The 57,671-nt window shown below is 62.0% G+C and carries 44 protein-coding genes (1 of these 44 running past the window's edge); 9 read left to right on the forward strand and 35 right to left on the reverse strand.

Annotated features, from left to right (window positions below; translation table 11 throughout):
• Nucleotides 1-589 precede the first annotated feature (589 nt).
• The 19 genes from AB4Y82_RS12215 to AB4Y82_RS12305 all read right to left on the reverse strand — a co-directional run bounded on the left by AB4Y82_RS12215 (nucleotide 590) and on the right by AB4Y82_RS12305 (nucleotide 29,241).
• Nucleotides 590-1,927, reverse strand: coding sequence for a DUF6438 domain-containing protein (locus AB4Y82_RS12215; RefSeq protein WP_441605612.1), 1,338 nt, complete (start codon nucleotides 1,925-1,927; stop codon nucleotides 590-592).
• 199 nt (nucleotides 1,928-2,126) lie between these two features.
• Nucleotides 2,127-4,553: a penicillin-binding protein 1C gene (pbpC, locus tag AB4Y82_RS12220; protein ID WP_441605611.1), complete on the reverse strand. Its 2,427-nt coding sequence runs from the start codon at nucleotides 4,551-4,553 to the stop codon at nucleotides 2,127-2,129.
• 48 nt (nucleotides 4,554-4,601) lie between these two features.
• Nucleotides 4,602-9,590, reverse strand: coding sequence for an alpha-2-macroglobulin family protein (locus AB4Y82_RS12225; RefSeq protein WP_441605610.1), 4,989 nt, complete (start codon nucleotides 9,588-9,590; stop codon nucleotides 4,602-4,604).
• A gap of 278 nt (nucleotides 9,591-9,868) precedes the next feature.
• Nucleotides 9,869-10,201, reverse strand: a complete 333-nt coding sequence (locus AB4Y82_RS12230; protein WP_441611305.1) for a hypothetical protein — start codon at nucleotides 10,199-10,201, stop codon at nucleotides 9,869-9,871.
• A 593-nt stretch (nucleotides 10,202-10,794) separates the two neighbouring features.
• Nucleotides 10,795-11,211 (reverse strand): hypothetical protein, encoded by a 417-nt coding sequence (locus AB4Y82_RS12235; protein WP_441611306.1) that lies wholly within the window; start codon nucleotides 11,209-11,211, stop codon nucleotides 10,795-10,797.
• Between the two features lie 363 nt (nucleotides 11,212-11,574).
• Nucleotides 11,575-12,003 (reverse strand): HD domain-containing protein, encoded by a 429-nt coding sequence (locus tag AB4Y82_RS12240; RefSeq protein WP_441605609.1) that lies wholly within the window; start codon nucleotides 12,001-12,003, stop codon nucleotides 11,575-11,577.
• Between the two features lie 100 nt (nucleotides 12,004-12,103).
• Complete coding sequence (locus tag AB4Y82_RS12245) at nucleotides 12,104-12,364, reverse strand: hypothetical protein (protein WP_441605608.1); 261 nt, start codon at nucleotides 12,362-12,364, stop codon at nucleotides 12,104-12,106.
• A 296-nt stretch (nucleotides 12,365-12,660) separates the two neighbouring features.
• Nucleotides 12,661-13,476, reverse strand: coding sequence for an OmpA family protein (locus AB4Y82_RS12250; RefSeq protein ID WP_441605607.1), 816 nt, complete (start codon nucleotides 13,474-13,476; stop codon nucleotides 12,661-12,663).
• Between the two features lie 60 nt (nucleotides 13,477-13,536).
• On the reverse strand, nucleotides 13,537-17,700 hold the full coding sequence (locus AB4Y82_RS12255; protein ID WP_441611308.1) for an ESPR-type extended signal peptide-containing protein: 4,164 nt from the start codon (nucleotides 17,698-17,700) through the stop codon (nucleotides 13,537-13,539).
• A gap of 1,023 nt (nucleotides 17,701-18,723) precedes the next feature.
• On the reverse strand, nucleotides 18,724-18,990 hold the full coding sequence (locus tag AB4Y82_RS12260; RefSeq protein WP_441605606.1) for a CPCC family cysteine-rich protein: 267 nt from the start codon (nucleotides 18,988-18,990) through the stop codon (nucleotides 18,724-18,726).
• A gap of 46 nt (nucleotides 18,991-19,036) precedes the next feature.
• Complete coding sequence (locus AB4Y82_RS12265; RefSeq protein WP_441611310.1) at nucleotides 19,037-19,528, reverse strand: hypothetical protein; 492 nt, start codon at nucleotides 19,526-19,528, stop codon at nucleotides 19,037-19,039.
• Nucleotides 19,529-19,670: 142 nt separating this feature from the next.
• Nucleotides 19,671-20,042, reverse strand: coding sequence for a hypothetical protein (locus AB4Y82_RS12270; RefSeq protein WP_441605604.1), 372 nt, complete (start codon nucleotides 20,040-20,042; stop codon nucleotides 19,671-19,673).
• A 246-nt stretch (nucleotides 20,043-20,288) separates the two neighbouring features.
• Nucleotides 20,289-20,732, reverse strand: coding sequence for a hypothetical protein (locus AB4Y82_RS12275; protein ID WP_441605683.1), 444 nt, complete (start codon nucleotides 20,730-20,732; stop codon nucleotides 20,289-20,291).
• A gap of 308 nt (nucleotides 20,733-21,040) precedes the next feature.
• The gene (locus AB4Y82_RS12280) at nucleotides 21,041-21,571 is read right to left on the reverse strand and encodes an energy transducer TonB family protein (RefSeq protein ID WP_441605684.1); all 531 of its coding nucleotides are present in this window, start codon (nucleotides 21,569-21,571) and stop codon (nucleotides 21,041-21,043) included.
• 1,060 nt (nucleotides 21,572-22,631) lie between these two features.
• Entirely contained in the window at nucleotides 22,632-24,218 is a 1,587-nt protein-coding gene (locus tag AB4Y82_RS12285; RefSeq protein WP_441605327.1) for a hypothetical protein, read from the reverse strand.
• Nucleotides 24,215-25,912 (reverse strand): Hsp70 family protein, encoded by a 1,698-nt coding sequence (locus AB4Y82_RS12290; RefSeq protein WP_441605326.1) that lies wholly within the window; start codon nucleotides 25,910-25,912, stop codon nucleotides 24,215-24,217. Before AB4Y82_RS12290 ends, AB4Y82_RS12285 begins: the two co-directional genes overlap by 4 nt.
• 658 nt (nucleotides 25,913-26,570) lie before the next feature.
• Entirely contained in the window at nucleotides 26,571-27,005 is a 435-nt protein-coding gene (locus AB4Y82_RS12295; protein WP_441605325.1) for a hypothetical protein, read from the reverse strand.
• Between the two features lie 78 nt (nucleotides 27,006-27,083).
• Nucleotides 27,084-27,419, reverse strand: coding sequence for a hypothetical protein (locus AB4Y82_RS12300; protein WP_441605324.1), 336 nt, complete (start codon nucleotides 27,417-27,419; stop codon nucleotides 27,084-27,086).
• Nucleotides 27,420-27,690: 271 nt separating this feature from the next.
• A complete protein-coding gene (locus AB4Y82_RS12305) occupies nucleotides 27,691-29,241 on the reverse strand; it encodes an alpha/beta fold hydrolase (RefSeq protein WP_441605323.1) in 1,551 nt (516 codons plus the stop codon).
• A 118-nt stretch (nucleotides 29,242-29,359) separates the two neighbouring features.
• On the opposite strand from AB4Y82_RS12305, the gene AB4Y82_RS12310 reads away from it, so the two are divergent.
• The 3 genes from AB4Y82_RS12310 to AB4Y82_RS12320 all read left to right on the forward strand — a co-directional run bounded on the left by AB4Y82_RS12310 (nucleotide 29,360) and on the right by AB4Y82_RS12320 (nucleotide 34,302).
• On the forward strand, nucleotides 29,360-30,742 hold the full coding sequence (locus AB4Y82_RS12310; protein ID WP_441605322.1) for an NAD(P)/FAD-dependent oxidoreductase: 1,383 nt from the start codon (nucleotides 29,360-29,362) through the stop codon (nucleotides 30,740-30,742).
• A 109-nt stretch (nucleotides 30,743-30,851) separates the two neighbouring features.
• Nucleotides 30,852-31,628: a ferredoxin--NADP reductase gene (locus tag AB4Y82_RS12315; RefSeq protein WP_441605328.1), complete on the forward strand. Its 777-nt coding sequence runs from the start codon at nucleotides 30,852-30,854 to the stop codon at nucleotides 31,626-31,628.
• Between the two features lie 895 nt (nucleotides 31,629-32,523).
• Nucleotides 32,524-34,302 carry a S53 family peptidase gene (locus tag AB4Y82_RS12320; protein ID WP_441605321.1) on the forward strand — a complete coding sequence of 593 codons (1,779 nt, stop codon included), beginning with the start codon at nucleotides 32,524-32,526 and terminating at the stop codon, nucleotides 34,300-34,302.
• A 307-nt stretch (nucleotides 34,303-34,609) separates the two neighbouring features.
• Here AB4Y82_RS12320 and AB4Y82_RS12325 read toward each other — a convergent pair whose 3' ends face one another.
• Complete coding sequence (locus tag AB4Y82_RS12325; protein ID WP_441605320.1) at nucleotides 34,610-35,128, reverse strand: DUF4262 domain-containing protein; 519 nt, start codon at nucleotides 35,126-35,128, stop codon at nucleotides 34,610-34,612.
• Nucleotides 35,129-35,268: 140 nt separating this feature from the next.
• On the opposite strand from AB4Y82_RS12325, the gene AB4Y82_RS12330 reads away from it, so the two are divergent.
• From AB4Y82_RS12330 to AB4Y82_RS12340, 3 genes are all read left to right on the forward strand, one after another.
• Nucleotides 35,269-36,411: an acyltransferase family protein gene (locus AB4Y82_RS12330; protein WP_441605319.1), complete on the forward strand. Its 1,143-nt coding sequence runs from the start codon at nucleotides 35,269-35,271 to the stop codon at nucleotides 36,409-36,411.
• Between the two features lie 309 nt (nucleotides 36,412-36,720).
• A complete protein-coding gene (locus tag AB4Y82_RS12335) occupies nucleotides 36,721-37,566 on the forward strand; it encodes an alpha/beta hydrolase (protein WP_441605318.1) in 846 nt (281 codons plus the stop codon).
• Between the two features lie 245 nt (nucleotides 37,567-37,811).
• A complete protein-coding gene (locus AB4Y82_RS12340; RefSeq protein ID WP_441605317.1) occupies nucleotides 37,812-37,967 on the forward strand; it encodes a hypothetical protein in 156 nt (51 codons plus the stop codon).
• Between the two features lie 186 nt (nucleotides 37,968-38,153).
• Here the strand turns inward: AB4Y82_RS12340 and AB4Y82_RS12345 are convergent, their stop codons facing one another.
• From AB4Y82_RS12345 to AB4Y82_RS12365, 5 genes are all read right to left on the reverse strand, one after another.
• Entirely contained in the window at nucleotides 38,154-38,684 is a 531-nt protein-coding gene (locus AB4Y82_RS12345; RefSeq protein ID WP_441605316.1) for a DUF3455 domain-containing protein, read from the reverse strand.
• Nucleotides 38,685-39,084: 400 nt separating this feature from the next.
• Nucleotides 39,085-41,340 carry a winged helix-turn-helix domain-containing protein gene (locus tag AB4Y82_RS12350; protein ID WP_441605315.1) on the reverse strand — a complete coding sequence of 752 codons (2,256 nt, stop codon included), beginning with the start codon at nucleotides 41,338-41,340 and terminating at the stop codon, nucleotides 39,085-39,087.
• A 154-nt stretch (nucleotides 41,341-41,494) separates the two neighbouring features.
• Nucleotides 41,495-41,719: a DUF3820 family protein gene (locus tag AB4Y82_RS12355; RefSeq protein ID WP_046972055.1), complete on the reverse strand. Its 225-nt coding sequence runs from the start codon at nucleotides 41,717-41,719 to the stop codon at nucleotides 41,495-41,497.
• On the reverse strand, nucleotides 41,716-42,138 hold the full coding sequence (locus AB4Y82_RS12360) for a VOC family protein (protein WP_441605314.1): 423 nt from the start codon (nucleotides 42,136-42,138) through the stop codon (nucleotides 41,716-41,718). The genes AB4Y82_RS12355 and AB4Y82_RS12360 overlap by 4 nt, the downstream gene beginning before the upstream one ends.
• A gap of 132 nt (nucleotides 42,139-42,270) precedes the next feature.
• Nucleotides 42,271-42,903: a CGNR zinc finger domain-containing protein gene (locus tag AB4Y82_RS12365; protein ID WP_441605313.1), complete on the reverse strand. Its 633-nt coding sequence runs from the start codon at nucleotides 42,901-42,903 to the stop codon at nucleotides 42,271-42,273.
• Between the two features lie 154 nt (nucleotides 42,904-43,057).
• On the opposite strand from AB4Y82_RS12365, the gene AB4Y82_RS12370 reads away from it, so the two are divergent.
• From AB4Y82_RS12370 to AB4Y82_RS12380, 3 genes are all read left to right on the forward strand, one after another.
• The gene (locus AB4Y82_RS12370) at nucleotides 43,058-43,747 is read left to right on the forward strand and encodes an alpha/beta fold hydrolase (protein WP_441611312.1); all 690 of its coding nucleotides are present in this window, start codon (nucleotides 43,058-43,060) and stop codon (nucleotides 43,745-43,747) included.
• 85 nt (nucleotides 43,748-43,832) lie between these two features.
• On the forward strand, nucleotides 43,833-44,684 hold the full coding sequence (locus AB4Y82_RS12375) for an alpha/beta fold hydrolase (protein ID WP_441611313.1): 852 nt from the start codon (nucleotides 43,833-43,835) through the stop codon (nucleotides 44,682-44,684).
• Between the two features lie 34 nt (nucleotides 44,685-44,718).
• On the forward strand, nucleotides 44,719-45,489 hold the full coding sequence (locus tag AB4Y82_RS12380; protein ID WP_441605310.1) for an SDR family oxidoreductase: 771 nt from the start codon (nucleotides 44,719-44,721) through the stop codon (nucleotides 45,487-45,489).
• 55 nt (nucleotides 45,490-45,544) lie between these two features.
• On the opposite strand, the gene AB4Y82_RS12385 is transcribed toward AB4Y82_RS12380, so the two are convergent.
• The 10 genes from AB4Y82_RS12385 to AB4Y82_RS12430 form a co-directional block, all read right to left on the reverse strand.
• Complete coding sequence (locus AB4Y82_RS12385) at nucleotides 45,545-46,315, reverse strand: TIGR00266 family protein (RefSeq protein ID WP_441605309.1); 771 nt, start codon at nucleotides 46,313-46,315, stop codon at nucleotides 45,545-45,547.
• Nucleotides 46,316-46,414: 99 nt separating this feature from the next.
• The gene (locus AB4Y82_RS12390; RefSeq protein WP_441605308.1) at nucleotides 46,415-49,540 is read right to left on the reverse strand and encodes an efflux RND transporter permease subunit; all 3,126 of its coding nucleotides are present in this window, start codon (nucleotides 49,538-49,540) and stop codon (nucleotides 46,415-46,417) included.
• A complete protein-coding gene (locus tag AB4Y82_RS12395) occupies nucleotides 49,537-50,727 on the reverse strand; it encodes an efflux RND transporter periplasmic adaptor subunit (RefSeq protein WP_441605307.1) in 1,191 nt (396 codons plus the stop codon). The genes AB4Y82_RS12390 and AB4Y82_RS12395 overlap by 4 nt, the downstream gene beginning before the upstream one ends.
• The gene (locus AB4Y82_RS12400; protein ID WP_441605306.1) at nucleotides 50,717-52,171 is read right to left on the reverse strand and encodes an efflux transporter outer membrane subunit; all 1,455 of its coding nucleotides are present in this window, start codon (nucleotides 52,169-52,171) and stop codon (nucleotides 50,717-50,719) included. Before AB4Y82_RS12400 ends, AB4Y82_RS12395 begins: the two co-directional genes overlap by 11 nt.
• 341 nt (nucleotides 52,172-52,512) lie before the next feature.
• Nucleotides 52,513-53,583 (reverse strand): serine hydrolase domain-containing protein, encoded by a 1,071-nt coding sequence (locus tag AB4Y82_RS12405; RefSeq protein WP_441605305.1) that lies wholly within the window; start codon nucleotides 53,581-53,583, stop codon nucleotides 52,513-52,515.
• A 190-nt stretch (nucleotides 53,584-53,773) separates the two neighbouring features.
• The gene (locus tag AB4Y82_RS12410) at nucleotides 53,774-54,040 is read right to left on the reverse strand and encodes a hypothetical protein (protein WP_441605304.1); all 267 of its coding nucleotides are present in this window, start codon (nucleotides 54,038-54,040) and stop codon (nucleotides 53,774-53,776) included.
• Nucleotides 54,041-54,054: 14 nt separating this feature from the next.
• Nucleotides 54,055-54,621: a DUF4386 domain-containing protein gene (locus AB4Y82_RS12415; RefSeq protein WP_441605303.1), complete on the reverse strand. Its 567-nt coding sequence runs from the start codon at nucleotides 54,619-54,621 to the stop codon at nucleotides 54,055-54,057.
• Nucleotides 54,622-54,640: 19 nt separating this feature from the next.
• A complete protein-coding gene (locus AB4Y82_RS12420; protein ID WP_441611314.1) occupies nucleotides 54,641-56,041 on the reverse strand; it encodes an amidohydrolase family protein in 1,401 nt (466 codons plus the stop codon).
• 122 nt (nucleotides 56,042-56,163) lie between these two features.
• Nucleotides 56,164-57,210, reverse strand: coding sequence for a TraB/GumN family protein (locus AB4Y82_RS12425; RefSeq protein WP_441605301.1), 1,047 nt, complete (start codon nucleotides 57,208-57,210; stop codon nucleotides 56,164-56,166).
• A gap of 261 nt (nucleotides 57,211-57,471) precedes the next feature.
• On the reverse strand, nucleotides 57,472-57,671 hold the final stretch of the coding sequence (locus AB4Y82_RS12430; protein ID WP_441605300.1) for an SEL1-like repeat protein. It continues 1,105 nt past the right edge of the window; only the last 200 of its 1,305 coding nucleotides appear in the window; its start codon lies off the right edge, out of view; it ends in the stop codon at nucleotides 57,472-57,474.

Below are 57,671 nucleotides of genomic sequence, written 5' to 3' on the forward strand. Positions count from 1 at the left end.
CCCCGTGGACCTGGAAGACCTGCTTGGCCACGTCTACTCCGATGCGCGTAAGCTTCATGGGTGGACTCCTCTTCGCCAGCGACTGGTTCTAATCGCTTCCAGTCTGGCACTCGATGCCGAAGACGGGGAGGAGTCCATCTCATTGCTTCGAGTCGAAAGCGCACATTACTCGGCGATGACAGGACCTGATTTGGTGTGCCCTGCCCGTCGGCCAATAAGACCCGCTAGCCACCAATAAAAAGCCGCCCATACAACGATGCTCCAAAGGTTTCCGGCCAGGTTGGGTATAGGTATCGCGGGCGCCACCATAACGGGCAGACCCAGCCAGGCGAGTGGCAGCCAGGGCAGCCAGCTAACGAACACGACGCAGCCCGCTAGCCAGCCAGGAAGAGAAGTGGCTACACCAAGCAAGAGCGCGTGCATGCCAGCTAGAATGGCAAATCGGATGCACCTTCCGATGGGAAAATTCCTGTCAGGCATCAGTCTTCCTTAGTAGCTTTCAATACGCCAATACAAGAATGTTCGCTCAGGGTCGAAAGCGGACATGCCCGATTCGTCTCAACGTTTTCACCCTGCCTGCCTCACCCGATCAGCGTTGAAATGCCTCGGGGTGTCCGAGCAGCCATTTCGTCACCTGCCGCATGTTCTGGGCTTTTGCCTCCTGGGCAAGCGTCTTCCCGTCATAGTCATATCGCCCGACGGGGCTCGCGCCGGCTTCCAGCAGTCGCAATACGATGGCGTCGCTCCAGCTTCCGAACACCATGCTTTTCCCATTGTTCGATTTAGCGGAGGCATCGGCACCGTGGAGCAGCAAAACGTTCAGGAGCTCGAGGTCCTCCACGCCATAAATAGGCGTTCTTCCCAGGCTGTCCCGGTGGTTGGGATTCGCCCCTCGCGCAAGGAGGCGCGCGGCGGTCAGGGAGCGCGCATTTTCGATCTGGCGGCAGGTGTAGGCATTCCCTAGCGCTGCTAGCGCCGTCTTCTCCCTGGAACCGTCGAGGCTCTCGTCTGGCAGGGAGAAATCGATATCGACGCCAGCATCCGCTGCCGCATCAACCATGGCCGGAGAGCATCCCGCCGCAGTGCTTGCAAAGACCACAGCGGCCTTGTCCTTGCCAAGCCTGTCAAGCCAACCCTCATTTGCCAGGCGCTTGAACAGGTTCGCATGCCCCCGTCTGATCGAGCTTTCCATCAACGTGATGCCCGCGACCTCGGGTTCGCCTGGCATATTTCCCTGCGGTAGTACCGACTGCTGCAAGGGGGCGCCGCGATCGATGAACGCGACGACCGTGGCCTCATCCGCGTCATCCATCTCACCTTCCACAGCCAGCGCCGCGGCATAGTTGGAGTGAAAATCGAACCCGGCCTGCTCGAGCCAGGGGATAAGGCCGGGACTGCCCGTGACCCAGCGGTCCGTGCCAGCGATGCGATCGATCGAAGCTTCCAGGTCTTCCACCGCCTGAGGCATCCCGGCTTTCGTGCCCATATAGTCGACGACGGTCTTTTTCCGATCGCCCACTACCAAGGTCACGATGTGAGTCGGCCCGTCCGTCACGGGGTATCGATAGGCGTTCTTGAGGTGCCAGAAATTGGCCGCTTCAAATTGCTTTAACAACGCCTCCACCACTTCGGGGCGGACCTTGTCTTCATGCGTTCCCGGAAGCAATACGCTGCTGGAACGGGCGAACTGCCGATGCAGTGCATCCACCCCGTCGATAGGGGACGCGCCGGTGGTGAACTGCACGAGTCCATCACCATGGATCGTCACGTTGTACGCCGGGCACGAGCCGTAACAGGCCGATCGCGCCAAAGTGATTGCGACCCCGTCCGCGCCATTCGCAGCAGCCACCGACGGGATGGCAATGGCCATCGCGACGAAGCAAGCGGCTTTCATCATGCCGGCGACGCTGTATCTACCTGCAGTCATGGATTCCCCCGAACCCTTCTTTGAACAAGTCACGCGTTCATCGTTTTCTGGTGCTTCAGCAGTCTATACGGCAAGTCGTCACCGAGTTGGCGGCGCATCCTGGCATGCGCGCTGCCCTCTGAATCTTGCCGATCTTGCGGCGCCGGCCATGTTCGCCTCGATTCGAATACAGACACTGTCAGGTCGGCTTGTGCGGAGCCTACTGCGCCGTCAGGCTGCTGTGCCTCAGGGATGCGCCGGCCGGGGACGCGGGCGGCAACACAGAGAGCGTGAGGCGTGCGAAAGCGCCGTGGGCCGAGAGGGCGGTGATCTGGTGCGTGCCCGGTTGGGCGAGCGCCAGCCGCATGGGCGCCGGGCCCGAACTGTCGCCTTGCAGGCGGCCGTCGAGCAGCCATTGCACGCGCTCCAACGTACCCAACGCCCGCAACGTCACCGAAAGTGGTGCATCGCTGTTGGGCGCCGCGCGAAGGATGGCGCCGTCGCTGATGCCGGCGATGCGGATGGGGTTGGCCACCTCCAGCGAATCCGGATCGCAGCCTGGCGCGAGCGGTGGCAGCGCCGACGCGGCAGCATCCGCCGGCGCCAGCCAGGGCGTGGCGAGCGCTGGCCAACGCGCCAGTGTCACGGTGTGTTCGCCGGCGCCATGGCAGGTGGCGCTGAGACGGCGTTGATGCGCGTCCACGCGCACGGCCAGCAAGCCGCCCATCCAGGCGGAAACGTCGCGCTCGGGAAAGGTGGGCGGTAGTGCGCCGTCGATCGTCCACCCCGTGCGACGATCGCGGCACAGCGCCGCGGGCGTGTTGTTCGCGGAGCCACCCAGCGGCCAGCAGATGTCTACGGCACCCACGGATGCTGGACGCGCCGTGCGTGGGTTGGCGTGACTGGGCGCAAGCATGGTCGCCACGCTGAACATCAGCGGCAACGCGGTCACGGCACCGTATTGGCCGGGCGATGGCGTGCCATCGGGACGGCCGATCCACACGCCGAAGGTCCAGTCATCCGTGACGCCGATTGCCCACGCATCGCGGTAGCCATAACTGGTGCCGGTTTTCCAGGCGATGGCGTCCTGCGAGCGCAACGTGCCGTCGAGCGGTGCGCCAGCGACATCGGCAGCATTGGTCGAGAGAATATCGCGGATGATCCATGCGGCTCCCGGACTGAGCAGCCGTCGCGGCTGCGCGGATTGCGACGTCGTGTAACGCGGTGTTCCCGCCACGCCACCGTTCGCAAAGGCGGTATAGGCACCTACAAGATCCTCCAGTCGGGTGGAAGCACCACCCAGGATGACGGCAAGATTGGGCGAACCGCCTGCAGGAAAGCGCAGGTCGATGCCGCCGTTGGCCAGCCGTGCCACGAAACGATTGGCGCCGACGCGGTCGAGTACATCGACAGCCGGCACGTTGAGCGACAGCTGCAGCGCCTGTGCCACGCTGACCGGTCCACGGAACGCCTCGTCGAAGTTGGCCGGTCGATAGCCGCCAAAATCCTGAGGCGCATCGACCAGCAGACTCTGTGAGGTGATCAGTCCGTCATCCAGCGCCAGCCCGTAGAGGAATGGCTTGAGCGTGGAACCCGGCGAACGTGATGCATGCACCATGTCTACGTGGCCAAGCCGACGCGGATCGCCAAATTCGGCTGTGCCCACATAGACCCGCGTTTCCAGCGTGGCGTTGTCCACCACCAGCACGGCGGCCGATGTGCGCGACGGCAGGCGCGACAGATATTCGCTGACGCGATCTTCGACGGCCCGCTGCAGGTTCGCATCGATGGTGGTGACGATACGGCGCTCGGCCGGCTGCTGGCGATGAAGCCGTTCGGCCAACAACGCCGCATCCAGAGGCGAGCGCAGGGAGCGCGCAGTGACGGGTTCGAGCCTGGCATCGGCAACCTCGGCGGCATGCCACAGGCCCTGCTCCTGCATGCGCTTGAGCACCTTGTCCCGCGCGCGTCGCGCTACGTCCGGATGACGGTCGGGGCGATAGCTGCTGGGCGATTGCGGCAATACGGCGAGCAACGCGGCTTCGGCGTGCGACATCTGTCGTGCCGGCTTGCCCAGGTAGGCCCAGGAGGCCGCCTCGACGCCTTCGATCGGTCCACCGAAGGGGGCGTGATTGAGATAGACGTCCAGAATCTGCGCTTTGCTCAGGTGAGCCTCCAGCTGAAACGCGCGCACGATCTGCACCAGCTTGCCGCTGACCGTGTGCGGCATCGGCATGACGATGCGCGCCACCTGCATGGTGAGCGTGGAGCCGCCGGACACGGCATGTCCATGGCGCAGCACGCCCCAGGCGGCACGCGCCAGCGCGAGTGGATTCACGCCGGGGTGACGATAGAAGGCCTGGTCTTCGTAAGTGAGCAGCGCCTTGAGATACAGCGGCGACACCTGCGCGGCGGTGGTGGGATAGCGCCATACGCCATCGCCATCGGCGAAGGCACGCAGGGGCGTGCCGTCTTTCGCCAGCACAACGGTGCTGCCCGTATCGGGTCCCGGTAATCGCAGCGGAAACAGGCGATCCAGCAGCAAGGCCGCCAGCAGGATGCCGACACATGCCACCACCAACGCCCGCAGCAGGCGACGCCATGGTCCGCGTACCGGGTGGTGACGGGTGGGAACGGGAGCGTGCATCGGTCAGTCCGCTGGCCGGGCCGCGCGATGCGCGCGGCCCGGATGCGCTCAGGGTTCTTCGACGGTGAGTTGCCCGACGGCAGATACGCCGTAGCCGCGAATCGCAGGGCGATACATGTCTTCCACCAGCGGAGGCGGCACGGTGTACGTGCCCGGAGTCACGGCGCGCACCACATAGAACACGCGTGCCGTGGCGCCGCGCCGCAGCGACAGCGCCGCGGCATAGCGGTCGTCGCGGTATTCCTCGTGCACCACATTGGCTGCGCCTTCGTGTTCGGTCAGGCGGATGCCGTCGACCACGATGTCCTCCCACTGTTTCGCGCCGCCAAGGTTGAGGTTTTCCACTTCCAGGCCGCCGGGCTGCAGATCGGTGAGCAGTGCGTCAGGCATGTCGACGCGCGCTTCCATGCTGACTTCGGCGATGAGCGTGTCGCCCTCGCGCAGCTTGCCGCCTGCCCAGGGTTTGCCGTCGGTGGTGAAGTAACGTCGACGCACGTCGACCTGGCTGTCATCGGCGGCGGGCGCCTTCAGCGGAATGCCGGCCACGTCGAGCGTCGCGAACACGGTGCCCTTGTCGGCTGGTTGCACGGTGACACCGCTTTCCATGTCAGCGGGGGTCAGATCGCGCACCCAGATCGTCTGTCCATCAGGAACGGTTTCCGTCTTGGCGCCTATGCGCACCGAGGCGGCGAGCGCTCCCCTGCCACCCGCATCGAATGCGTGTGCCACGCGCGCAATCGCTACCTGTTCCTGCGTGCTGAGGTAGGACCACGACCAGTGGTAGTACGGCACTTTCTCGTTGCCGGCCTTTACCTTGGTGGTCGCGTTGCGCGCCCAATCGATCAAGGCGGCGTCGTACTCGGGCTTGTTCAGGCCATAGGCATGGGTCAAGGCCACCATCACGCCCAGGTCGCGCAGGTCCGAACCGTAGTCACCGACATACCACGGGCGCTCCTTGTTCCACGCAAATGCCTCCTGGATGGCTTTCTGCGCACGCTCGTTGTCGCCCATGAGCTTGAAGGCCACACCAAAGTGGACGAGCGGCAGCGGACCGACGAGTTTCTGCCGCTCGTTGTCGAAGATGGCGCGCAGCGTTCCCAGCGGCGCCCGGTTGACGCGGGCGAGCACGTAGCCGGAGTACGCCTCGTCGGCGATGCGCAGGTGATCGTGATGCTCGTAGGAGTAATAGGGATGACCGCCGGCAAGCAGATCGTCGTTCAATCGCTGCAGCGATTTCTGCAATACCTCCTGCGGCACGGCGAAACCCGCCTCGCGCGAATCGAGCATGAAGTCGACCACGTAGGGTGTCATGAATGTTTCGATGGGACTGGTGCCACCCCAGAAACTGAAATGCCCGTTGCTGGCCTGGAACGAGGCGATGCGCGCCAATGCGCTCTCCACGGCCGCCTTGCGCCCTGCCTCGCCAAGCCCCGATGTGCCCAGCGTGCGCGCCGTCTTTTCGTCCAGATAAAGCGCCGCGTAGCCTTTGCTGGTGGTCTGCTCGATGCAACCATAGGGGTAACGCAACAGCTCGGACAACGCGGCGCTATAGGGCAAGGGCGGCAACAGGCTCAGGGTGAGGCGGTTGCGCACGGTGGACGACACGAGCCCGTTTATGGCGCTGCCATCCAGGCGCACCGGCTTGCCCTCTTCGATGGCCATCGGCACCGTGCTCACCACGTCAGGCCACGCGTTGCGTACGGCGAACTCGAAGTGGCGATCCACCTGGTAGTCGTTGAGTTCCGCGTGAATATCGATCTTCGCCACGGCCACACCCTGGTCCGCGGTGACAGGCATGACCAGCGTGGTACCGGCGCCGTCCTTCAGTGGCACGCTGCGCGCGGCGTCGGCCACCTTGATAAGGCCATCCCCCTTCACGCTCACCTTGGCGACGCCGTCCTTGCCCGAAAGGTTCTTCAGGTCGATGCTGATCTGCGCCTTGTCGCCACCCGCCATCACGCGCGGCGTGCTCGGCTCGACCACCAACGGGGCCCGCACGGTGACGGCGCCATCGGCATTGCCAAAACCATCGTCGGCATAGGCCAGCGCGGAAAGCCGCAGGCTGCCGTTGAAGTCCGGCACCAGCAACTGCACGGTCGCCTTGCCCTGCGCATCGAACTGCACCGGCGCCGCGAACAGGTCAACGATCTGCACCTTTGGATTGAGGCGCGCACCGTGCGGCAGACCCTTGCCGCTCATGTCGCCGCCGTAGCGCAAGCGTGCCTCCGCACCTTCCATCGCCTCGATGACGCGACTGTAGAGGTCATACGCATCCACGCTCAGCGCGCGTTTCGCGAACATCCAGGCCCACGCGTCAGGCACCGGGTAGCTGGTGATGTTGAGCACACCCTGGTCGACGGCCGACACAGTGACATAGGCCTTCTTGCCGGACAGCCCCTCAGCCCGCACGGTCACATCGAGCGGGTGCCCGGGGCGCATCAGCGCTGGCGCGCTGAGCTTCAGGGGAATGCGCCGGTCATTGCGCTCCATGGCCACGTGCTCCACACCCATGGCGCGGGCGGGCGTGGTCTTTTCCGACGCGTCGCCACCACGAAACACCAGCGCGACCACATAGACATCGTGGCGTTCCCACTCCTTGGTCACGGGAATGTCGAACGTCGCACCGGCGGTGGCCTTGATGTTGCGGATGTAGAGCAAGTGATCCGACTCCACCAGCAGCACGCCTTGTCCATCATGCGGCGGCGTCACGGTGACTTTCATGGTGTCGCCGGCGCGGTATCGCGCCTTGTCCAGCGCCACCTTTACCTTGTCCGGGCGCGCTTCCTTGCCGGTGTTCTGGTCGTCCCAACTGTAGCCGGCGAAGAACGGGAACACGGACGTGAGCTGCGTTTCGGGGTCGTACACTTCCAGGCGGTAGCCGCCCCAGAGCACGGGGAAATTCACCTTCACCCGCTGGCCGGGCGCGACGTCGACATCCTTCTCTTCGACCAGCGATAGCTGCACGTTGGCGTTGGACTTCCATTCGTCGCCGTGTTCGTACAACCAGTAGAAGTCCCGAATCTCCTGCTGCAGGCGCACTTTCAGATGCTTGCCCGCCACCAGCTTTCCGTCCATGTCGGCACGCATCACTTCGAACGAGGCTTGCCCTTCGCTGGGCGCACCCTGCTTGGGATCGAACAGCGGTCGCACGCCCGTCAGCGCGGGCGCCGGCCAATACACGCGATCGAGCAGGCGCGTGACCGCACGGCCGCCGCTTTCGTACACGCTGCCCGAAAGCGTCGCGGTCAGTGGCGCCACCGGTTTCACCTCGCCGGGCAGAGCGATGTCCTGCTCCAGATGGCCTTGCGCGTCGAGCTTGGCGTCCAGCACGTCCGCGGCAGCGGCAGGCAGATCCACCAGAGGATTGCCGAAGAAGACGTCCGGCAGGGACGGCAGCGGATGCACTTCGGGTTTCATCAGGAGCTTGGCCGTGACGCGATTGCCGTCGGCCGGTGCGCCATAGAGGTAGCTGGAGGACACCACCAGCTTCAGCGGCTCCGACGGCGCCAGCCGTGCCTGCGGGCTGGAAAGATCCACTTTCAGCCGCTCGGGAAGGAACTCCTCGACGTGGAAAGGAAAGGCCTGCACGGCCTCCTTGCTGGCCGGATCCAGACGGAACTCGAGCTGCCACAAGCCGGTAGGCGCATCCGCGGGAATGGCCTGGCTCAGCTCAAAGTAGTTGAGGTCTTTGGGCTCCAGCCGGGTGTCGACCAGGCTGCGTCCATCGGGCTGCTTGAGGCGGACGAATAGCGTCTGCGGCTTCATGGGCCGGCCGTCGTAGTCGCGCAACAACGCGGAAGCGCGCAAGGTCTCGCCGGGTCGGTACAGGTCGCGCCCGGACCATGCGAAGACTTCGAACGGCGCCTGCTTCCTGCCGGTGACATCGAAATTGGAAATGTCCAGCGCGGGGCGGTTGAACGGCAGCACCGAGACGTCTTTGCCCTTGCGGGCGATCAGCACGTCGGTGGATTGGACCTTGTAGGCGATCAGGGCGTTGCCATCGTCGTCCGTCGTGGCCTTGAGCCTGGCGTTGCCATCGGCGTCATCCACTTCCACCGCGACGCCACTCACCGGCGAACCGTCGTGCAACGACGCCACGTGCAGCAACACGTTGTCGCGGTAAACGCGAAGGTGCAGGCCCAGATCGCTGACGAAGAACACGGCCGTGTCGTAGGTGCCCGTGTAGGTACCGCCCTGCTTGAGCATCGCCATATAGACGCCCGGCTGCGACAGCTCAGCGACCTTTTGCACGGGGATATAGGTGATCGTACGGGCATTGGGGTCGCCACCCAAGGTGTAGTGGTTGGCGTAAACCGAATCACCCATGTCCGTGATGGGGCGACGCTTGCGCTTGCCGTTATTGCAGCTGTCCCAGGGACTGATCTGATGCTGCAGTTCGTACTCGCCACGATGCTTGTTGGCGGGGAAGGCACAGAACACATCGGAGATGGCATCGTCGTGAACACGGAAGAACTCGATATCCGCATCGTGCACATTCACCGACACCAGCGGCAGTCCGCGCGAGCCTCGCGCCGGCAACACGCTGCCCACTGAGGCGAAGCCCACCGCGGCCGGTACGCTGCCGGAATACACGTCGCGCTTCAGGTCGGCGCCCAGTGACCGGCCATCTGCCGCCATCAGGCCCGCTCGCACCTGCACGGCATAGTGCTGGTTGGCCTGGACAAACGGAAAGACCAGGGTTTTGCCATCGCTCCCCAGGCTCCAGCTGCCACTGATCGTTTCGCCGTTGGGTCCGCTGAGGGAAAGCAGGCTATCGAACGACTGAGCGGATGCCAGCGGCGTGCTGAACGTCAGTACGAGTTCGGTGCGCGAGTCCTGCGCGCGCGAGCCTTCGCTGAGCAGGGTAAAGACACTGCCTTTGGCCGTCTGTGCGACCGAAGCGGCCGGGACTGGATGGCCCTGCAACGCAGGCTTGTCGCCTTCGTGGCGGCCACAGCCGGCCAGTGAGGTTAGTGCCAGGCACAACATCCATCTGGCCACGCCCAAGGCACGGCCAGAGTTTGATATCCGATCCATAGATTTCCCCCTAGATACGGCGGCAGTCTCGCACGCATTTATGGCCGAATTGAGGCCAAGCGCTGGCGGCTTGCTTGAATCCAAGCGGACCTTTGCGCCAGTGCGTCGACCGCCGGCCACATGGGTTCTCAGGTCGGGCATGTGGCCCGGGACGCTGGCGGCGGAGTATGTGCGAAGCCGACCTCGACACTTCCGGCAGGCCTCTTTCAGTCACAGAGTCCTGCTGTCCGCTCAGGATCGGAAGCGGACGTAATCTCGATACGGGCCCAGGCGAGCGGTCAAGGCTTAAACCGCAAAACCAGATACAGGGTGAACACGAACAGCACCAGGCCGACGAGTAACAAGGTGCGCACCAACCGCGCGTAGAAAGCTGCTTCTGGTGCCTGCAATTGACTTACGCGCGAGCTAAAGGCCGTTCTGATCACCGCCACGGCCACGTTTGGATCGCCTTGGCGCGGCAGCCCTTCATACAAGAAGGAGAGCGACCCTCGGCGCCGCACCCATTCAGGCTTCTCCGCCTTGACGATTCGGTAGAACCTCGAGAACGCGTACAAGTAGACAGGCACAACGAGAACATAAGTCCAGCCCAGAGCCACCAATAGCAAGCTCATTCGCACCTCACATTCCCGTTGGGAGGGCTTGCGTGGCGACAGCCCCGTCTAAACAATCAGGTCCGCATCGAGTCGCAAGCGGACTCTTTGGCTTGCATTCCTTTTGGCCGTCCGAGCCTCCGCTCGTCTCCGTACGCCTTCATTGCACAAGGACGGCGCCGAATGGGCCGTTTGTCGAGCTATAGGTGCCAGTACCAACGGACTGCAGAAACAACAGGTAGGTCGATCCGGTGACGCCACAAGCCGGGTCAAATTCGGCAACTGGGCCATCAACGAGGAGCACGATCTGATCGACCTTCGGACCTTTCAGAGACTTTGTCACTCTTAGATGGGCGCACGAGAAGTCCTTCCTGCAGCCGTTCTTATCGACCCTGAGGACCGTGGCAATGGCCACCAGATCGGACGTCCCCACCCGCTCTTTCCAGGCTCTTCTCCGTAACCTGATTGCTCCACGCGACGCCGACGGGCGCGATGGAGAGCAACGCCGTTGCGACGAAAGCCAGCCAGTCAGATCCAAGTCTCAGCATCGAAAGCCCCTATGAGCCGATGTCCCTGTGGGTCGGAAGCGGACATTAGCCAATCTGCATCAAACCTCAACGGCCAACCGGATCGATCGTCCGAACTTCGATGCCGATTGGCTTGCAAGACCCCAAGGTAACTTCGCCCGGTGGAGCTGGATCCACGATTCGGCCTTCAATGACGACCGTAGCTGCGTCGAGCTCCTGTGCCCGACGAATCAGGGCCGTATCTGAGCGCTTGATAAGAATCGGAAGGCAAAGCGGTTCGGGCGGATTGTTGGGATCGGTGCCCGCTGGAAACAGATTTCTGTTCTCGCCTGCCCAGCGTAGCAGCCCTGTTACCTTGAGTTCCTGACCAAGCATGGGTTTTGCATCGCGAAAAATCTGAGGTATGGGAATCTTTGTTGCTTCAAACGCATGTGCCGGAATCCATCGGACGCATGCCATCGTGATAAGAGCCGCGCACAGCAGACTTCTCTTGACAGTATTCATGGGCTCAGTCCTTGTTCTGGACGACACTTCCAGTTTAATCAGATCGAAGCTGCACCCGATAGATTGCCAACTCTCTACTCGCGACCCGGCCAGGAGCCACTTGCGCGCCACTGATTCGAATATGCGTTCGCCCGTTGCTCGGTGATCTCGTCATTCACTGGATCAAAGTCGCCTCTCATCCAGGCATCCAAGGGTGACTCGACATTAGCGTCGCCACCTGACCAGGAGCCGTTCTGCTTTTCCCAATCCTAATGGGGTTGCTGACCGCGCAATGCCTGTACTCACTCATGCCCGCTTTACGGCACCGTGATTGATGAGGTGTCCAGCCCAGGTGGATCGAGATGGGGCGCTCCCAGCGCTGGCCTACTCCGCTGCTCCAAGCAAAATTGCCCGGACGACTTTGTATTCCTCCAGCCTCACATAATCCCGCTCTGTCGGCGCCGCTATCCGCGAAAGATCCATGTTCTCGGCGTTATCGGCCAGCTTGACGGCGAGCGCAATACGATCTTTCTTTGCTCTGCGCGCTGCATCCGACCGGGATTCGCCTTTACGCTTCGTCAGCGCATCGACAGCGGAGAGGACTTCTTGTGAAAACCCCTCGGCCCCGAGAAGCTCCAGTGTCACGTCGGAGTCCTCGACAACATCGTGAAGCACTGCGACGATCCTTTCAGGCGCCGACTGCATTCGAAGCATCACGCGAATCGGGTGGAGAATGTAAGGCTCTCCGCCTTTATCGACCTGGCCTGCGTGTGCCGCAGCCGCTATTGCTATGGCGCGTTCGAGAGTCGCCATGTCGCCTTCCCCTTTAATTCAAGCATTGGCCAGAACTCCTGTTTCCCTTAAGAGGAACGTCCGTTTCGGGTCGCAAATAAACCTATCACATCAGGACGTCTTAGCCCGTCCACCGATAGTCGGTCGGGTGCGTACCTTCGGGCAGTCTGCCCATCACCGCCTTGGCATTGAACGGAGCCGGTCCGTTGATGCTCAGCGTCTTCGTGAATTGGTTGAACTGCGAGATCGTCTTGTAGGTGCGGCGGAGCGGCGCATAGACCCCTGTTGCCCGCCCCTGTTGCTCCTCCTGTCCGTAGACGGTCAGCAGTGCCAACTCATCGGACTTGGCGGCGGCCATGGGAAACAGGAAGGCCTCTTCCACGACGCCGAGTGCACCGGGTGGGCAAAGCCACCCGCTTCGACGATAGAGTCAGGGGGACTCGAAGTCAGAAATGCGCCTCAAAGCCATCGGCATGCAGACGTCCCAGCAAGACTTGCGCCTCGATGGGTGAAAGGTCACGGGCCAGTTGTATATAGCCCGTGCCCAACTCGTCTTCTTTTGCCATAGCGATCCCTGCTCCCCCGAGCCGATGGTCATCCCGAAGAACGGCGTCCCGGCAGACTTCAGGGAGGAGTCTGCCGGGACTGGGGAGCAAACGGGACGATCGAGTGAGTCACTCACTCCCTGACCGTGACCTCCACACGCCGGTTCGGCGCCAAGCAAGCGATCAGTTGGGTCTGCGGGCCATTGGGGCATTCCTTCACAGGGTCCGCTTCACCTAGTCCCTCCGAGGTCATGCGGTTGGCGGGGATACCCCTGGCTGCCAGGTAGTCTCGGACGGCATCTGCGCGATGCTGCGACAGGGATCGGTTATGGGTGGCAGTGCCCAGCCTGTCGGTATAGCCGGCTATATGTATTCTCGCGTCGCTGCCACGCAGACGGTCGGCTAGATAGTCCAGCTCGCTGCGGCCCGAAGAAAGAATATCGGCGACACTCCCCTTATCGAAGGCGAACATGGCGTCCGCCGACAGCACACGCTTCTCCACCGACGGCGCAGGAGATGTGGTGATAGCTGGGGATGGCTGCTCAAGCAAGGCCTCGCACGATTCGGGTTTCCAGTAGAAGCTTTGCGCCATGTGGTCATCATCGAAGAGCACCTTGTACTGGCATACCGTCACTTCGTCGCTATCGGTCTTGCGGAAGTTGAACACGTAGTTCCACTCGCGTACGCCCCACACACCTTCGCTGAAGTGCGGATAGCCGATCAGGTCGGAGACCTGTTGTTTGTTGAGACCGGCGCGCATCTGCCGCAGATTGGCGAGATTCGGGAAGGTACCGCCCTTGTGCATGGGTGTGACCTTGTCGGGTGTCGGCCACACCAGTTCGCCGGCCGAATGACCGTCCTTGGCTACGTCGTGGCTGACGTTGCCGCAGGCGGCCAGTGCAAGTGCGGCGGTGATCGCCAGGCTGATCTGTTTCCATGATTTACGCATATCGATGACTCCTCGATGCTTTCGGGAGGCGCCCCGGCGCATGGCACCGGGCGGCACCTGTTACCAGACCACGCCCGCGCCCACGCCCGCGCCGGCGTCGCCGCGCGAGTTGGTGGTGGCGTTGAGCTTGAAGACGTAGCGGCCACTCTCGGTGATGGTGGACATGCCAACCGCAATACCGGTTTCACCATGGAACGCGCCTAGCGAGACAGCCGCCGAGTTCTGATTCGGCTGATAGGCCTGTGGCAGGCTCGCCAGTGCCATCGCCGAGGCGATGCCCGCGTTGGCGCGGTTACCGATTTGATTGAGCTGGCGGTCGACGGTTTGGAAGCGCTGATCCACGTAGTCTTTCGACCAGTTCTCGGCCTGGTTGATGGCCTCGCCGAGCTGGCCCACGTTCACCGCATCGGTGGCGTTCACGCCGTTGGCGACATTGGTGACGGTGCGTTCATTGCCCGCCGAACCCACGGACACGGAGTTGCTGGTGGACGCCACCGAACCCGCACCGATGGCGACGCTATTGTCACCCGCGGCACTGGAACCGCTGCCGACGGCCGTGCTGTTGTTGCCCGACGCAGTGGCGCCGGCACCGGCCGCAGTTGAGTTGTTGCCCGTCGCCGACGCCACCGTCGTGTTGTTAGTGCTCGTCTGGTAGGTGTTGTTCACCGTGTTGGTACCGCCGCCGTTACCGCCACCACCCGCCGGCGGCAGATTGTTGACGACGTTGGCGAGGTTGTTGAACTGCGTGTACAGCGAGTTCAACGACTGGTTGGTGGCATATAGCTGCGAGCCGTTGATCGCATCCGTGCTGGCACCACTGATACGACCTGCAGCCACGTTGGTGAGCGTGCGCTCCGCACCCGCGCTGCCTACGCTCACAGTCGACCCCGGCGTGGTTCCGGCGAAGTTGTAGGTGACACCGCCGAGGGTGCTGCTGGCGGTGCCCACGGCCGCATCGGTCTGCGATCCAGAACCCAAAGCCACGCTGCCGGCAAAGGCCGCCTGCGAGCCCGCGCCCAAGGCCAGCGCCTGGATGCCACTGGATGTGGCGTTGGTTCCAAGCGCGACGCCATCAGCAAGATTCACGGTGGCGTTCTGGCCGATGGCCGTGCCACCCGGCGCAGTCTGCTGCACGATCGCGCCATTGCCCATGCCGATGCCGTTGTCACCGTTCACCGTCGTCTGCGGACCGATGGCGACCGACTCCGCACCTACGGCCAATGAATCGGACGCGCTGGAGTTGGCGTGGAAGTACTTGATCGGCGTGACCGAGAACGAACTCATCGCGCCCTTGAGCTGGCGCAAGGTCACCGCATCCTGATCGAGCGTGCCATCCGCTACATTGGTGATCTGACGGAAATCGGTGGCGTTGCCAACCGAGACCGCGCCGAGCAAGTTGCGGTCGGTTGTGTTGTAGGGAATGGTGTTGGTGCCCACAGTGATGGAGCCGGAGGTCGGTGCGATCGGGCGATCAGACACTGCGCCGGAGCCCAGCGCCACGCCACCGAGCACCGAAACAGCCGTGTTCTGACCCAGCGACGTGCTGTTGTCCGCCGCCGCCGTAGCGCCCACACCCGCAGCCAGTGCGTTGATACCGGTGGCGCCGTTGTTGGCGAAGTTGCCGCCCTGCACGCCGTTGTCGTTGACGCTGTAGTAGTGCGTGCTGCTGGCAGCGACCACATTGCTCAGGTTGTCCACGGCCTGGTTGGTGGCGAACAACTGCGAACCGTTGATCGCATCCGTGCTCGACCCATTCACCTGTCCCGCCGCCACGTTGGTGATCGTGCGCTCATTGCCCACCGTGCCCACGCTGACCGTGCTCAGCGGCGTCGCGCCGGCATAGGTGTAGGTGGTGCCGGCGATTGTGCCGCTGCCCGTATGCACCACCGCGCCCGTGGCTGCGCCGGAACCCAGCGCCACGTCACCCGGGTTGGTCCCGGCCGTGGCGCCATTGCCGATCGACACCGCGTTGGCGGTACTGGCGGTAGACACCGGCCCGATCGCGACGCTGTTCGCGCCAATGGCTTGCGAATCGACCAGGATGGAGTTGGCGTGGAAATACTTGATACCGCCACCACCATCCACCGCGCCACCGATCTGGTCGAATACCTGCTGCAGCGAGGTGTACGTTGTGCCGCCGTAGCTGACGTTGGTCGTCACGGCGCCGGTAGTGGGATTGTAGGTCGTGCCCCCACCGATGCTCGTGGCAATGGTGTTGCCCAGATTCGTCACCGTGCTGCCCACTGCCGTTACGGCCTGGTTGGTGGCGAACAACTGCGAGCCATTGATGGCGTCCGTGCTGGAACCGCTGATGCGGCCCGCGGCGACGTTGGTGATGGTGCGCTCGGTGTTCAAGGCACCCACGCTCACCGTGCTGGTCGGCGTGGTGCCGGCAAAGTTGTACGTGGTGCCGTTGATGGTGGTGTTCGCGGTTTGCACGGCAGCAGCCGTGACGGAGCCCGAGCCCAGCGCAACATCATTGGCGTTGTTGGCGGTAGCTGCATTGCCGAAGGCCACCGCGCCGGCGGCCAGGGCGCTACTGCCGTTGCCCACCGCCACCGAGCCCACGCCCTGCGCATTATTGGTGTTGCCGATCGCCACCGCGCCGTCGCCGTTGGCAATGTCATTGGCACCGGTTGCGACCGCGCCGTTGCCGTTGGCGGAGTTCGGATCGCCGATGGCGACCGCGCCATTGCCGTTGACGACCTGCCCCTCGCCGATCGCCACGGCGCCCGTGCCGCCATTGACCTGCGAGCTGTGGCCCATCGCCACCGAGCCGGTGCCTGCGCCCGCGGCCACGGTGTTGCTGTTACCCACGGCAACGGTGGAACTGGCCAGCGCCTGCGACAGCGCACCGACGGCGGTGGCGCCGCTCGCGCCTGCATTGGCCTGCGTGCCGACCGCCACGGCATTGAGGGCATTGGCTGTGACGCTGCTACCCAGCACGACCGAGTTGACGCCTGACGCCGTGGAGTTACTGCCCAAAGCGATCGCACCGGTGCCCGCGGCACTCGTATTCACACCGAACGCAGACGAGTTGCCCATCGTGGCATGCGTGTCGAAGCCCACGGCGGCAGCATTGCTGTTGATGGCGCTCGACTCTGCGCCGATCGAAATCGCATTGGTGCCAGACGCCGTGGCGCCTGCGGTGGTGTCGCCTCCGATTGCGATGGAAGCGACGCCGGAGGATTTAGTCGTCATGCCGAGGGCGATTGCACCGGTCTGGCTCGCATTGGCCTGCAGGCCCATGCCGATGGAATAGGTGCCCGAGGAGTTCACGTCCGTGCCGATGGCGATGGCCGACTCTGCCGATGCACCGGTCCCGGTGGTGCGGGCACCTAGATAGATCGCGTTAAGGGCTGTTGCGTAGGCTTGCCAGCCCACTGCCGTCGCATGGGCAAAAAGGCTTTGCGTCGACAGACCCACCGCCGTCGCTCCCTCGCCGGTGGCATTGGTAAAGCCGCCCAGGGCGGTGGCTTGCCCGTTGTTCACTTGAGCAGACGTGCCTAGCGCAACGGCGTTCAACGCACCGACCGCTTTGGACACGCTACCGATGACGACGCTATTGGCGGAGTTCACATCGGCCGAGGCATGCGTGCCGATGGCCACGCTACTGGTCGAGGCAGACGATGCGCCATCGCCTTGGGCAATCGCCGAGGCACCCGTGGCGTTGGCGATGATACCGATGGCCATCGCGTTGCTGGCCGTGGATACCGCCTGGGTTCCAAAGGCAATGGAAGAGTTGCCGGAAGCCGTGACGTCGGTGCCAACGGCGATGGCGCTATTGGCCAGCGCCCCTGTCCCGGCCGCGGTACGCGCTCCGATATAAATGGAATTGATGAAGGCAGCATTGGCCTGAAAACCGAGAGCCACGCCATTCTGCCCCGTGCTTTGCGCGGCGTATCCGACCGCGACCGCACCCAGTACCGAAGCATTGGAGATTGAACCGAGCGCAGTCGCGCCGAGCCCACTGGCCGTGGCGCCCAAGCCCATGCAGGAGGCGGTGCCGTTATAGGCGTTGAAGGGCGAAGGGTTGCAGTCCACCGACTGCGCATGGGCCGGCAAGACCCAGCCCATGGCGCCTGCTGCCGCCAGCAAGACCAGCACGCCCGAACGCCGGGGCATCTTGCCTTGCCCGCCACCGCGCTGGCACGAGGCCAACTCCGAAACCACCACGAGCTGGTTCAGCGCGCGGCTCCACACCTTGCGATAGATCTTGTTCATGCCTGGCTCCCTTGTGGCTCATTGGCATCAGGGACGCGGTCAGGACAAAGTGCTGGGCGCAGAAACCTATCGCGCATGCATCAAGCCTGTGCGAAGGAAACAAACCCTCCTTCGCTCACGCCATGGCATGAACGTTTTCTTGAAACGTCAGGAATCGAGTCGATGCGCTCGGCTACTAAGAACCCTGCACAGCCCCTGTTTGATGACGAAGACTCAAACGAAACGGCATGACTGGGGAATCGGCCTGATTCGCTTCGTTCCGTTGATGCGACACCCGTGTACTCGCGCAGCACTTCACGCGCAGCCCCCCTGAAAATAACCGGACTGTTTCAAACTGATTCGCGGCTGCCGCATCCGAAGAATGGCACCACAGGAGCAAACTTGTGAGTGGCGATCGACAAAAAAAACACGAACCTCGTCACAATTTGTATCGATCTATCTTACGATTGCGCGCCTCGTGAAAAGTGCATGAAGACTTTCCGCAAGCGGCAACGGCATGACACGTTCCGTGCAACGGAGAGATCTACTTCCAGGCTTTTTGGACGACAGAAAATTCTTGCGGCCTGTTGCATGTCTGCGGCGGTGAGCCCTATGACGGCGAGCATCGCGGCGGGCCTTTCTTCCGCTCGAAACACCTCCGCCATCGGGGAGAGCAGCTTCAGCCGTTCGAACCTGCTGCACTGCATCTGCCGTAAGTTCATGCACACGAGCCGGGTGCCGTGGCGCACAGAGAACCCTGCCGGGGTCTCGAAAACGATGGAGGCTGCGTGCCCTCGGTCCGGCACGTTAATGCTCAAGGTGAAGGAATCCGTTCGTCATCCTCTCCGGCGCTGCGCAGGCGGTTTCTGCAGCCGCAGAGGGGGCGCATGAAGTGCATGCCGAAGCTGTCGATGTTCGCCTCGCACCACCCCTAAACTCCGGGAACTCGGTATGGCGGCAGATGCAGATCCACAACAGTTCGCCGCGAGAACTTGTTCGTGCCAACACGCGTCTGCTTTGGGTCGGAAGCAGACCTAATGCATTCTAAGCAGGGGTCTCACCAGGCGGCAATTCGTCCCCTCTCGGCAAGCGAACGTGGAGCCGCGCCTGCTCGTCCTTGGCCCCAAACGCGCGGTAGTTAGACCGGGCCTGATGCAAACTCGGGCGATTCGCGCCGCCAGCGAAGTCGGGGTTCCCAAGCTGTACGTCGTCATCTTCCCAGAAGCAAACAGGACAGATCACGAACGAGCCGGGGAACGAACCGTCTTCTGGCATTGTGAAGTGGCCGCAGCACGGGCAGGCAGAATTCATACTTCCCCATCGTCATCAGTTAAGGGGCTGTTTCGAGCCCTAAGCGTCACTGTGCGGGGCCCTCAGGAATTCTCGGGACGTAGCGAATACCGACGATGTTTCTGAATGCGCCAAGCCTCGGAATTCCCGATCCTGCGTACTTGCCATCAAAAACAGCGAGCACCATCACCGGCGCCAGCCCTTGGCTCAGATGGGCCATGACCTTTTGGTCCTCCGGATCCATGCTCGTTCCAATGAGCTCGATTCCTTCGACCGGGACGTCAGCCTCATATCTTTCTTTCGAAGGGTAGAGCACTACCTGATCAAATGTCTTGACGATAAAGCCCACCACCGAGACTAATCTGCCATCGTATTTTTCAGGAGTGGCGATCAGCTTATAGAAGGACACATTGCACAATTCACGACTGGCATCGCGCCCCCACGCGTAACACTGCGTTCCGAAGCGTCCGTCATGCGTCCTTTCCGGCAAAGCCGTTTGCGCCGATAGGTTCTGGGCCAGAAGGAGCGCGGATAGCAACAGGATGCTTGCGTACCTCATTGGGACACCTCCAACAGTAACAAACTTCCAAAAGTGAAGCGGTAGGTGCCGAGACAATTCGGGCGGCCCAGCGTTCTATACATATGCTCGAGCTACTGTGGTCCGCTGTGGGTCGGAAGCGGACCTTTTGTAAGTCGATCCACTAATTGTGGATCGAGGCCTTCTGGGTCTCGACCACGAGTGAGGCTATCTGGTCTTCAGACAGGTTTTTCAGGTCATTGAACGCCGCATCGGTCAAGCGCTTGTCTCCAGTTCCTTCGCCATGCAGCTCATAACCCTTATCTGAGTGCAGATAGAAGAAGTAGAAGGGCATGGCAGGGTTACTTGGAGCCGTAACAATGACCAAGGATCCTTTGTCCTCGCAGCTATAGACCAGCCAATCGGTGCCCCCGTACTGCTTAGTCACCGGACCCACATCGCATTTGAGTGTGGGAGCGTCAACGGAATGAGCGCCCCTTGCGAAGAAGACCGTGCCTACCAGCATCAACAGTAGCAGCCGCTTCCATCGATTCATTGAGCCCCCTCAGGCTATCCCAGCTTGGCCAAGATACCTGGCCACCCGTTGATTCTTCAAAGCGTCCGCTACGGGTCGAAAGCGGACGTTCGAGGAACTTACATTTTGACGCCGCTCTCCCGAAACGCCTTGGATGCCATAAGGCATTGTCCAATGCTTCGCTGGAACCCACCACTAGCCATGAGCTGTCCATAGTGAACAAAGGATGGCTGCTCGCGGATGCTGATCAGCTCTTGGCGCTCCTGGTCAGTGAGTGCACTGACAAAAGCAGGATCCGGCCCCTGGGGGGGAGCCATGTCTAACATCATTGATCAGCATGGCCTGCCCAAGCTCCAGGGTCTTCTGGCCCATCGGAGTCTTGAATGTCTTGATCAGGTTGGCTGCATCCTGAGGTGTCATCGGTGGCCCTGAGAACCCTCGTGCCACACAGCCTTTGACATCCGAAATGCCATGTCGAGCAACGCTTGCCATGAGCTTAGCGAACTCCGCATCATTCCCTTTTCCCCTGGCCGCGGACACCTCGGCCGCCACGCCCGCCATGTTCCTGTAGTTGTCCAGGAAGTTGGTCACTTCCACCAATTGTTCGAAAACTCCATCAGAAGCAGTCGCGTCATTCGCCGCTTGCGCGTGTATCGCTGCCGACCACAGCGCAACAGATGCGACAATGCAAAACATCGGGTTGATCTTCATCCCTCTCTCCAATCATTCCGTGCGCTTGCCGGGGTCGGCGATCGCACCAATAGGAGATCGGCAGCACTAGTCGCCACGCTCCTTTCATCCCCCCTCACTCCAGATCGCCAACTGCTGACAATTGTGTGCCTTCGACAATGTAGCGATGTCCGCTCTGGGTCGAAAGAAGACCCCTTTCGCCTTGTAGTCGCCAACGAAATCCCGCCCGCCATCGGGGCCGCGGAAACGGGGTCAGGTTCACTTCTCGAGCCCAAAGCCAAGGCTTAAACGAAGTTGACTTCGTTTTTGCGCAACCCCGTTTTTGCGGATCACCCACCATGTCCATGCTCAAAGTCAAAACTTCTTGTGATGTAGAGCTCGTCGATGTCCTGAACTTGCGATGGAAAAGGATCAAATGGCGAAGCCTCATACACAGCTTTTAAAGCTGCATCATCTAGCGTCTGAAATCCGGAAGATCGCACAACGCTGGCGGAAGACAACGTTCCGTCTCGCTTGACCACAGCCGTAATCAACACACTTCCATATTGCCTATCGCCTGCTGCCATCGCGAGGTATTTGCGATTGCCCACGGCCTGCACCCGACCGATCCAAGCATTCGCATAGGCCTCCATAGCCTTTGACTGCCCGGGGTCACTTCGACGGGGGTGGAAGTTGGCCATTCGGCTCTTAACCTCCTGACGTAGCTGCTCGAGCTCTTTGGCTTTGTCAGCTTTCGACACTTGCTCTGGAGTGCTCGCGGTCTGGCCGGACTGGACTTGCGCATAAGTAACCTGCGCAGAAAGCAGCCACAGAGCGCAGCTAAAAACCAAGGAGCTCTTGATCTCATTGATCAGTTCCATGTTCTCTCCTCACGACGCTGCCATCCCAATGGAACCCAGCGCCTGCTACGGGTCGGAAGCGCCTTATGTACTCCACTCTGAACTGCATAGCCCCACCCCGTGAGCTCCGCGCAATCCGTCTGCTACGGGTCGGAAGCGGACCTTGTCATCTGTCTTTTGCATCATTGAGAGACAGCCAAGCGGGCGGTCTCGCGGTTTCTGAATTCATTGACCAGGCGCTTGAAACCTTCCGTTTAGCCTGAAGGTTGCCACGGCACCACGCGTTCCAATCCAAGTTGTAAATGCCAACAGGCCCCCGACTCGGGTGAAAGACAGAGGCCCTGCCCAAAAGACGAAACTTACGACCCCTAGAAGGGCGCCGGCTACGGCCCCGGTGCGGCTGTGTTTGAACCGGGTGAAGTAGCCGCAAATCGCGAAGAGAGAAAAAGCGAATATCAGTCCAGGGGCGAACAGAAGCCAGAAAAAGGCCAGCAACGCGGCGCACCCGAAATAGCAATCACCGGCCCAGGTGGCTAGATCAATGGCCGTCTCCCGGTCGGCAATTTTTCCAAACAGGGCCTTCTGTACTGGAATCATCTATCTGAAGCTCCTGACGCTTTGCCTAGCTTAGATGCGCATATGCGTGACGTCCGCTACGGGTCGGAAGCGGACATACGCTAACCACCCATTGCCTCATCCTAGGCAAGGTTTTTTGTCAGTACGTATAAGAAAGACAGCACAAGGAGCGAGAAGATCGACCACCAGATGAACTTCGCCGTCGCCGATTTCGGTGACGTCCCTCCTACACTAAACATCGCCTTTCTCCTGTTATGACGCTGACACGGCAGTTCGTGCGTTCTCTCCATAGCATGTCCGCTTTGGGTTGCGACTTCAGCCGGTCGACGCAACACTCCTAACGCTTGCGCGTCTATAGTGTGTTGCGTCGACCGGCTGAAGTCGCAGTCGAAAGCAGACATCACCACACTCCGAATCTCACCGCTGGCCCCGAGCTCATCCTCCAGTAATCCCGTGATCCGAATACGGTCGAGGCTCTGCCAACGCCGCGCGGTGCACGGTGGCGTCACCCGAGGCGCCATCCCGCGAGCACAAAGCAGGTCAGTCCGATCGTCACTCCAACGATGAGAATCACGGTCTCCTGCCTCGCCTTGGACCGTGGAAACGCTCGTGTCCATCGTTGGTGCAGCCATCGACCAAGCCACAGCGTGACCAGGAGGGCGAGGAACGGGACTTTTCCATTGTCGAAAAAGAGTTTGGACAACGCGCATGCGCCAAGGGCTGCCATGGCGCAGCCATAGATGACACGCCGTTCCTTGAAGGCGCCAAGCGACATGAGCAGCACCAGCGTGTAAAACGGCCAGTCCGGGAAGGAAGGCGGCCATTTCCAACCGGCGACGCCCAACACCGCCAGCACCATTGCGCCCCATGCTTCCCTGGGTACTTTCTCCAGTCGCAGCACTTGCGCCAGAGCATGCAGGCGTCGCCGGATGGCTGGATGCCAACGCAGCTGCCACGAACGCAGGGCTATTCCGAACCAGTCGGTGAAGAAGAGCGCGGCGGCGAGCAGCATGGCCGTCCACAGCCCTATCAACGCCACCATCGGGGCGTTGCTGGTGTCTGTCAGCAGCAGCGTCGCGATGAGGATGGCAGACACGGCTGCCATCGGAATGGTCAAGGCCATCTGCAGCAGGTTGGGCATCGGCGCGAGTGCGCGATACCAGAACCTGGTCGCCTTTTCGCCCAGGACAGCAGGCAGCGCCGCCCCGCCGTAGGTGGACGTGACCGCCCTGAACGACCGCGCGATACGGCTTCGGTTGATCAGCAAGGACGCCATCATCCACGCGCGCTTACCGCCACCAAACTTGCGAACGGTTCTTAGGGTACGCGCGGCCGAATTCTTTTGGTTGCCCGGTGCATCCAGCCACTTTGCGAATTCGTCCTTGGATACGCGCTGCTGCACCTGGGTGACGAGCATGCTGGCGACGTGCGGGGCGCCCGGCTTTCTGTAGTCGTCCCAACCAAAGAACTGAGCCAGCACCTCGATCGCTTCGCGGCGCGGGGAGCCTTCGGCAGCGATCTTCCGGAGCAGGGCTTCGGACGTGGCGGCCTTGAAATCCAGGGAGATCAGGGCGTCATGGCCATGCAGCCAGATGGCGAATCCCGACCACCGGCCATCGCGATCTTTGGTCTGCGCCAGAATGTTCGCGGCCACCTGCTGTGGCGACGGATGCGCACCGGTCGTGCTCACGTCGGGCGCAAGCCGCGTTGCGGGCGGCGGCAAGGGAGCGCGGGGAGCGCCCGGCATGGTTGGCAGCGGCCTCACGATAGCGGCCGGCGCCGCCTTGTCGACCACCTGGGATGCATCTTCGGCAAGCTTCCGGCCCGCAGCCGATTGTTCAACGCGCTCCTCATGGACAGCGGACGTGAGCTTGGCGTGTGCCAAGTGCACGCCGGCAGCATAAGCAACGGGCTCCTTCGAAGCGCTCTTCAATCGGGAAAGAACGGCGTCATAGGCCTCGCGGAGCTGGGCAAAGGCCTGCGGATCATCCTCCGGTCGGCATGCCTTCAGCCGTGTGGCGTACGCCCGCTTGACCGAGCGCACGTCGTCCGTGGGCGCGATGCCAAGAATCGTCCACCACGCCGGATTCAAACGATCGACTCCGCCTCGACACTTGCCAGTGCATCGCCGAACTGTTTCTGCGCCGTTCGAATGCGCAAGGGATCCTGGCTTTCCAGTACGGCCCGAAATGCCTGTATCCATTCGGACAGGACTCTGCGCACGTCGCCGATCCGCTCTTCGTAAAGGCGTTCCGCGCGAGCGATGAGGACCATATTCACCTGGTCGTCGCGCGGATGGATTTTCAGATGCGCCAATTCGCCGAGGCGTTCGGCGATCTGTTCTGGCGTCATGGAGGACGCATGGTGTTGGATCACCAGGCTGTGGCGCTCCTGTGACTTGACGACCCGTGCTTCGACTTCGATGATCCCGCTGATGTCGTAGGTAAATCGAACGTCTACCGAGTTTTCGCTGATGACGGCGCGGGGCAGCGGCACTTCGATCTCGCCAAGCAGAATATTGCCCGACACTCGCGGCGATTCGCCCTGAAAGACGCGCAGCTTCAGCGATGTCTGAAAGTCTGCCGTGGGATAGAACGTGCCCGATTTGCTGGTCGGCACCACGGTATTGCGCTCGATGATGGGCGAGTAGAGGCCATTCTCACGGTGGCCCGTCGCGTCACGGTGCGACACCTCGATGCCAAGGCTGTAGGGGCATACATCGGTCATCACGACTTCGCGCAACGACTCGGCGCGTGCCTTGAGACCAGCCATGACGGCGGTTCCGCGCGCGATCGCTTCGTCCGGGTTGATGTGGCGCAGCGGCAGACGTCCAAACATGCGCGTGACCAGACGGCTGACCATCGGCATGCGCGAGGCGCCGCCGACGAGCAGGATCTCGTCCAGGTCGTGGCTCGCGCTCTTGGAGTCACGCATCGCGCGCTCGATCGGCGCGCGCATGCGGCCAAGCAACAGGGCCGCTCGCGATTCGAACTCCGGCTCGGTGATGCTCCAGCGAAACGAACCCGCTTCAAGATCCACCGGTGCATCGAGGATGGCGCCCTGCGATAAGTCGCGCTTGAAGCGTTCCATCCGCTCGCGAAGTTTGGCGCGGTCGCTCGGGCCGAGCGATTCGTAACGAAGATTGAGATCCTGGCAGAACGACTGCGTCAGCACCCCCACGAAGTCCTCACCGCCGAGGAAGTTGTCGCCGGCAGTGGCATGCACCTCCATCACGCCGTCGAACAACTCGAGGATCGACACGTCGAAGGTGCCGCCACCCAGGTCAAGGACCAGAAATCGCGATTCGCCCCCACTCTTCTCCAGGCCATAAGCCAGAGCGGCTGCCGTGGGTTCGTTGACCAGCCGATCGACCTGGATGCCGGCCAGGGCTCCCGCATTGCGCGTTGCCTTTCGCTGCGCGTCGCTGAAATAGGCCGGCACGCTGATGATGGCCTCGGTGACCTGTTCGCCCGTTTCCGTTTGTACGTCGGCGATCAAGGATTTGAGCACCAAGGCGGACAATTCTTCCGCGCGGAACCGATGGGTTCCGATCTGCGATACCCGATCGGACCCCATGCTGCGCTTGAACGCGGCCACCGTCAGATGAGGGTGCGTCACGAGTCGTGATTGTGCCGCCGCACCGACCAGCACGGCGCCGTCGTCGCCTATGCCGACCACGGATGGCGTAAGGAAGCTGCCATGCACGTTGCGAATCAGCTGTGGTCCTTCCGGTGTCCACACACTGACAAGTGAGTGCGTGGTACCCAAATCGATCCCTACGATCATGCAACCGCCCCTTCGGTTGAATATCGCCATGAGGATAATCGAACAGTGGCCGGTTTGCAGCGAGCAGGGCGCGCATACGCACGACCTCCTGCCAGCTTGGGGTTGACGCCAGCGGAGCCGGCCATCGGCCAGATGGTGGTTGCACGACCGACGACGACGCTGGGCCGGACGCGGATGCCGACCCGGCCAGGGCATGACCCCGAGGCTCGATCACCCGCTGCCGAGCGCAGCAGACCTTTCAGCTCAAGACGACAGGATCGGATCTGATTCCGTCGGAGTCCGGAAACGGGAGGCACACTGAGGCGGCAACAGCCGCTAGCTCCGCGTAAATGCATAGAGGACAAAGCACCAGCAGTAAACCCCGGCACCTATTTCCGTGCGCAACACGTAGGCAAAAACAAGAGTTCCCGCCATCCATCCGAGCCAATACTTGGCAACAGACGCCCAGCCGAGCTGCTTATGCCGCAACACCGTGAAGACGACCATCCCCAGGCAACCAAGAACAAAGTTCACCAAGCCCTCCTTCCTTGGAAAGGTTATGCCCCGATGGCACTGCAATTTGCACGACCATCGTGACTGCTTTGCGTCGAAGGCAGACATGGCCAGCCTGCCTCGCCCCTGCTGACCAAATCCCGGGCATACGCTCGCTGGAGATAACTCATCGCGGTGGTGATTCACGTCGACCCATGACGACGAGGTAGCCGGTCAGAAATCCAAACCACATGCCAAGCAGGCAGGACAGATCCGTCGTTACAGCATGTTTGGATTCTTGCGATCGAACACACATCGACAGCAAACCGAACAACAGAAACAGACTGAGAACGGCGATGGAACGGTGCGCAGCAAGACGACGTTCCCCTGAATGTGAGACGACCGCTTTGTTGGGCCCCAGCCACTCCCGCCATTTGTCGCCCCACTCACGCATGGTTATTGCCAACCCGCTCCATGAGCGCGGCAACTGCGCGAGCAGATAGAAAAGCAATCCACCGAAGAAGAAACCATTCGTCATGCCCGGATTGAGTGCAAATACGAACACTGCCGTGTTTGCAGCCACCAGTCCCAAGGCGATCGCGATGAGCTGCGCAACGTTCACAGGCACCCTCCTTGGTAGTTCAGCTCCATAAGTTGAGTCCGCTTTGGATCGCAAGCCGACCCACCGCACGCAGCAGACTCAACGCTCACCAGGCTGGATGAAGAAGGTTATCGTGTAGTCGGGATTTGTAACGACTTCCCCTGTCGACCGAAGGTGGTACTCACCCGGCGGAGCAGACTCGATGGATCGCATGTCTGGCGGGAGATTGAAAGACTCTCCGTCACGACTACCCTGCAGTGCCAGTGTGATGCCGGCATCCTGGGCAACTGAAGTTACACGCCCCCAGAACTGCTCCTGTCGCTCGGGCTTGCCCCCGATGTCCGTGAACGTGAGTCCCACCAGTAGCAGTTTTCCTGGCAGGTCATGGGCCATGACCTCGTCCCACGCTCCCCTCTGATCGGCATCCTTGCTCATGCCCCGGCTTCCTTTCGATGAACGTCGCTTTTATAAACCAGGCTCACTTTGGGAGAAAGTGGATACTTCAGACATCAGTGCCCGCTCTGGGCCGGAAACAGACATTGGCCCTCGCCCTGATTGCGCATCCTGATCGTTGCAAGCCGGCGCTCGTCAAACATGACGCACAGGTGATCGCCTGTGTCAGGTTCCGCGGGCCTGCATTTGGCGGGTTCTGGACGCTGCCTTTGCACTGCGCCGAAGCTCGCGTCCTGTTATCCGCGGTTCGCAACTACACAGCAAGGTTGCCCACAAATTGCTTGATGTTCTCCAGGACGGGTTGTTGATCGCCCGCATGGGGCCAATGATCGGCGCCTTCCAGTTCAACGAATCGCGCTTTCGCGATATGGCCGGCGAGGTGCCGTCCGGCGCCCACGCGCACCGCGCGGTCGTCGTGACGGTGCAGCACCAGAGTCGGCACGGCAACTCGGTCTAACAGGTCTCGCACATCCATATCGCGCAACGTATCGAGCACGCCCCTGATGGCGCCCGGGCTCGACGCAGCCCGCAGCAAGCCTGCCCACCAGGCCCTGGCCTGCGGATCGCCTGACAGGCTCGGCGCGAAGGTTTCGATACCCGCAGGTCCACCCCACCCTGCGATGAGGTGCTGCAGCCATCTTTCATATTGGCTGGCCTGAAGCGCGTGGCCGTAGTCGGGCGTTGCGACACCCTTGGCCAGCGAGGCGAACAGAATGAGTCCGGCGACGCGATGAGGATGGTCGACGGCAAACTTGATGCATGCAGGTCCACCCTCGGACGCGCCGAACAACACGACCCGGCGGCTGCCGGCGGCGTCGAGCACCGTGCCGATGTCCTGCGCGGTGGCCTCGACACTGGGATTGAAGCCGACCCTGTCCGACAGCCCGACGCCCCGGCGATCGAGCAAGACGAGACGCCCCATCCCGGCGAGTGACGACAGGAACGCCCGACACCGGGGCTCCTCCCACACCCGTTCGACGTGAGACACAAAACCAGGCAACAACAGAATATCGAAGCGGCCCGTGCCGTAGGTCTGGAAAGCGAGATGGACGCCCTCACCGCTGACGTAGCGCGTTGACGGCGGGTTCTCGCTGGGCAAGGTTGTGCCGGCATCGAGCAGCGCACGGGTCTCCCATTCGGGAGCCACGTTGAGCTCGTCGTGAAGGCGCTGCCGCATGGCCTCGAAATGCCGCTGGGCGGTGGCCCGGTCGCCCGCGAGCAAGAGGCTGCGGATGAGGTGCCGGCCGTACACTTCGCTGAGCGGGTCGAACTCGACCAGACGGCCAGCATGCATGGCCGCAGCCGCATAGTCGCCTGCTGCATGCTTATCCTGCACCAGCCGCTCCAGCGCCTGGATCAACCGGCCCCGCAAGGCCTCGCGACGAAAGAAGGCCCACTCGTCGAACTGTGGGCAATCGCCAGGCGTAAAGCCCTCAAGAAAGTCACCGCAGTAGAGTCCGCACGCACGCTCGAACTGGCCATCGTCACAGGCTTGCTCGAATCGATGGGAATCCACCTGCAGGTCGATCGTCGCCGACCATCGCACCGTGGATCGGTCGATGGTGAGAACCTCGTCGCCCAGCGTGCGCTGGAGGTGATGCAACAGGCGCCGCAAGCGCGCCCGCACTACCTCTTCGCTACCTTCCGGCCACAACATCGTGGCGACGACATCGCGTCCGACGGATCCCTTCGTTTCGGCCAGGTAGACCAGCAGCGCAAGGCCTTTGCGCAAGGCCAGCGGACATGGCCGGCCATCTCGACGTATCTCGGGAAATCCAAGCGTCTGCACTCTGAGCAGAGCCATGGCGAGGCGACCCTCAGTGACGGCGTCCAGGGGACGCTCAGGGGACGGGGCAATCCTAGCATTCCGTGCAAGCGATGGTTGCCGGATTCATCGCGACCCATTGAAACGGAGGATTGCCATGAAAAATCTGGGCGAGCATGCGATCGTGATCGGCGCCAGCATGGGTGGGCTTCTGGCCGCCCGCGCACTGGCGGATTTCTACACCACCGTCACCGTGCTTGAACGCGATGCGTTTCCTGCGGCAGACACGCCGCGCAAGGGCGTGCCGCAAGGTCGCCATACGCACGGTTTGCTGGCGCGCGGAAGCGAGGTACTCGAGGCGTTCTTCCCGGGATACAACGCCGAGGTCGTGGCGCAGAGCGGCGGGTTGATCGGTGATGTTGCGAACGATGTGATCTGGATCGGCCGCAATGTCAGGCTGGCTAACGGCAAGAGCGACCTTGACGGCTTGCTCGCGAGCCGCCCCTTGCTCGAGGGCCACTTGCGCCGACGACTGCTGGCGTTCCCGAACGTTTGCGCCATCGAGAATTGCTCTGTCCGGGGCCTTGTCGCTGACGCCGCCGGCAAAAGTGTGATTGGTGTGAGCGCGCGCGTCGGAGGCAAACCGGAGGAAACCATCCATGCGGACCTTGTCATCGATGCGACTGGCCGCGGCTCATCAAGCGCGGCGTGGCTCCAGCAGCTGGGCTACCTGCCTCCCGCCCAGGAGAGGGTCCATATCGGCATCTGCTACATGACTCGTACTTATCGACGTCGCCCAGGCGAGCTGGGCGGCAAGCTCGGCATCGTCGTCGCCGGCAGTGCGCCGAACTGGCGCAATGGCGTCATGCTCGCGCAGGAGAACGACAGCTGGACCATCAGCACCGGCGGCTTTCTCGGCGATGACGCGCCCGACGATGATCAAGGCTTTCTCGCCTATCTGGCGACACTGCCGACGATGGAGATGCACGACATCGTCGCTCGCGGCGAGCCGCTGAGTGGATTCAATCGCTACCGCTACGCCGAAAGCCAGCGCCGGCGGTATGAAAAGCTCTCACGCTTCCCCGGCAACTACCTGGTGTATGGTGACGCCTTCTGCAGCTTCAACCCTATCTACGGCCAGGGCATGACCGTTGCTGCCCAAGAGGCCTTGATGCTGCAACAGTGTCTAAGCGCGGGCACAAAAAATCTCGCGCGCCGGTTCTTCAAGGCGGCCGCGACGATCGTGGACATTCCGTGGCACATCGCGGTCGGAAGCGACCTGCGCAATCAGCGAGTCAAGGGCGCGCGCACGCCAATGCTGCGCTTCATCAACTGGTACATCGACAAGCTTCATCTTGCCGCGATGGAAGACAGCACGCTGGCGACAACGTTTTTGAAAGTCGTGAACCTGATGATGCCGCCGTCATCACTGCTGCGCCCCGCGATTGCCAGGCGAGTCTGGCTTGGCAACTTCATGCGTGCGTTCTCGACTACCTCGCCAGCAACTGAAACAGCAGAGCAGCATGGCGCATCGTCATGACCGGACAACACGGTATGGCTCGGTGCAGTCGCCTTGGCGTGGTCGCCACGATGGCGCCCGCCATGGCAAAAAACGACTCAACGCCACCTCATCAACGACGCCCATCAAGATGACTGCCTTCACTACTGAAAGGGTCCTGAGCGTTCGTCATTGGAACGAAACGCTGTTTTCCTTCACGACGACACGGGACGAGGCGCTGCGCTTCGATAATGGCCACTTCGCGATGATCGGCCTCGAGATTGAGGGGGCGCCGCTGATGCGTGCGTACTCGATTGCCAGCGCCAACTACGAGGAAGACCTCGAGTTTCTGAGCATCAAGGTGCCCAACGGCCCACTGACCTCGCGTCTGCAACACCTGCGTCCGGGCAACGACATCCTCGTCAGTAAGAAGTCCACGGGTACGCTGGTCATCAGGGATCTTCTGCCCGGCAAGAACCTCTACCTGTTCGCCACCGGCACAGGTCTGGCACCCTTCATGAGCATCGTTCGCGACGTCGCGACCTACGAAAAATTCGAAAAGGTGATACTGCTGCACGGCGTGCGCACCGTGAGCGAACTGGCCTACCAGGACTATCTGACCAGGGAATTGCTGCAGCACGAATGGCTCGGTGAGATGATCGCCGAGAAGCTGATTTATTACCCGACCGTCACGCGCGAACCGTACCGCAACCGCGGACGCCTGACCGACCTCGTCGAGTCCGGCCAACTTTTCCAGGACATCGGCCTGGCCCCGCTCAGCCCGGAAACCGACCGCGCGATGATCTGCGGCAGCCCGGCAATGCTCAAGGACACACGCGACCTGCTCGATGCTCGCGGCTTCACGATCAGCCCGCGTGTCGGCCAAGCGGGGGACTACGTTATCGAGCGCGCTTTTGTCGAGAAGTAGAAAGCATCAAAACAATGGTCGCAAAGCCGGGCCGAGTGCACGCTGTGCCGGATTTCCCAGACCCAGCCCCCGGAGATGGTGTGTGGATGCCACACGAGCCCAACAGCCGCAACGTGAACAGTCACTCCAGGTGAGCCAACAGCCTTAGGAATACATAGGCCAATGCTCCCCACAAGAGCAACTCCCAGATCAACCCGACCCAGAAGCTGCGGGTGCCCATGGTGCTGGTTGCGAACATCTATGCAAGCGCAGCGTTGCTGGGTGCGGTAGTGCTCGTTGTTGGCCGACGGCTCGGCTGCCCGCCCGCCTTGGCGCCGTACTGGGCGGCATCGCTTGCTTTGTCGTGCGAATGGCCAACGGCGGGCCCGCAGAGATCCGACGGCGTGCTCCCGGTGTTACGCGCACCCAATGAATAGCACCGCACCCGAGTTGCGCGTGGAGACTTGGATCTCGCACGGCAGGGAACGCTACGCCGATGCTATCCGCCAGTCGCCGCAACGGTGCAAGCAAGGGCGCTGCGGTTGCGCAGATGCCCCAATCCATACGGGCATCGGCGCTTGGTACCAGCGATGGCAGGTATCCTGCAAAAACCAGATAGCCATCTGGATGGCCATGTGAGAGTGCAGCCATCGACGCCGACGACAGGCACGCGTCAGCATATTCTTGCGCCACGCAACGAGAACGTAGTCACACTTCCAGTGACGCGACTTCCCTATAAAAAAAGGACAGCCAGCGCATAGAGCTCGAGGCAGCCGTACTGCCTTCTCTTGCATTCCGTATTCCACAGCGCAGCCAAGGCGATTCGCACATCGCCATGGCCCGGGTTTGTGTTTGCGTTTTTTGGCTGCATCGGCCCATGTGGGCCTGTCATCCAATCATTGGGGAGTTCTTGCGCATGAAAAACGAAAGCAAAGGCGGCTCGCGCCTGTTCATCGGCGGACGCGTGATGAGCCTTTTGGCATTGACGCTCGGCATCCAGGGCGCCCTTGTGGCGCAATCCGCGTTTGGCGCCGACGCGTCGTCGTGGACTGTTACCCGCACCCACGTTCCCTATACCGGCGACGCCGCCTTTCAGGGCTATGCCGCCGATCAGGAGCCAGTGTCGATCACCGTGTCGCTGAAGCTGCGTAACCAGGACGTTCTTCAGGATTTCACGCGAGAACTCTTCCGTCAGGGCAGCCCGTCCTATCATCAGTTCCTGAGCAGCAAGGACAGTACCGAGCTCTTTGCGCCCACTCAGGAGCAAGCCAAGTCCGTTGCGGACTATCTCGCGCAGCAGGGTTTCACCAACATCGAGATCGCGCCGAACCGCTTGCTGGTCACCGCCGATGGCACCGTTGGCGCAGCACGCAATGCTTTCCGGACAGCGATCGGCCATTACACGCGCCACGGCAAGGATGGCATCGCCAACACCAGCGACGTGCAGGTGCCGGCGGCGCTGAGCCAGACCGTGGATCAGGTGCTGGGCTTCAACACCCTGCATCAGGCCCGCGTTTTCTCGGTGCCCGGATCGCAGATCAAGCCCGCTTATACGGTGGTGTCGACGACGGGCAATTCGGCAGCCCATGCCTACTACCCGCAGGAGTTTGCGACCGTCTATGACGCCGGCACGACCGCGACGGCCAGCAATACAACCGTGGCGGTGCTTGGCTGGGGCAGCATGACCAATGCGCAGACCGACCTGACCAAGTTCGAAAGCGGCCAGGGAATTACCGCGGTGCCGACCTCGATCGTGTCGACCGTCACCACGACCAGCAAGGACGACAGCGGCCAGGGCGAGTGGGGCATGGACGCGCAGGCGATCGTTGGCGCAGCCGGCAGCCTTCAGAAGCTGATCTTCTATACGGACGGCGGCACCTACAGCTCGCGCACGGGATCGAGTGGCGCCTCCAACAGCGGACTGCTGCAGGTGATCAACCGAGCCGTAAGCGACAACAGCGCGAAGGTCCTCAACATGTCGTGGGGTCTTCCGGAGTGCGATGGCGCGCCGGGTTTTGCCGATTCGGCCTTCGCGCTGGGCGTCACCCAGGGACAGACTTTCTCGGCCGCCACCGGCGACAACGGTTCCTATCCTTGCCCGCTCAATGGCAGTGCGCCGGAGAACGGCGCCTATGGCAGCACCACGCAGCTTTCGGTGAACTACCCGGCGAGCTCGCCGTACGTGGTTGCCGTGGGCGGCACCACGCTCAACACCTCCTCAACTGATAGCTACGTCTCGGAAGCCTCCTGGCCGTACAGCGGTGGCGGCGTGAGTGCATCGGAAGCCACGCCGAGCTGGCAGCCGAGCGGTTATGCACATCGCACCGTGCCGGACGTGGCCTTTGACGCGGACTGGACCAACTCGCCGATCATCGTCTACTTCACGGCGAGCTCAACCTCGGGCATCAGCCAGTCCGGCTATTACTTGAACGGCGGCACCAGCCTGGCATCCCCGCTTTTTGTCGGCGTGTGGGCACGACTTGAATCGGCGAACAACAATGGCCTGGGCTTCGCCGCCCCGGCGCTGTATGCCTACGCCAGCCAGTTTCCGTTCCACGACGTAACGACGGGCAACAACGGCTACTACTCCGCCGTCGCCGGTCGCGACAACGCCACTGGTTGGGGCAGCATCGACATCCAGGCGGCAAGCAGCTTCATCACCGCCACACCCGGCTTCAATACCGCTACACACTAAGCAAGACCAGATCGGATGCCGAAGGCGGATGTCAGCCGCCTTCGGCCATCCTTTTCGGAGTGACGGTCATGGCGCTTCGCTTCGCGCTGCACCTTTCACAGGTGCTGCTGAAAGAAGACCACCCCCATGTGGGCGTGCATGCGCTTCTCTCGCGCAACGAGTTCGTCGGGACAGAGACCCAAACTTTCCCACCCGGGCGGGAAACGCATAAGCCCAGGAAATTCGGCATCAGTCGCGCCCTTTCCTGGCCTCTAGAAGCCTCAAGCACCGCGTCCGCTCTGGGCGGGAAGCGGACTTTGCCATAGCGCTAGGTTTCAAGCACAGGTTGCCAGGCCTGAAACGCCTCACCACTGTCTTCATCCCAAGGCCAGGCGCCCGTGGTGGATGGGTATACGAGTTGGAGGAGTCGAAAGTTGGTTCCTCCATAGAGCCAGATATCCCAGCCCGTGTATTGCTCGTAGTGGATTGGACTCACCGTGCGGAACTCGCAGTCGAAGTCATCCAGGAAACCTTGAGCACGCATCCCAGGACTGAACGTCTCGCCAGCACGCGCTCTGGCGCAGTACTCATTGATCATGTAGTGAGCCAACTCTCTCCGCAGGCCGATGATGATCAGCTCCGGGCGCCCTATGGAGCGTTCCAAGCCAACGGAATAGCTGAAAGGCGGCAACTCATCTTCCTCAAACACATGGATGATGTGGCAGCCGTACTTTTCGATGTCGTCAAGACACTTCTTCTCGGCTCGATCCATCGTCGTCATCTCCATCCAGTTCTCACGGGGAATAGTCCGCTTCGGCGCGGCAGCTGGCATTCCCAGCTTGCCCAACGGCCCCATCCTCCGCAATGCGCCACGACAATTCTGGGTTGACGGGCAACCACGGCATCCTGAGATGCGTGCACTAAGACCCAGCCGCAGGCCCGCCTGAAAAGTAGCTATGCTTCCCCGCCATTTCAGGGAGGAACCCCATGCATCGTCTACCAGGCCTGGATCTGCTGCGCGCTGTCGCGATCGTGTCGGTCCTTTGCACGCATGCATGGATTGTCGGCGGCATGGGCTACGGATTTGGCTGGATCGAGGAATACGGCTGGATGGGCGTTGACTTGTTCTTCGTCCTCAGCGGGTACCTGATTGGCCGACAGGTTCTCCTTCGCCACAAGCGCGGTGATGGAGTGGACCTGCGGGCTTTTTACCGGCAGCGGGCCTACCGCATTGTTCCTGCCTATTTGACTGTAGTGGCGCTCTATTTCTTGGTGCCCAACCTGCGGGAGCAAACGGCGATCCAGCCGCTCTGGCAGTTCCTCACCTTCACCATGAACCTGTTTGTCGACCAGCGTGTACTGCACGCGTTCTCATCGGCCTGGTCACTGTGCGTGGAAGAGCACTTCTATCTCATCTTCCCGATCGCGGTGCTTGCCATGGCGCACCGCTTGCGAGCGAAGCACGTGACGATCGTGATGCTTGGCCTGATGCTGGCAGGCATCGCGTGGCGCGCATTCGCCTGGTGGCAATCCGCAACGCCTGACGCGGGCGGCAGTGGTGTGTGGGAGATGGACGGGCGACGCTATATGGAGCTCATCTACTACCCCACCTACGCACGCCTGGATGGATTGCTGTGCGGCGTTGGCCTGGCGATCCTGAGCGTCTACCGGGCATCGCCATGGGAGCGCCTGCAACGACGCCCCGATATGCTCGCGCTTCTTGGATTGGCCTTGGTCTTGTTCGCGGCCTGGATTTTCCGGGACATCCTCACCTTCGCAGCCTGCGTCTTCGGTTTCCCGATACTGTCAGCAGGCATCGCCCTGATCGTTGCCGCCGCCGCAAGTCCCGCCAGCCTCCTCGCTAGAATCAGGTTGCCCGGTACCGCCTGGGTTGCGACCACCTCCTACAGCATCTACCTGAGCCACAAGGCGATGCTCAAGCTGGCTTCAAGGCATCTTCCGGATGACCTCAATCACCGCGGCATCATCACCTTCGCTTGCTGCGTGCTCGTGGCCATCACGGCAGCAGCTCTTTTGCACTATCTCGTCGAGCGCCCGTTTCTTGTCCTGCGCGATCAGCGGCGGCGCATAGGAGTGCCTTTGCCTGTCACTGGGGTCGGCGGCACATAAATGAACGCGTTGCGAGCGCGCTGATGGCGAAGGCTTGGTCCTTCGATCTGCTACTGATTGAGTCAGCTCCGCCCTGGGTCAGCGGCGGACGCTTTTCCGGGAAACGCCACTTTCTGGCCCGCCAGATTTGCGGCCTTGGCAACGCCCGATTTATGCATAGGTGCGCGCTAGCCTGTGGTTTGGCAATCCGCCGACCACATCAGCTGCGAAGAGAGCGCTATGGCCATACGCCGATGGAGACGGATCGCGGCCTGCGGATGCGTCGCACTGGCTTTGCTGGTGGCATCCGCAGCTTGGATGGCGGAGGGCATGCTCATCTCGCCGCAAAGGGAGTCCATCGGCGCAGCGCCGACTGACCTCCCGTTCGAAAGCATATCTATCCAAAGCCTTTCGGGAGCGACGCTGCGCGGATGGTTCGTAGCCGGCACGCCCGGTCGCGGCGCCGTCCTGCTACTCCACGGCGTGCGCGCCAACCGACTGGCGATGCTGCCACGGGCGAGGTGGCTCCATGAGCTTGGATATTCCGTGCTTTTGATTGATTTCCAGGCTGCGGGGGAAAGCTCCGGCCAGTGGATTACTTTTGGGCTGCGCGAATCAGACGACGCCGTCTCCGCCGTTACCTATTTGCGTTCACGGCTGCCGCTTGAACGTATCGGCGTCATCGGGACTTCCATGGGAGGCGCGGCCAGCTTGTTGGCGAGCCCACCGTTGCACGTCGATGCCATGGTGTTGGAGCAGGTCTATCCCAGCATCGATAAAGCCGTATACGACCGTCTCCTGATCCATCTGAAAGGAGGGGCCTGGCTGTCACCCCTGCTTCTGAAGTCACTCGCCTGGAGAACCGGCATCAAGGCAGAGCAGCTGCGGCCGATTGACCACATTGCCAAGGTTGACGTGCCAAAGCTCCTCATCGTGGGAAGTTCAGACCGTCACACGCACCTTGATGAATCCATGGCGATGTACGCCGCGGCTGCCGACCCTAAAGAGTTGTGGGTCGTCAATGGCGCCCAGCATGTCGACCTTTTTCGATATGGCGCAGATCGCTACAAGGAGCGCGTAGGTCATTTCTTTGCCAAGTGGCTCAGACCTGCCGAACCGGTGGTCACTTCGGATATGAAGGACTTGCCGGCTCAACAGCCGCACCAGGCGCCATAGTCGATGCCCGCCAATCCAGGCGCGCATCGAGCGTTGGAAATCACCTGTGTTCGGGCGACGAATCATCCGCATCCGGTTCGAAGCAGATCGGAAAGCGGACATGCACCGACCCATGGGGCCAATGGCTAGCGCCTTAGCGGCCGCTCCAGAAGCCATCCAAAGAAGTAGTACATCAGCACTCCCCAAAGGACGTCCAGTATGGCGGCCGACCACCCCACGACGTCGTCGGACAAATTGAAAAGGGCGTGGACGTGACCACTGAGAAAGACCAGCAAGTAAGAAACTGGCAACGTCAGAAACTGAAGTATCCACAGCGGATCGCCATCGCCGCGCCCGATGGAAACCAGGCATCGGATCGCGAATGCGAGAAACACGATAGCGAAGACACCGCCGGTTGGTGACCACCTCTTCATGGACCCTTGCTCCTTGCCATGGAAGCTCGGCCTACGTTATCTGCATCAGATCGAAAGACGACAGTTTAAGGAGTTCCGGCATGTCGAAAGCGCATCCTGGTTGCCCTCGCGTGGCCTGCGGCTGTTACGCAACGGGTCCAGGATCAACCCGCAGGAACAACGCCGCACTGGACATCAATTTGATTTGACGTAAAACACATAGGTTGCCGTGTACGGAACGCCGACCTTGGTGCCGGCGTTGGCGGGCGGTGCGGAGGGTGCGGCGCCGCCGGCGGTTGAAACGCGCTGAACATAGGCCACCTTGCTCAAGATGCCGGGCGTGGCGTTAGGCGTCACCTTGATGAGCAGCCAGGGAATATCCGCGTTGGGTTGTTTCGCGGGTACGGTGGCAACCGGCGCATCCTTGTCGCGCACGATCTTGCTGCCGTCGGCGGCCTCCCATGAGGGGCCGGCATAGTGATGAATCACGCCGCCGGGAGCCGTCAGTTCGGCCAGCGGTGCTTCAAAAGTCCATTTCGGTGGCGAGCCCGTTTCGATCGTGCTGGTGTAGATCTGAACGCCGGTGGCCTTGGCCGTGAATGCCACGGTATAGCCGGCGGGCGGCTGCAGCGCAGCAGGTACTGCTTCCTGCGCCTGAGAGGCCGATGCACCGGCGATCAGCCATACAATAGCCGCCACCCATCCGCTTGCGGTCTTCGCGATCATGACTTGTCCTGACTAAGGTGATGATTCCGCATCCGCCCCTCAACGGAGCCACTCCGGGTCAAACGACGGCGCTCGACGCAGTGAGCCCCGCGTCGAGGCAGAGGTGATACGGAAAGGTTGCGATGGCGAGGTTCTACTTGGCGGCTCGCTTCTTTTCCTCTTTGGCCGCCTTCTTTTCCTTCATGGTCTTGGCCGGCTTCTTTTTGTCGCTTTTCTTTGAATCCATACCCTTGCTCATGTCATTTCCTCGTTGCCTGGAGACAGATAGGTGCCGCGGTTTGCGACTTAGGTTGTCAGAGCTTGATCGATAACGTGACGACGCAAGTTAAATGCAGCTTGCATCGATGCTGGCGGCCTGGTTCAAGGCCGACGTTTCATACGATTGCGCCACGCCTGTTGGCTAGCCGCTCGGATACTTCTGCAGCAGCGCCTTGAAGCCTGGCTCATCGCGCAGTGGATCCCAGATCGGATCGACCCGCAGCGACGCACCCGACAAAATGCCGCCCGTCGGCATCGACAGCACGCGATCGAGCAAGGCGATGGCCTGGTCGTGCTGGCCCACTCGCATATAGAGCTGCGCCTGGCAGGCAAGCATGTCCGCGCCGGTGAGTACATCCTTGGTGACCGGCATCAAGGCGACGGCACGCTCGCCCTCCGCGACGGCTTCGGCCTTTTTCCCGAGGCCGGCATAGGCAAATCCCAGGGCGAGATGCAGATCCGGGTCTTCCGGTCGCTCGACAAGGGCGGCGCGCGCTTTCTCAGCCACCGCGGTATATCCCGCGGTCGCCTTGGCCGTGTCTCCGGCCGACTGCGCGGCCCAGGCGATATACAGGCGCCGTGGCAAGACAATATTGTCCGGATCGTCCCAGTCCTCGTTCTTGTCCGCCTCGGCAATCTTGATCGCCCCGGCATAATCGCGTGCCAGCGAACGCTCGAAATACATGCCCATGACGTTGCCGGCGTAGGCGTTGCTCCCCGGCGACAGCGCTGCCAGCGCGGCACGCAGCGGGGCCAGATCGCCCTTCCACATCAGCGTATTGAAGGCCAGCGTCACACGCGCACCGGCAGGATTGCGACTCAATGCGAGAGCAGAGGCATAAGCCCGGTCGGCATCCGCATAGCGATGCATGCTCTGATAAGTCACGCCAAGCTGGTTGAACGCAAATTCGCTATGGGGATCGAGCACAGTGGCCGAGCGAAAGAGCGACACCGCCTCGTCCCAGCGTCCCTGCCGCCTGGCAACCGCGGCGATAAGCAGTTCAACCGTGGCGCTGTTGGGCAACGCCTGCCGGGCCAGCTCAAGCTGGTTGGTGGCAGCGACGTAATCCCGATGCCCCCAGTAGTGATACAGGCCCAGTGCGTAATGTCCCTGCCCCAGTTTCGGCTGCAGCGTCAGGGCGCGATCGGCGGCAGTCTTCGCCTCGACCAGTCGCTCATTCGTGCGATCGGGTCCGAAGAAATACATCTGCATGTTGGCGCGCGCCAGCGCGGCGGCGGCCAGTGCGAAGTGCGGATCCTTTTCCAAGGCCTGCTGATACAGCGAGATCGCCACGGGCAACTCGGTCGATGACAGCACGGGATCATCGTAGGCGCGGTTGGCATGCGCACCGGCCTGCAGATACAGATCGTAGGCTGCCGCGTTGGAGGTTGGCGCGGCATCGATGCGCGCCGTCTCAGCCGAGGTCAACCGTACCTTCAGCGCCTCCGCTACGTTCTGCGCGACTTCGCCTTCCACATTGAAGACATCGTCCAGCGTGCGTGTATAGGCTTTCGCCCAGAGATGATTGCCGCTGGCTGCATCGATCAACTGCACGTTGATCAGCACCTGATCGCCAACCTTCTGCACCGTGCCCTCGAGCAAGGTCGCCACGCCCAGTTCTCGCGCGATGGTTTTCACGTCTTCCGGATGGCTCGGGTACTTTTCGGTCGAGGTGCGCGAGATCACCTTGAGCCCGCCGATGCCCACCAGCTCGGTCAGGATCATGTCTTGCATGCCGCTGGCGAAGTAGGCGTTGCCTTGATCGGTGCTTAGATTCTCAAAGGGAAGCACTGCAACGGATTTGAGATCGACCGCCGCCGACGCGTCTGCGGGACGACGCGCGATTTGATGGCCGCCGAACAGCAGGGCCGCCGCGACGAGCAGCACCGCGACCGCGACGACAACCAGCCGGCCAAATCGACGTGGCTTATCAGTCTCCTCAGGTGCTGCCGGACTCGCATCCGTCGCAACTGGTGGCGCGCCGGCGTCGCTGGCGCGGGGCGGTACGAACGCAAGTGCGGAGGCCGGCAATGGCCTGTCCACCATCAGCTCTTCACGCGATGCGGCTGACCGCACTTGGGCATCGAGTCGAAAGCCGACGCCATGCACGGTGTGCAGATAGCGGCTTTCGTCGCCGCTCTCGCCGAGCGCATGACGCAACATCGCGATGACGCGGCTGAGTACGCCGGGTGTTACGTGGCTATGGCCCCAGACCTCGTCGAGAATTTCATCCCGGCTCAGCACACGGCCAGGCTCTCGTGCCAACAGCACGAGCACGGCGAACGCCTTGCGCTCGAGCCCGACCTCTTCGCCATCGACAAACAAGCGATGGCCCAGGGTATCGATCTCGACCGTACCGAACGCAATCCACGCAGCAGAGGCGGTCTCTGCAGTCATTGGGTCGACCTCCGTCGCCGCGCCCCGACTGGTTCAGGTTACACCAAGTCAGCCGCAAGCCTCGGTGTGGCTCAGGTGTGGATTTCGTTGTCTGCGCAATAACATTCCGCGGGCCAACAAGTTTGCGCTGCAACTAATGCGGCGGGCGCGTGGCTCAGCGGTCCCGCCGCGGCTTCCTCAGCGGATCGAGCAGGGGCTTGAGGCCGTTGTGATCGAGCTCCAGCGCCAGCGCGAGCAAGTTGCCCAGATCGCCGGGCGGAAACCCCTTGCGGGCATACCAGGCGAGATAGGCGCCAGGCAGGTCGGCAATAAGGCGACCCTGGTATTTGCCATAGGGCATGCTCATGGTGACCAGTCGCTGCAGGTCTTCGGGTTTCATCGGGCGAACAACTGCGAGCGATCAGCGAAGGCCTTGAACTCCAGTGCATTGCCGCAGGGATCAAGCAGGAACAGGGTGGCCTGCTCGCCGGGCTGGCCTTTGAAGCGGATGTGCGGCGCCACGACAAAGCGCGTTCCGCTGGCTTCCAGGCGCTGGGCGAGCGAATGCCAGTCGTCCATCGACAGGACAACCCCAAAGTGGCGCACCGGCACGTCGTCGCCATCCACGTCATGCGCGCTCACAGCGCGCGTCTCTTCGGGCGCCAGATGGGCCACGATCTGATGGCCGTAGAAATCGAAATCCACCCAGCTGTCACTGGATCGGCCTTCGGGACAACCGAGCAACTGGCCGTAGAACGCGCGTGCGTTCGCCAGCGAGGTGACTGGAAAGGCGAGATGGAACGGCGGGAGGTCGTGCATGGTGACGCTCGGCGATAAGGGCCCGGCCTTATTACCACCACGCGGCGGTTTCACAAACTCCCAAAGTTTCGCGTGAAACCGATGGCCTGGCGAAGGCAGGCCATCTTGCCGCTCAACGTGACGCTGAGGCGACTACGCAGCTCCCGCTGAAGACTTCTGGCGAAGCCGATGCGCGGCCTGTTTCGCGCGGTTGCCGCACAGCGCCATGCTGCACCAGCGACGGGCATGACCGCGTGTGTGGTCCGCAAAGAGCAAGGTGCAGGTGGGGCCTTCGCAAGCTTTCACGTGGGCAAAGTCTTCATCGCAGACCAGGCGCGCCATCGCTTCGGCAATCGGCAGCAGCAAGGCGTCGGATGAATTCCAGCGCCGCTGCTGCGCGAGCGTGAACACCATCGACTCGCCATGCGACCCGGCAACGATTTCGCTGTAGCGCTCGTCGCGCTTGAGCAGGCTATTGAGCGGCTCAAGCGCCGCCAGATCGGCGGGCTGCAACGCACGCCCCTTGTGCTGGCGAACAAAACCACGGAACCACTCCCGCAGCGCCCTCGCCTGCCCGGCCAGCCGATCGATCTCCCCGGGGATCGCGCGCTCACGCGCCGACCGCAACACCTCGGCGGGCACCAGCTGCGCCTGCGCGAGCCAACGCAACAGTCCTTCGCCGTCTGCCAGCCAATCGACCGGCGTGTCCGCCGGCGTGGCCACGGAGTTGAGGAAATCCAGTCCGAGCGAATCGGCCAGGAATAGAGCGGGCATGGGCTGTGACATGGGGTTCTCCTGCGGCCAAAGGTAACCGGCTAAAAAGTGCTTGACAAGTTACATTGACGATCATAACCTCCAAACCGAAGTTGAGGCGGTTACTTAAATCTCAAGCCAGCAGTTCAGGTTTCTTCGTCATCAAACCTCATGGGAGTGGGCACAAATGAACGCGACAGCAAAGACGGTAGTGCTGGTTCACGGGGCCTGGGCGGATCCGTCCAGCTGGGACGGGGTGGTCAAACTACTCCGCTCAAAGCACATTGATACGGTTACGGTGAGTTTGCCCCTGCTGTCCCTGGCCGGCGATGTCGCGGCATTGGACGACGTGCTCGAGCGCATCCCCGGGCCGGTCGTACTGGTGGGGCACGCCTATGCGGGTGCGGTGATCGCCGCTACCCAGAGCCCCAAAGTGGCAGCGCTGGTCTATATCGCCGGCCTGGCGCCGGACGAGGGCGAGACGGTCGCGGAGGTGTTCAACCGCTATCCGCACGACGACAAGGCACCCGCGCTGGCGCCGGGTCAGGACGGCCTGTTCTGGTTGCCGGCGGAGGCGTTTGCCACCGCGTTCGCGCAGCACGCCACGGCGCAACAACAGCAGGCGCTGGCCGCGTCGCAGCGCCCCATCTCGCCAGCGGCGATTACCGTGCCGGTGGGACGACCGCTATGGAAGAAGGTGCCGGCCTGGTATCTGGTGGCGCAGCACGACCACATGATTCCCGAGAAAACGCAGCGCTTCATCACCGAGCGCATGCATGCGCACACCACGATTCTTCCCGTCGATCACCTGCCCAGCGTCACGGCGCCGTTGCCGGTCGCGGAACTGATCGCCGATGCCGTGCGACACACCGCCTGACTCACCGACGAATCACTCAACGACTCATCTGGCGCCTTGATGCCATCCCCCGCTGCAACGTCATCCCTATCGAAGGAGCATTGCCATGTCACACATTCACTATCGCACCGCGTCGGCCGACGGCTTCAATATTTTCTATCGTGAAGCAGGCACTCCGGGTAAGCCCAAGCTGCTGCTGCTGCATGGATTCCCGAGCTCGGGCCATATGTTTCGCGATCTGATTCCCCTGCTCAGCGACGACTTCCATATCGTTGCTCCCGATCTGCCGGGCTTCGGCCTGTCGGACATGCCGCCGCGCGAGCAGTTCAAGTACACCTTCGATCATCTCGCTGACGTGATCGATCGCTTCACCGAAGTAATCGGCTTCGACCGCTACGCCGTCTATGTATTCGACTACGGCGCGCCCACGGGCTTTCGTCTCGCGGTGAAACATCCCGAACGCATCACCGGCATCATCTCGCAGAATGGCAATGCCTACGTGGAAGGCCTGAGCGAGGGCTGGAATCCCATTCGTGCGTACTGGGAAAACCCGAACGCGGCGAACCGCGACGCCTTGCGCGCCTTTCTTGCACCGGAGAGCACGCGCTGGCAGTACACCCATGGCGTGCCGGATGAGTCGCTGGTGTCGCCCGATGGCATCGCGCTGGACAACTACTACCTGGCACGCGAAGGCGCTCATGACGTGCAACTGGATCTGTTCCTCGACTACCAGAGCAATGTGGCGCTCTACCCCACCTTCCAGGCGTATTTCCGCCAGCACCAGCCGCGCTTCCTGGCAGTGTGGGGCAACCACGATCCGTTCTTCCTGCCGCCGGGCGCTGAGGCATTCAAGCGCGATATCCCGCAGGCACAGGTGAGCTTTTTCGAGACGGGCCATTTCGCGCTGGAAACCCATGCGCGCGAGATCGCCCAGGCCATCCGCAGCTTCTTCGCCTGAGATGGCGTGGGAACACTGACGCCAGGAGCACATCATGTCGCTGAAAACCGCGCTCGTCACCGGGGCCAGTCAAGGCATCGGCCAGGCCACCGCCATTCGATTGGCCAAGGATTTCGAGGCTCTCGTGCTGGTTGCGAGAAATCGCGAACACCTGGCTGAAACGGCGGCGACCGTCGAAGCCCTGGGCGCCAGGACCTTGATCATCGACCTCGACCTTGCAGAGAAAACCGCCGCCAAAGCCGTCGTCAAGCAGACGCTGTCGACCTTCGGCCGCATCGATGCCCTGCTCAACATCGCAGGCGCGGTGCCACAGATCGACCTGTTCGAGATGACCGACGAACAATGGGACGACGGCATGGCATTGAAGCTGCACGGTGCACGGCGCCTCACCATCGAAGCGTGGGAGGCGCTGAAACAATCGAACGGCGCCGTCGTCTTTACCTCGGGCAACTCGGCCATTTTCCCGAAGGCGCCCTACGCCGCGGTGGGCACCATCAACGCCGCCATTGCCGCACTGTCGAAGGCATTCTCCGATCGCGGCATTGCCGATGGCGTGCAGGTGAACAGCGTGTTGCCGGGCCCGGTGATGACCGGTCGCCGCCGCTCCTACCTGGAGCACTGGGCCCCGCTGCACAACATGACCGTGGACGAAGCGATGGAACGCTTCCCGCGCGAGGCTGGCATCGCCCGTTACGGCACGCCGGAGGAAATCGCCGAACTGATGGCGTTCCTGGTATCGCCGGCAGCCCGATGGATGACGGGATCCATGCTGCGCATGGACGGCGGTGAAGTGAAATCGGTATAGCCATCGTGGCGCCCGGTGCGACTTGCATCGAGCGCCACTGTGTCGGGCCTACCGATCAGTTGTCGTCGCCACTCAACAGCGAACCCACGATGCCGCCAAGCAATCCACCGCCGATGGCTGCACGCCCACCACCGCCCTCGCTACTGGGCATGTATTCGGCAATCTGATGCGCCAGGCGGGAGATGGGCAGCGTCTGCAACCACACCGTGCCGGGGCCGGTCAGCGCCGCCAGAAAGATGCCGTCGCCGCCAAAGATGGCGTTCTTGATGCCCGGCACGGTGGTGATCTGAAAACTGACCGACGCCTGGAACGCACCCACGTGGCCGGGATGAACGCGCAGTGTCTCGCCGGGTGCGAGGTCCTTGCGAATGAGTTCGCCCGACAGTTCAAGCCACGCCGTACCTGAGCCGCCGATCTTCTGCAGCCTGAAGCCGTCACCGCCAAAGATGCCTGCACCCAGCGACTGCTGAAAACCGACGCCGATGGTCACCTCCGGCGTGGCGCAAAGAAAACCATGGCGGTGCACCAGGTACTCATTACCCGGGCTCACCGATACCGGCACGATATGTCCCGGCACCTTGGTGGCAAAAGCCACCTCGCCGGGCGACTGCACGGCACGGTACTCGGTCATGAACAAGCTGCCGCCGCCGACCACGCGCTTGAACATGCCCATCAGGCCACCGCCGCCGCCCATCTGGGTATGCGTGGTCATCTGGATCGACGCCGTCATCCAGGAAAGCTCGCCGCTCTCGGCGAAGATGCTGTCGTTCGGCTCCAGCCGAACTTCCAGCACCGGCATCACCGTGCCTTGTATGCGTGTCTGCATGGGGTGTACTCCTGATCATGAAGGGTTATCGATGGTGATTTGAACGTGCCTGACAAGCAGCACGTGAATCTCAATGGGTGCGCCGGCATGGCAGCGACCTCACACTTCAAGCCTGTCATCCGGTCGTGCGACCAGGGCGTACAGCACGGGCATGAGGAATACGCTGATCAACAGTCGCGTGAACAGGCCGCTGACAATCACCAGGGCGAACGGTCGTTGTGTATCTGTGCCAACGCCGGTGGCGAGCGCTGCAGGCAGCAGGCCTAGCGCGGCGACCAGGGCCGTCATCATGATCGGACGCAAGCGCAGGATCGCACCCTCGCGGATGGCATCAGTGAGACTGGTTCCGCCGCGGCGAAGTTCGTTGACGTAGGAGATGTAGACCACCGCGGTCTGCACCGACACGCCAAACAACGCCAGAAAACCGATGCCCGAGGACACCGAGAATGGTGTACCCGTAATCCACAGCGCAACGATGCCGCCCACCGGCGCCGACAGCAGCACGCCCAGCACGGTGATGAACGGAAACTTGAAGTTGCTGTACAGCGTGAACAGCAGCAGGAAGATCAAGGCCAGCGTCAGCGGCAGGATGACATTCAACTGCGCACGCGAGGCGGTGTACTCGGTGTACTCGCCGCCCCAGTCGAGGCGATAGCCCTGCGGCAGCTTGACCTTGCCGTTGACCTGTTGAATGGCGTCTTCCACGGCGCCAGCCAGATCGCGGCCCTCGACCGAGAACTGCACGCCGATATAGCGCGAATTGTTTTCGCGATAGATGAAGGACGCACCATTGGTTTCGCGGATATCGGCAAACTCCTTGAGCGGAATCTGCTGTCCTGCCGGCGTGGTCACCAGGATGTTCCTGATCTCTTCGGGATTGTCGCGGTACTGCTGCTCGAGTCGCACCACCAGATCGAACTGCCGTTCGCCCTGCACTACCTGGGTGGCCACGTCGCCACCGATCGCCGTTTCGATCACGCCGTTGATGTCGGACACGTTCAAGCCGTAGCGGGCGATTTTCGCGCGGTCGACGTTGATGCTCAGGCTGGGCTGGCCCAGCTCCTGCACCAGGGTCACGTCACGGATGCCGCGCACGTGTTCAAGCACCTGCTTGATGCTCTTGCCTTTCTGTTCCAGCGTGTTGAGATCGGAGCCGAAGACCTTCACCGCCAGCGCACTTTTCAGCCCGGTCTCCGCTTCGTCCACCGCATCTTCGGCCGGTTGCGTGTAGTTGAAAATGATGCCGGGGAAGGCCTGCAATTTCTTGTTGATGGCCTCGATCAGGGCGGCCTTGTTGCGATACGTCCCGGTCCACTGCGAATAGGGCTTCAGGCCCACGTAGAACTCGACGTTGAAGAAGCCGGTGGAATCGGTGCCGTCATCGGGGCGACCCAGTTCCGAGGCCACGGTGGTGACTTCGGGAAACGATCGCAGCACCTGCCGCACCTGGGGCGTGATCTTCGACGCTTCCTCGAAGGAGATGGTGTAAGGCATGGTGGCGCGCACCCAGAGCGCGCCTTCGTCCAGCTGCGGCATGAACTCCGCACCGATGCGCGGTATCAGCAGCAGCGAAAGGGCGAGCACGATGGCCGACGCGATCGCCGTGCCCCACGGACGGGCAAGGCAGAAGTCGAGGCCCTTCACGTACACCGACTTGATCGCCTCGAACACGCGGTTGCGCCGCTCCTGCACGCCTTTTCGCATGAACACCGCGCACAGCACCGGCAGCAAGGTCAGCGTGATCACCAGCGAGCCGATCAGCGCGAAAATCATGGTGTCGGCCATCGGCTTGAACAACGTACCCGAGGGCCCGGACAAGACATAGATCGGCAGGAAGCTGACCACGATCACTGCCACCGCATAGAACAGCGGACGATCAACCTCAGCGGCGGCGTCGCGGATGATCTCCTTCACATTGAGCGGCGTGCCGCGGCGCTCGGCGATCTGGCGGAAGATGTTCTCCACCATCACCACGGCCGCATCGACCAGGATGCCGAAGTCGACCGCGCCGATCGACAGCAGGTTCGCCGAGGCGCCCTGCAGGTCAAGGCAGATGAAGGCGAACAGCAGTGCCAGCGGAATCGTGGTGGCTACGATCAGCCCCGCACGAAAATCGTAGAGAAAGAAGATCAGGATGACGACGACCAGCAGCATGCCGCGAAGCAGGTTCTCTTCCACGATCTTGGTGGTCAGCGTGATCAGATCGGTGCGGTCGTAGAACGGAACGACTTTCACGTCCTTGGGCAGGATCTCGTCGTTGAGTTGTCTGGTTTTTGCCTCGACCCGCTTGAGCACGTCCTGCGTTTTTTCGCCGGTACGCAACAGGATCACGCCTTCCACGGCATCGTCCTGCTTCTCGTAGCCGAACTCGCCCAGGCGTGGCGCGATGCCGATCACGACGCGTCCCACATCCTTCACCAGCACCGGGACGCCGTCGTGCACCGCGACCACCACGTTGCCGATGTCCTCCAGCGTTTCCACGCGGCCCGCACCACGCACGTAATAGAACTGGCCGCCCTGCGAGTAGAAACCGCCGCCTGCGTTGGCGTTGTTGGCGGCGAGTGCGGCTTCCACCTGCACGGCTGACAGGCCGACCGCGGCAATCTTGGTCTGGTCCAGCAACACCTGATATTGCATGGTGCCGCCGCCGAATCCCGAATCGTCCGCCACACCGGGCACGGATCTGTACTGCGGCTCGACCGTCCAGTCCTCGAGCGTCTTGAGCTCCATCGGTGAGCGATCGGTGCTCTGCAAGACGTAGCGATAGATCAGCCCCGACGGCGCCGACAGTGGCGATACCGAGGGCGTCACGCCGCTGGGCAGGCTCAGGTCGCCGAGTCGATTGAATACCTCCTGGCGAGCGAAGTTGTTGTCCGTGCCCGTCTCGTAAGTGAGGATCACGTCGGACAAGCCGTAGAGCGAAATCGAGCGTGTCGTGGTGGTCTTGGGCACGCCGTTCATGCCCAGCTCGACCGGCACGGTGATCAGCCGCTCCACCTCCTCGGCGGTGTGCCCTGGCCACTGCGTGATGATTTCCACGATGGGCGGCGAGAGGTCGGGATACGCATCCACCGGCAAACGCCGCAGCGAATGGGCGCCCGCTCCCGTCAACAGCAGCGTCATCAGGATCACGAGAAACGGCTGGCCCAGCGACGCGGACACGATCCGGTTCATCATCGACGTCGTTCGCGACGGCGACACGGCGGGAGGAAGTTGGTCGCTCATTGGTTTTGCATGAACTGCACGAAGATGCCGCCATCCACCACGACCTGCTCGCCCGCCTTCAGGCCGGCGGGAATATCGAACTGGTCGCCGGTGCGATGCCCCAGGGTCACGGATCGCCGTGCGTAGCTGCCGTCAGGCTGGGCCACGTAGACAAACGGCAGGTTTTCATCGTCGCGCAGCAGTGCCGACACCGGCACGAGCAAGCCGCTGGTGGGCTGACGCGAGTGGATTTGCACGGCGACGTAGGCCTGCTTCTTCAGCGCGCCTTGCGGGTTGTCGACGACCACGCGCGCGGGCACCAGCCGCGTGTCCGAATTCACCAGCGCCGAGATTTTGGTGACTGTGCCCGTCAGGTGCTTCGGGTCAACGCCGGTGCTCACGTCGGCGGGATCGCCCACGTTCACCGAGGCGACGTCGGAATCGGCGACCTGCGCCATCACCCATACGCGCGACATATCTGCCACCGTGAAACACGGCGTAGTGCCGGCCTGAAGCAGCTGGCCGGGCGAGATCTGCCGATCCACCACGGTGCCTGCGATCGGTGAGCGGATCACGCCGCCGACAGGCGCGATGGATTGGCCCTGCTCGACGGCCTTGATGACCTTCGGGTCGACATTGAGCGCAACCAGCGCTTTCAAGGCAGCGTCCGCATCCGCGTCGGCATTGGCGGCATCGGCCTGCGCCTGATCTTCTTCGCGCTTGGCGACACCTTGATGGTCGACCAGGTCTTTTTCCAGGTCGGCGAGGCGGCGCGCTGTGTGCGCGGTCGTCAGCGCCTTGCGATACGCCGTGATCGCCGCGGCGAAATCCGGCGAATCCACCAGGGCGAGCGGATCACCTTTGTTGACGTGATCACCGATGTCGACCAGCAGCCGTGTGACTGGACCGGAGAACGGCGCGAGCACGGCCGTGGCCTGCTCGTTGTTGAAATCCACCGAACCGGTGGCTTCGATCGTTCGCTGATATTGGGATCGCTCGACGCTGGCGAGGCGGACGTGTTTGCGCTGATCCGGCGTCAGGGTGACATTGGTGGGCGTGATCGAGGCCGCCGGTGCGCCGTCATCCGTCTTGCTGGAACAACCAGAGGCCAGCCCACTAGCCGCGAGCAGCAGGGCGATGGTGGAGAGGCGAGCGCATGCTGTCCCGCGCCACGGTGATGGCGCTCCCCGAAACGCATTATTTTTCATTTCTGTCCTGGGCTAGATCCGCGCGATTCCACCAGCCGCCACCGAGCGCCTGAAACAGCGCCGCCGTGTCGGCATAGCGATTGGCCTGGGCTTGCACCAGATTGATTCGCGCCTGCTGATAGGTCTGTTCTGCATTCAACAACGACAGATAGTCCGCGTAGCCGGCCTTCCATTGGCGCTGCGACAAGTCCAGCGTGCGCTTGGCGGCTTGCTCGGCCGCCGCCGCCGCCTTCAGTCCCGCTGCATCCTGGTCCAGTGCCACCAGCGAGTCGGCGACGTTCTGGAAGGCGGTCATCACCGTGCTGCGGTATTGCTCGGCTGCCTGCACGTAGGCTGCCTTGGCGGCGCGCTCCTGGTGCAACAAGGTGCCGCCCTGGAAGATCGGCGCCGTGATATCCGCGCCAATGCCCCAGAAACCGGTGCCCGACTTGAACAATTGATTCATCGCCAGTGCGGTGCTGCCGGTGTTGGCGCTCAACACGATATTGGGCAGGCGGTTGGCAGTGGCGACGCCGATCTGCGCACTGGCTGCATGCATGTTGGCCTCGGCCTGGAGCACGTCGGGGCGCTGCGCCACGAGCGTCGAGGGCAGGCTCACCGGAAGCTCCTGCGGCAACTGCAGCTTGGCCAGATCGAAAGACTGCTCCGATGCCTGACTCGGGAACTGGCCCACCAGCACGGCGAGCAGATCACGCTGCTGCGCCAGCTGCTTGAGCAGCGGCGGCAGCGTGGCGTTGGTTTGCGCCAGCTGCGATTCCTGCGCGGCCAGATCCAGTCCGCTGGCGTAACCCTTGGCGGATTGATCGCGCAGGATCTGCACCATATGCGTATTGATCTCCACCAGCTCGCGCGTCGCATCCACCTGCGCCTGCAGCGCAGCGAGCTGCACGGCGGCGGCCACCACATTGGTGCTCAAGGTGATCTGCGTGGCAATCATCTGGAAGCGGACTGCTTGTTCCTGCGCCTGTACCGATTCCACGGTTCGGCGATTCAGGCCGAAAATATCGGGCGCATAAGCGACGCTGACCTGCGGGGTGAACAGGTTGTATTGGAAGGTGTCCGAGTTGGGCGTCGGCGAGATGGTGCCTGACTGCCGCTGGCGGCTGGCCGAGAAGCTCGCGGCCACGCTGGGGTAGTAGCTGCCGCGTTGCGCCAGCACATTTTCCCTGGCCACCGACAACGCCGCTTGCGCCGCCTTCAGGTCGTGGTTGTTGGCCAGGGACTGCTCAATCAATTCGTTGAGCGCCTTGGAGTGGAACAGCGTCCACCAATCCCCGGGGATATCGCCGCCCGTCGCAAAGCGCTGTGCCTCGCCGCCAGCCACATGCTCGGTCGCGACCGTGCTGGCGACCGGATGGCTGGTGTATTCGCTTACCTCGGGCGCGGCGGGCCGCTTGAAGTCGGGCCCGACGGCGCAACCGGCCATCAGCGATGAGACCACCATCGCGACCAGGCACCGACGGCGTAGCTGCCAATGAGCGAACCCCGAAACAGGCATAGCCAGATCAACTCTCCCCAGCGGATTCAGCGACCCGGGCGAAAGCGGACGCCCGGCGCTGCCATGAACGCCTGCGCCAAGCCATGCTTCGTGCCCTCCCCGCGCGGAGATATAGCACAGGCGTGACGAACATCCTCAGGCCACTGGCCGAAAGTTTTCGCGATTGGCTGGTACGCATACCAGCCCAGGGTCGACGCACCCTGCCCAGCCTGCCAGGCACCGATGTCGCGACGAAACGCCGTCATGGCCGCCCGGATGCGTGAGCGACTCGAAACCTCTGCCGCGCGCTAGTCGATGGCACGTTTGGCGATGGCTGCGACAAATTCGTCCAGATCGGTGGTGCCAGTGTTGCTGAGGATCACGATGGTGATGTTTTGGTCTCGTACGTGAAACAGCTGGGTCTGAGCCCCCATGATGCGCCCGGGACGCTTCATGACCGGATGTGCCTTTCCGTTGACCTTGGTCTCGTACGACCATACGCCGAAGGCGTAATCGTCGAGGCCTGGCTTCAACATGGCGTCGAGCGTGGTTTGTTTGATCAGCTTCAGTCCGAACAATGCGTTGGTAAACGCGAGCAGGTCATCGGCTGTGGAATACATGGCCCCCGCCGCATACCAGTTTTCCGGATACACGGGTAAATCATTGGCCAGCATCTTCAGGTCATCGCGATAGAAATACGTATCGGCCAGCCCATCGACAATTTCCGATTGACGCAGCATGCCGGTGTTCTTCAATTGCAAAGGCTGCAAGATGCGCGTCTTCAGTACCTGGTCAAAAGGTTGACCCTCGATGTGCTCGATGATCTTGCCAAGCACAATGTAGTCGGCATTGTTGTAGTCGAATACTTTGCCCGGGACATTGACCAATGCGCTGCTGCAGAACTTGCTCAGCAGCTGATCGCTCGTATAGGGCGTTTGATACACCGGCAGACCGTGTGCAATGGCGTCGGCAGCGTCCTTGACGTTGTCGATATTGGGCAAGCCCGAGGTGTGATCAAGCAGCTGATGAATGGTCACCTGATCCGCGGCCGGCCCCGTGTAGTCAGGCAAATAGGCCTTGAATGGGCGATCCAGGTCGAGCTTGCCTTGCTCGTAGAGCTGCATGATCAACACCGAGGTAAACAGCTTGGTGATGGACGCTATCTTGAATCGCGTCTGCCTGGCGTTGGGTACCTTGAGCGCGATATTGGCCAGGCCAAAACTCTGCACAAGCAATGGCTGGCCGGGCTTCTGTACCAGGATTTCGCCATTGAACCGGTGCGCTTGCGCATACGTGTCGATGAAGGTGGCAAGTCCTTCTGACTGAGCTCGCGCAAGCGGCGCAAACAGCAGCGCAAAGATCAGAATGATCTGTTTCACGGGCTGCTCCGGGCGGATGCGGTGGAGCATCTATACGCGCTACTCCGTTGGGCAGCATGGGCAGGAAGTCATTCAGCGGCGAAAACCGCCTGACCTTGCCAGCGGACGTGCCGGCGATATTGCATCGGAACGCCCCGCTTCGGCGTAGAGACAGACACCCACGGCTCCACGAGCCCGCCAGGCTTTGGCCCTATCGCGTCAGGCGCCAGATCACGACACCGGCAACGATGGCTGGCAGTGCAAAAACCACCACCAGCATCGGCAGCTCGTCACGCACTGAATAACCGGCCTTGGTCACGCCCACCCACAAATTGACGACAGACAGAACCAGCCAGAGCGGAAGGAAGGCCTTCGCTGCCATGGGCAGTGCGGTGGGGCCACTGCCCCATAGATGTCCAAAGAGTAGAAACAACCCGAGCAGAACGATTCCGCCACCAATCACCCATACCGTGTGCATGTCGTCAGACTCCCTTATGTTGGCCAACTTCCCGCGCGCGTCATTTCCCGCCATTTTGGAACGTTCACGCCGATCACAATGAGCCACAGGCATAGCAATAGCTCCGCGGCAAATCCTAGCGCCTTCAGATAAGGAGACAGCGGACTGGCGAGCGGCGTCAGGAAAATCAGCCAGCCCAGACCGGCGAGCATCAAGAGCACGCCGAGAGCCCGCGGCAGGAAGGTCGACCTGGCGATGAGATAGCCGATCAGCAGGCAATAGGGACCAAAAAATGCCAGCGGCAGGACACCGCGGAAGGCAGGATCAAAGACACCTGTCACTTCGATGGCACACCCCGCCAGGCTGAAGAGCGCTGCAATCAGCGAGAGGCGCGCACTGACCGGCTTGAACATGCGGTAGAAGAGCAGCGTCACGGCAACATAGAGGCCGTAGGCCACCAGCGTGACGACGTCATAGGCCACCAGTCGCCCCCGACCAACCACCACCTCGGCGGCTATGGCCGTCACGAAGTAGAGCAAATAGACCAAGCCGGTCATCCTGGCCCAGAGACGCGGCGAAGCTTCTGCGATCCGATCCGACATGCCTGCTACCTCGCTTGGCTCAGGGTGGCGCTTTGGCCGCGTCGTTGAGCAGTGCATCCAGATCGCTGCGCTCCAAGAGGCGACCAGCAAGCACCACCGCGCGAATGCGCTGAGTATTGCCGATGTCCTTGGTGGGATCCGCATCGAGCAACACCAGGTCGGCTTGCTTGCCGACGGCCACCGATCCACTTCTGTCCTGGATATGCAAAAACCGGGCAGGTTCCAGCGTCGCCGTGCGCAGCGCCTCGATCGGCGCAAGCCCCGACGCGACCAGCAACTGCAATTCCTCATGGAGGGAGTAGCCCGGATAGACGCCCGGCATGGGCGCGTCCGTGCCCGCCATGATGGGGACACCAGCCCGGTGCAACATGGACACGATGTTGTGCGCAATCGGCCAGCGCCGGGCAGCCAGGCTCGCATCCTCTTTCGTGTATTGCGCCAGGAAACGTTGCCAACGCCGTTGCTCATCGGGGCGAAGGAGCCGCCAGCGGTAGTCGTCGTTGGGTTGGGCGTGGCGAGCAAGTTCATCTTCGTCTGCAAGCACCAACGTCGGAACCTGCACCTGGCCGGTGGCAGCCAGCGCCCTGGCCATGCGCCCGCACACGCCCTGATCAAACGTACCGAGAATTTCCGCTTCCTGCGCACTGGCGCGAGACATCAGCGCATCGCCCTGGAGACCTTGGCGCTCAGCCAGGATTTTCGCCTCGGCGGATGAGCACGCCTCATAGACCTGGGTCAGATGCTCGCCGGTGCGCTGTCCGGCGTTGGCGGCGTCCAACAGCGAGATGCTTGCGGGTACATGCCCAACCACCGGCAGCGAGCGCGCGTTCGCTTCTGTCAGGATGGCGCGCCAATGCGTGGCGGGCACCTCGGAGAAGACCTTGATGAAATCGGCGCCGGCATCGACGGCGGCATCCACATCAGCCTTCGCGCCATCGGGCGACTTGCCGTACACCGAAATACCCGCCGCAACGATATGAGGTGCGACGAGTTGGCCGCTGTCCACAGCAGCGCGCCAGCGCTTCACCAACTGCATCGACGCCGCATCGGAGCGCATGTCCCGCACGCCAGTCACGCCATTGGCGATGTACATGCGAAACGACCAGTCGTTCGGCGGGCGGTGCGAGGAGAGATTGAACAGATGGACATGCATGTCCATCAGACCAGGCATCAAAAAGCGTCCACGACCGTCGACACGCTGGATCGAATCACCAACGGGCACCGAGCCCTTCGCATCGATGGAAGCAATGCGTCCATCCTTGACGACCACCGTTCTCGGGCCGACGGTGCGGCCGCCTTCAACGTCGACGATCGTCACATCGGTGATGACCACGGTTCGATGGTCGGATTCGGGCACAGCCCGCGCGGCCACCGCCATCAGCGACATGGCAAGCACGCCAAGGATCTTCAGCGACAACATCCAATGGCGGGATTGAGTGTGCATGGGAAATAGATAGGTCAACGTAGAGTTTGCCTGGATTCCAACGCGACACCCTGTGCCCGATGGTGGAACTTGAACTGACCCTGTTCGCGTCGCCCGAACTATTTGTCGGGTGCCTGCACGCTATAACCATCGGCTTGAAGCGCGCCCAGGTAGCCATCTGCCGCAAGCAGCTCATGCATCGGCAGTACCGCAAAGGTCTGCTTGTTTTTATCGAGCGCACGCTCTGCGCTGTCGATCCAGCTCTTCCTGACCTGGCCTTCCATATCGTTGATACCCAGCGTCGTGGCGAATTGCGATCCGTCCAGCGTCGAAAGACAGGAGTCCTGCTGTACTTGCGACAAGATGGACCGCAGCGTGTCGATGTCCCCGGTCGCCCACGCATTCGCACGCGCCACGGTCTGGGCCAGCCCATGATCCAGCGCGTCCAACACCAGGCCCAGACACTGCTGATCATCCATCGGCTTGTCACTCAACGACCGTACCGCCTCGCTCGGATCTTGAAGCACCAGTTGATAGGACGTATTGACGCCAGCAACGCCAGCGTGGGCAGCGGCCTTGTAGATCATCTTCTCCAGGCCGTCTTCATCGACCAGGCCGTAGTGCCTGAGGGCGGCCTCATAGAGTTCGCGACCGGCAAGAATGGGCCGCATGCTCTCCACGCGGCGGTCGTCGCCGAGATATCTGGCTTTCAGCAGCAGCCAGCGTTGATAAAGCTGCGGCGTGAGTACGTCCAGCAGGCTCTGCTGCCCGGGATTTTTTCTCAGTTCCCGGAGCGACGGCATCATCGTGCTGTGAAAGAAACTCGTACGCACGCCGATCTCGAGGCTCGGCAACTTCAATACCGCTTGCGAGGCGGCAATGCGGCTTTCGACTTCCGCGGATTTCCACTGCATGTTTTTCGGCACCGGCGAGGTAAGGCCGAGCACCCACATGACATGGCCGGCCTTGCTCACCTTCCACAGGGCGGGTCCGGGCAGGATGCCGCTCACCACCACGGGTGCCAGCGTGGGCACCGCGCTCGATACCGGCACTGACTGCGCGTAGGCCAAGCCATTCAGGCAGGCTAGCAAGGCGGTGCCCAGAGCGCCGAGGGTGGATCGTTTCCGATTCGTCCACCGAAAAAAGCTGAGTCCCCTGAGCAGCATGGCAATCTCTCTGCGCGAGCAACTTTGCCCGCCACTATACGCATGAGCCAGCGCAACGTCGTCATGGCGTCGGCCGATGGCCGCAAGCGGACTTTCGGCTTCGTACTTCTATCCAGGCATGGTCGGCGTGCCATACGGTCTAGACGTCTGCTATGGGCGATCCATGTGAGGCGAGCGGGAATCCACTACCTCCGCTGAAAAATTCATTTTGTGTCGTCAGATGACACCGGGTCGCCCGCAAGCTGCCAGCACCTGCCTGGTTCACTTGAGCAATGCCGACTTCTTGTTCGAGAGAAGCGTGGAACTCGCCACGTAGTCGACCAGTGCTTTATCCAGCCCGTTGGCCGCGATTTCCTCACTCAGCCGGTGTGCGGAAGCGCGCTGAAGGCTATTCAACGATCGGGCGATATCGTCGCGCTGCCCGCCCACCTTGGTTTGCACCTCGTTGTCGAGTCGACACG

Origin of the sequence: Dyella sp. 2YAF14 (assembly GCF_052114725.1) — a bacterium.
Lineage (GTDB): Bacteria > Pseudomonadota > Gammaproteobacteria > Xanthomonadales > Rhodanobacteraceae > Dyella.

Coding starts and splice junctions, on each gene's coding strand:
- AB4Y82_RS12215 (WP_441605612.1), bottom strand. CDS start 1,927: ATGACTGCAGGTAGATACAGCGTCGCCGGCATGATGAAAGCCGCTTGC.
- pbpC (WP_441605611.1), bottom strand. CDS start 4,553: ATGCACGCTCCCGTTCCCACCCGTCACCACCCGGTACGCGGACCATGG.
- AB4Y82_RS12225 (WP_441605610.1), bottom strand. CDS start 9,590: ATGGATCGGATATCAAACTCTGGCCGTGCCTTGGGCGTGGCCAGATGG.
- AB4Y82_RS12230 (WP_441611305.1), bottom strand. CDS start 10,201: ATGAGCTTGCTATTGGTGGCTCTGGGCTGGACTTATGTTCTCGTTGTG.
- AB4Y82_RS12235 (WP_441611306.1), bottom strand. CDS start 11,211: ATGAATACTGTCAAGAGAAGTCTGCTGTGCGCGGCTCTTATCACGATG.
- AB4Y82_RS12240 (WP_441605609.1), bottom strand. CDS start 12,003: ATGGCGACTCTCGAACGCGCCATAGCAATAGCGGCTGCGGCACACGCA.
- AB4Y82_RS12250 (WP_441605607.1), bottom strand. CDS start 13,476: ATGCGTAAATCATGGAAACAGATCAGCCTGGCGATCACCGCCGCACTT.
- AB4Y82_RS12255 (WP_441611308.1), bottom strand. CDS start 17,700: ATGAACAAGATCTATCGCAAGGTGTGGAGCCGCGCGCTGAACCAGCTC.
- AB4Y82_RS12260 (WP_441605606.1), bottom strand. CDS start 18,990: ATGAATTCTGCCTGCCCGTGCTGCGGCCACTTCACAATGCCAGAAGAC.
- AB4Y82_RS12265 (WP_441611310.1), bottom strand. CDS start 19,528: ATGAGGTACGCAAGCATCCTGTTGCTATCCGCGCTCCTTCTGGCCCAG.
- AB4Y82_RS12270 (WP_441605604.1), bottom strand. CDS start 20,042: ATGAATCGATGGAAGCGGCTGCTACTGTTGATGCTGGTAGGCACGGTC.
- AB4Y82_RS12275 (WP_441605683.1), bottom strand. CDS start 20,732: ATGAAGATCAACCCGATGTTTTGCATTGTCGCATCTGTTGCGCTGTGG.
- AB4Y82_RS12280 (WP_441605684.1), bottom strand. CDS start 21,571: ATGGAACTGATCAATGAGATCAAGAGCTCCTTGGTTTTTAGCTGCGCT.
- AB4Y82_RS12290 (WP_441605326.1), bottom strand. CDS start 25,912: ATGATCGTAGGGATCGATTTGGGTACCACGCACTCACTTGTCAGTGTG.
- AB4Y82_RS12300 (WP_441605324.1), bottom strand. CDS start 27,419: ATGAGCAAGGATGCCGATCAGAGGGGAGCGTGGGACGAGGTCATGGCC.
- AB4Y82_RS12305 (WP_441605323.1), bottom strand. CDS start 29,241: ATGGCTCTGCTCAGAGTGCAGACGCTTGGATTTCCCGAGATACGTCGA.
- AB4Y82_RS12310 (WP_441605322.1), top strand. CDS start 29,360: ATGAAAAATCTGGGCGAGCATGCGATCGTGATCGGCGCCAGCATGGGT.
- AB4Y82_RS12315 (WP_441605328.1), top strand. CDS start 30,852: ATGACTGCCTTCACTACTGAAAGGGTCCTGAGCGTTCGTCATTGGAAC.
- AB4Y82_RS12320 (WP_441605321.1), top strand. CDS start 32,524: ATGAAAAACGAAAGCAAAGGCGGCTCGCGCCTGTTCATCGGCGGACGC.
- AB4Y82_RS12330 (WP_441605319.1), top strand. CDS start 35,269: ATGCATCGTCTACCAGGCCTGGATCTGCTGCGCGCTGTCGCGATCGTG.
- AB4Y82_RS12335 (WP_441605318.1), top strand. CDS start 36,721: ATGCTCATCTCGCCGCAAAGGGAGTCCATCGGCGCAGCGCCGACTGAC.
- AB4Y82_RS12345 (WP_441605316.1), bottom strand. CDS start 38,684: ATGATCGCGAAGACCGCAAGCGGATGGGTGGCGGCTATTGTATGGCTG.
- AB4Y82_RS12350 (WP_441605315.1), bottom strand. CDS start 41,340: ATGACTGCAGAGACCGCCTCTGCTGCGTGGATTGCGTTCGGTACGGTC.
- AB4Y82_RS12355 (WP_046972055.1), bottom strand. CDS start 41,719: ATGAAACCCGAAGACCTGCAGCGACTGGTCACCATGAGCATGCCCTAT.
- AB4Y82_RS12360 (WP_441605314.1), bottom strand. CDS start 42,138: ATGCACGACCTCCCGCCGTTCCATCTCGCCTTTCCAGTCACCTCGCTG.
- AB4Y82_RS12365 (WP_441605313.1), bottom strand. CDS start 42,903: ATGTCACAGCCCATGCCCGCTCTATTCCTGGCCGATTCGCTCGGACTG.
- AB4Y82_RS12370 (WP_441611312.1), top strand. CDS start 43,058: ATGAACGCGACAGCAAAGACGGTAGTGCTGGTTCACGGGGCCTGGGCG.
- AB4Y82_RS12375 (WP_441611313.1), top strand. CDS start 43,833: ATGTCACACATTCACTATCGCACCGCGTCGGCCGACGGCTTCAATATT.
- AB4Y82_RS12380 (WP_441605310.1), top strand. CDS start 44,719: ATGTCGCTGAAAACCGCGCTCGTCACCGGGGCCAGTCAAGGCATCGGC.
- AB4Y82_RS12385 (WP_441605309.1), bottom strand. CDS start 46,315: ATGCAGACACGCATACAAGGCACGGTGATGCCGGTGCTGGAAGTTCGG.
- AB4Y82_RS12390 (WP_441605308.1), bottom strand. CDS start 49,540: ATGAGCGACCAACTTCCTCCCGCCGTGTCGCCGTCGCGAACGACGTCG.
- AB4Y82_RS12395 (WP_441605307.1), bottom strand. CDS start 50,727: ATGAAAAATAATGCGTTTCGGGGAGCGCCATCACCGTGGCGCGGGACA.
- AB4Y82_RS12400 (WP_441605306.1), bottom strand. CDS start 52,171: ATGGTGGTCTCATCGCTGATGGCCGGTTGCGCCGTCGGGCCCGACTTC.
- AB4Y82_RS12410 (WP_441605304.1), bottom strand. CDS start 54,040: ATGCACACGGTATGGGTGATTGGTGGCGGAATCGTTCTGCTCGGGTTG.
- AB4Y82_RS12415 (WP_441605303.1), bottom strand. CDS start 54,621: ATGTCGGATCGGATCGCAGAAGCTTCGCCGCGTCTCTGGGCCAGGATG.
- AB4Y82_RS12420 (WP_441611314.1), bottom strand. CDS start 56,041: ATGTTGTCGCTGAAGATCCTTGGCGTGCTTGCCATGTCGCTGATGGCG.
- AB4Y82_RS12425 (WP_441605301.1), bottom strand. CDS start 57,210: ATGCTGCTCAGGGGACTCAGCTTTTTTCGGTGGACGAATCGGAAACGA.